The organism is Streptosporangium sp. NPDC023615, from assembly GCF_040640155.1.
In the GTDB taxonomy this organism is placed as follows: Bacteria; Actinomycetota; Actinomycetes; order Streptosporangiales; family Streptosporangiaceae; genus Streptosporangium.
This window is the reverse complement of sequence record NZ_JBFABE010000015.1, coordinates 56,702-113,157: the sequence shown is the minus strand read 5'-3', so window position 1 is coordinate 113,157 and position 56,456 is coordinate 56,702. Positions and strand designations below refer to the sequence as shown.

The 56,456-nt window shown below is 73.2% G+C and carries 53 protein-coding genes (2 of these 53 running past the window's edge); 22 read left to right on the top strand and 31 right to left on the bottom strand.

Translation table 11 applies throughout. From position 1 onward, the window contains the following. A protein-coding gene (locus tag AB0G16_RS14635) for a GNAT family N-acetyltransferase (RefSeq protein ID WP_362804197.1) crosses the window boundary here: on the top strand, positions 1-13 show its end. 599 nt of this gene lie to the left of the window's left edge; 13 of the gene's 612 nt are visible here — the last part of the coding sequence; its start codon lies beyond the left edge, outside the window; the stop codon is at positions 11-13. A 40-nt stretch (positions 14-53) separates the two neighbouring features. Further along, a complete protein-coding gene (locus tag AB0G16_RS14630; protein ID WP_362804194.1) occupies positions 54-923 on the top strand; it encodes a 1,4-dihydroxy-2-naphthoate polyprenyltransferase in 870 nt (289 codons plus the stop codon). A 97-nt stretch (positions 924-1,020) separates the two neighbouring features. On the opposite strand, the gene AB0G16_RS14625 is transcribed toward AB0G16_RS14630, so the two are convergent. Beyond that, positions 1,021-1,527 (bottom strand): GNAT family N-acetyltransferase, encoded by a 507-nt coding sequence (locus AB0G16_RS14625; RefSeq protein WP_362804191.1) that lies wholly within the window; start codon positions 1,525-1,527, stop codon positions 1,021-1,023. Between the two features lie 200 nt (positions 1,528-1,727). Here AB0G16_RS14625 and AB0G16_RS14620 point away from each other — a divergent pair, with 200 nt between their 5' ends. Then, positions 1,728-4,112: a M20/M25/M40 family metallo-hydrolase gene (locus AB0G16_RS14620; protein ID WP_362804188.1), complete on the top strand. Its 2,385-nt coding sequence runs from the start codon at positions 1,728-1,730 to the stop codon at positions 4,110-4,112. Between the two features lie 21 nt (positions 4,113-4,133). Here the strand turns inward: AB0G16_RS14620 and dapB are convergent, their stop codons facing one another. The 13 genes from dapB to rimP all read right to left on the bottom strand — a co-directional run bounded on the left by dapB (position 4,134) and on the right by rimP (position 18,828). Continuing rightward, complete coding sequence (gene dapB / locus AB0G16_RS14615; RefSeq protein WP_362804185.1) at positions 4,134-4,871, bottom strand: 4-hydroxy-tetrahydrodipicolinate reductase; 738 nt, start codon at positions 4,869-4,871, stop codon at positions 4,134-4,136. 161 nt (positions 4,872-5,032) lie between these two features. Next, positions 5,033-6,346 (bottom strand): pitrilysin family protein, encoded by a 1,314-nt coding sequence (locus tag AB0G16_RS14610; protein ID WP_362804270.1) that lies wholly within the window; start codon positions 6,344-6,346, stop codon positions 5,033-5,035. Then, the gene (locus tag AB0G16_RS14605) at positions 6,346-8,751 is read right to left on the bottom strand and encodes a polyribonucleotide nucleotidyltransferase (RefSeq protein WP_362804182.1); all 2,406 of its coding nucleotides are present in this window, start codon (positions 8,749-8,751) and stop codon (positions 6,346-6,348) included. The genes AB0G16_RS14610 and AB0G16_RS14605 overlap by 1 nt, the downstream gene beginning before the upstream one ends. Positions 8,752-9,071: 320 nt before the next feature. Continuing rightward, a complete protein-coding gene (gene rpsO / locus AB0G16_RS14600; protein ID WP_344905268.1) occupies positions 9,072-9,341 on the bottom strand; it encodes a 30S ribosomal protein S15 in 270 nt (89 codons plus the stop codon). Between the two features lie 253 nt (positions 9,342-9,594). Beyond that, a complete protein-coding gene (locus AB0G16_RS14595) occupies positions 9,595-10,548 on the bottom strand; it encodes a bifunctional riboflavin kinase/FAD synthetase (RefSeq protein WP_362804178.1) in 954 nt (317 codons plus the stop codon). 181 nt (positions 10,549-10,729) lie between these two features. Beyond that, positions 10,730-11,629: a tRNA pseudouridine(55) synthase TruB gene (truB, locus tag AB0G16_RS14590; RefSeq protein ID WP_362804175.1), complete on the bottom strand. Its 900-nt coding sequence runs from the start codon at positions 11,627-11,629 to the stop codon at positions 10,730-10,732. A gap of 31 nt (positions 11,630-11,660) precedes the next feature. Further along, positions 11,661-12,659 (bottom strand): bifunctional oligoribonuclease/PAP phosphatase NrnA, encoded by a 999-nt coding sequence (locus AB0G16_RS14585; protein WP_362804172.1) that lies wholly within the window; start codon positions 12,657-12,659, stop codon positions 11,661-11,663. Then, the gene (gene rbfA, locus AB0G16_RS14580) at positions 12,656-13,198 is read right to left on the bottom strand and encodes a 30S ribosome-binding factor RbfA (RefSeq protein ID WP_362804170.1); all 543 of its coding nucleotides are present in this window, start codon (positions 13,196-13,198) and stop codon (positions 12,656-12,658) included. Before rbfA ends, AB0G16_RS14585 begins: the two co-directional genes overlap by 4 nt. 74 nt (positions 13,199-13,272) lie before the next feature. Further along, positions 13,273-13,572 carry a DUF503 domain-containing protein gene (locus AB0G16_RS14575; RefSeq protein ID WP_362804167.1) on the bottom strand — a complete coding sequence of 100 codons (300 nt, stop codon included), beginning with the start codon at positions 13,570-13,572 and terminating at the stop codon, positions 13,273-13,275. Between the two features lie 114 nt (positions 13,573-13,686). After that, positions 13,687-16,878, bottom strand: a complete 3,192-nt coding sequence (gene infB / locus AB0G16_RS14570) for a translation initiation factor IF-2 (RefSeq protein WP_362804165.1) — start codon at positions 16,876-16,878, stop codon at positions 13,687-13,689. 156 nt (positions 16,879-17,034) lie between these two features. Next, positions 17,035-17,274: a YlxR family protein gene (locus AB0G16_RS14565; protein WP_362804267.1), complete on the bottom strand. Its 240-nt coding sequence runs from the start codon at positions 17,272-17,274 to the stop codon at positions 17,035-17,037. A 34-nt stretch (positions 17,275-17,308) separates the two neighbouring features. Continuing rightward, on the bottom strand, positions 17,309-18,316 hold the full coding sequence (nusA, locus tag AB0G16_RS14560) for a transcription termination factor NusA (RefSeq protein WP_362804162.1): 1,008 nt from the start codon (positions 18,314-18,316) through the stop codon (positions 17,309-17,311). An 11-nt stretch (positions 18,317-18,327) separates the two neighbouring features. Beyond that, positions 18,328-18,828, bottom strand: coding sequence for a ribosome maturation factor RimP (gene rimP / locus AB0G16_RS14555; RefSeq protein ID WP_362804159.1), 501 nt, complete (start codon positions 18,826-18,828; stop codon positions 18,328-18,330). A 202-nt stretch (positions 18,829-19,030) separates the two neighbouring features. Between rimP and AB0G16_RS14550 the strand changes: the two genes are divergently transcribed. The 4 genes from AB0G16_RS14550 to AB0G16_RS14535 all read left to right on the top strand — a co-directional run bounded on the left by AB0G16_RS14550 (position 19,031) and on the right by AB0G16_RS14535 (position 20,777). Then, positions 19,031-19,555, top strand: coding sequence for a hypothetical protein (locus AB0G16_RS14550; RefSeq protein WP_362804156.1), 525 nt, complete (start codon positions 19,031-19,033; stop codon positions 19,553-19,555). Further along, complete coding sequence (locus tag AB0G16_RS14545) at positions 19,552-20,124, top strand: ferritin-like domain-containing protein (protein WP_362804154.1); 573 nt, start codon at positions 19,552-19,554, stop codon at positions 20,122-20,124. Before AB0G16_RS14550 ends, AB0G16_RS14545 begins: the two co-directional genes overlap by 4 nt. Before the next feature lie 181 nt (positions 20,125-20,305). Then, positions 20,306-20,500: a DUF4236 domain-containing protein gene (locus tag AB0G16_RS14540; RefSeq protein ID WP_362804151.1), complete on the top strand. Its 195-nt coding sequence runs from the start codon at positions 20,306-20,308 to the stop codon at positions 20,498-20,500. A gap of 70 nt (positions 20,501-20,570) precedes the next feature. Further along, complete coding sequence (locus AB0G16_RS14535; protein WP_362804148.1) at positions 20,571-20,777, top strand: DUF4236 domain-containing protein; 207 nt, start codon at positions 20,571-20,573, stop codon at positions 20,775-20,777. Between the two features lie 132 nt (positions 20,778-20,909). Here the strand turns inward: AB0G16_RS14535 and AB0G16_RS14530 are convergent, their stop codons facing one another. Both AB0G16_RS14530 and AB0G16_RS14525 read right to left on the bottom strand, forming a co-directional pair. After that, positions 20,910-22,655: a proline--tRNA ligase gene (locus tag AB0G16_RS14530; RefSeq protein ID WP_362804145.1), complete on the bottom strand. Its 1,746-nt coding sequence runs from the start codon at positions 22,653-22,655 to the stop codon at positions 20,910-20,912. 245 nt (positions 22,656-22,900) lie between these two features. Then, the gene (locus AB0G16_RS14525; RefSeq protein WP_362804142.1) at positions 22,901-23,536 is read right to left on the bottom strand and encodes a hypothetical protein; all 636 of its coding nucleotides are present in this window, start codon (positions 23,534-23,536) and stop codon (positions 22,901-22,903) included. 118 nt (positions 23,537-23,654) lie between these two features. Between AB0G16_RS14525 and AB0G16_RS14520 the strand changes: the two genes are divergently transcribed. The 6 genes from AB0G16_RS14520 (at position 23,655) to AB0G16_RS14495 (ending at position 31,293) form a co-directional block, all read left to right on the top strand. Next, entirely contained in the window at positions 23,655-24,647 is a 993-nt protein-coding gene (locus AB0G16_RS14520) for an acyl-CoA dehydrogenase family protein (protein WP_362804139.1), read from the top strand. Positions 24,648-24,756: 109 nt separating this feature from the next. After that, on the top strand, positions 24,757-25,824 hold the full coding sequence (locus tag AB0G16_RS14515; protein WP_362804136.1) for an LLM class flavin-dependent oxidoreductase: 1,068 nt from the start codon (positions 24,757-24,759) through the stop codon (positions 25,822-25,824). Further along, positions 25,821-26,903, top strand: a complete 1,083-nt coding sequence (locus AB0G16_RS14510; RefSeq protein WP_362804133.1) for a hypothetical protein — start codon at positions 25,821-25,823, stop codon at positions 26,901-26,903. The genes AB0G16_RS14515 and AB0G16_RS14510 overlap by 4 nt, the downstream gene beginning before the upstream one ends. 37 nt (positions 26,904-26,940) lie before the next feature. Continuing rightward, on the top strand, positions 26,941-28,542 hold the full coding sequence (locus AB0G16_RS14505) for an AMP-binding protein (protein WP_362804130.1): 1,602 nt from the start codon (positions 26,941-26,943) through the stop codon (positions 28,540-28,542). 53 nt (positions 28,543-28,595) lie between these two features. After that, entirely contained in the window at positions 28,596-29,894 is a 1,299-nt protein-coding gene (locus AB0G16_RS14500; RefSeq protein ID WP_362804127.1) for an FAD-dependent oxidoreductase, read from the top strand. A gap of 151 nt (positions 29,895-30,045) precedes the next feature. Beyond that, positions 30,046-31,293, top strand: coding sequence for an aldolase (locus AB0G16_RS14495; RefSeq protein ID WP_362804124.1), 1,248 nt, complete (start codon positions 30,046-30,048; stop codon positions 31,291-31,293). A 57-nt stretch (positions 31,294-31,350) separates the two neighbouring features. Here AB0G16_RS14495 and AB0G16_RS14490 read toward each other — a convergent pair whose 3' ends face one another. From AB0G16_RS14490 to AB0G16_RS14480, 3 genes are all read right to left on the bottom strand, one after another. Next, the gene (locus tag AB0G16_RS14490) at positions 31,351-32,025 is read right to left on the bottom strand and encodes a copper homeostasis protein CutC (protein ID WP_362804121.1); all 675 of its coding nucleotides are present in this window, start codon (positions 32,023-32,025) and stop codon (positions 31,351-31,353) included. 43 nt (positions 32,026-32,068) lie between these two features. After that, positions 32,069-32,674, bottom strand: a complete 606-nt coding sequence (locus AB0G16_RS14485) for a GNAT family N-acetyltransferase (RefSeq protein ID WP_362804118.1) — start codon at positions 32,672-32,674, stop codon at positions 32,069-32,071. A 323-nt stretch (positions 32,675-32,997) separates the two neighbouring features. Next, positions 32,998-33,762 (bottom strand): GntR family transcriptional regulator, encoded by a 765-nt coding sequence (locus tag AB0G16_RS14480; protein WP_362804115.1) that lies wholly within the window; start codon positions 33,760-33,762, stop codon positions 32,998-33,000. A gap of 136 nt (positions 33,763-33,898) precedes the next feature. Between AB0G16_RS14480 and AB0G16_RS14475 the strand changes: the two genes are divergently transcribed. Continuing rightward, complete coding sequence (locus AB0G16_RS14475; protein ID WP_362804112.1) at positions 33,899-34,261, top strand: hypothetical protein; 363 nt, start codon at positions 33,899-33,901, stop codon at positions 34,259-34,261. Between the two features lie 208 nt (positions 34,262-34,469). On the opposite strand, the gene AB0G16_RS14470 is transcribed toward AB0G16_RS14475, so the two are convergent. Together AB0G16_RS14470 and AB0G16_RS14465 are read right to left on the bottom strand one after the other, a co-directional pair. Beyond that, the gene (locus tag AB0G16_RS14470; RefSeq protein WP_362804109.1) at positions 34,470-34,856 is read right to left on the bottom strand and encodes a zinc ribbon domain-containing protein; all 387 of its coding nucleotides are present in this window, start codon (positions 34,854-34,856) and stop codon (positions 34,470-34,472) included. A 75-nt stretch (positions 34,857-34,931) separates the two neighbouring features. After that, positions 34,932-36,089, bottom strand: coding sequence for an acetyl-CoA acetyltransferase (locus tag AB0G16_RS14465; protein ID WP_362804106.1), 1,158 nt, complete (start codon positions 36,087-36,089; stop codon positions 34,932-34,934). A 352-nt stretch (positions 36,090-36,441) separates the two neighbouring features. On the opposite strand from AB0G16_RS14465, the gene AB0G16_RS14460 reads away from it, so the two are divergent. From AB0G16_RS14460 to AB0G16_RS14450, 3 genes are read left to right on the top strand one after another with little or no spacing between them, the layout of a single operon-like run. Then, complete coding sequence (locus AB0G16_RS14460; protein WP_362804103.1) at positions 36,442-37,104, top strand: flavin reductase family protein; 663 nt, start codon at positions 36,442-36,444, stop codon at positions 37,102-37,104. Further along, on the top strand, positions 37,097-38,353 hold the full coding sequence (locus tag AB0G16_RS14455; protein WP_362804100.1) for an acyl-CoA dehydrogenase family protein: 1,257 nt from the start codon (positions 37,097-37,099) through the stop codon (positions 38,351-38,353). Before AB0G16_RS14460 ends, AB0G16_RS14455 begins: the two co-directional genes overlap by 8 nt. Before the next feature lie 25 nt (positions 38,354-38,378). Further along, complete coding sequence (locus AB0G16_RS14450) at positions 38,379-39,158, top strand: SDR family oxidoreductase (protein WP_362804096.1); 780 nt, start codon at positions 38,379-38,381, stop codon at positions 39,156-39,158. Positions 39,159-39,345: 187 nt separating this feature from the next. On the opposite strand, the gene AB0G16_RS14445 is transcribed toward AB0G16_RS14450, so the two are convergent. Further along, positions 39,346-40,089, bottom strand: a complete 744-nt coding sequence (locus AB0G16_RS14445; RefSeq protein ID WP_362804093.1) for an SDR family oxidoreductase — start codon at positions 40,087-40,089, stop codon at positions 39,346-39,348. A gap of 208 nt (positions 40,090-40,297) precedes the next feature. On the opposite strand from AB0G16_RS14445, the gene AB0G16_RS14440 reads away from it, so the two are divergent. After that, a complete protein-coding gene (locus AB0G16_RS14440; RefSeq protein ID WP_362804090.1) occupies positions 40,298-41,596 on the top strand; it encodes a DUF2252 domain-containing protein in 1,299 nt (432 codons plus the stop codon). On the opposite strand, the gene AB0G16_RS14435 is transcribed toward AB0G16_RS14440, so the two are convergent. Genes AB0G16_RS14435 through AB0G16_RS14415 form a run of 5 tightly spaced genes read right to left on the bottom strand, consistent with a single transcriptional unit; the run spans position 41,568 to position 47,725 of the window. Continuing rightward, entirely contained in the window at positions 41,568-42,554 is a 987-nt protein-coding gene (locus AB0G16_RS14435) for an ABC transporter ATP-binding protein (RefSeq protein ID WP_362804087.1), read from the bottom strand. The genes AB0G16_RS14440 and AB0G16_RS14435 overlap by 29 nt on opposite strands. Continuing rightward, entirely contained in the window at positions 42,551-43,756 is a 1,206-nt protein-coding gene (locus AB0G16_RS14430) for an ABC transporter ATP-binding protein (protein WP_362804084.1), read from the bottom strand. Before AB0G16_RS14430 ends, AB0G16_RS14435 begins: the two co-directional genes overlap by 4 nt. Next, positions 43,753-44,652, bottom strand: coding sequence for an ABC transporter permease (locus AB0G16_RS14425; RefSeq protein WP_362804081.1), 900 nt, complete (start codon positions 44,650-44,652; stop codon positions 43,753-43,755). The genes AB0G16_RS14430 and AB0G16_RS14425 overlap by 4 nt, the downstream gene beginning before the upstream one ends. Further along, a complete protein-coding gene (locus tag AB0G16_RS14420) occupies positions 44,649-45,728 on the bottom strand; it encodes an ABC transporter permease (protein ID WP_362804078.1) in 1,080 nt (359 codons plus the stop codon). The genes AB0G16_RS14425 and AB0G16_RS14420 overlap by 4 nt, the downstream gene beginning before the upstream one ends. 5 nt (positions 45,729-45,733) lie before the next feature. Further along, complete coding sequence (locus AB0G16_RS14415; RefSeq protein WP_362804075.1) at positions 45,734-47,725, bottom strand: ABC transporter substrate-binding protein; 1,992 nt, start codon at positions 47,723-47,725, stop codon at positions 45,734-45,736. Positions 47,726-47,939: 214 nt separating this feature from the next. On the opposite strand from AB0G16_RS14415, the gene AB0G16_RS14410 reads away from it, so the two are divergent. Both AB0G16_RS14410 and AB0G16_RS14405 read left to right on the top strand, forming a co-directional pair. After that, the gene (locus AB0G16_RS14410) at positions 47,940-48,701 is read left to right on the top strand and encodes an SDR family oxidoreductase (protein ID WP_362804073.1); all 762 of its coding nucleotides are present in this window, start codon (positions 47,940-47,942) and stop codon (positions 48,699-48,701) included. A 151-nt stretch (positions 48,702-48,852) separates the two neighbouring features. Continuing rightward, complete coding sequence (locus AB0G16_RS14405; protein ID WP_362804071.1) at positions 48,853-51,384, top strand: M14 family zinc carboxypeptidase; 2,532 nt, start codon at positions 48,853-48,855, stop codon at positions 51,382-51,384. Positions 51,385-51,665: 281 nt separating this feature from the next. Here the strand turns inward: AB0G16_RS14405 and AB0G16_RS14400 are convergent, their stop codons facing one another. Beyond that, positions 51,666-52,514, bottom strand: a complete 849-nt coding sequence (locus tag AB0G16_RS14400; RefSeq protein ID WP_362804069.1) for a hypothetical protein — start codon at positions 52,512-52,514, stop codon at positions 51,666-51,668. 183 nt (positions 52,515-52,697) lie between these two features. After that, positions 52,698-53,030, bottom strand: coding sequence for a cupin domain-containing protein (locus AB0G16_RS14395; protein WP_362804067.1), 333 nt, complete (start codon positions 53,028-53,030; stop codon positions 52,698-52,700). 71 nt (positions 53,031-53,101) lie between these two features. Between AB0G16_RS14395 and AB0G16_RS14390 the strand changes: the two genes are divergently transcribed. Beyond that, the gene (locus AB0G16_RS14390) at positions 53,102-54,049 is read left to right on the top strand and encodes a helix-turn-helix domain-containing protein (protein WP_362804064.1); all 948 of its coding nucleotides are present in this window, start codon (positions 53,102-53,104) and stop codon (positions 54,047-54,049) included. Between the two features lie 26 nt (positions 54,050-54,075). On the opposite strand, the gene AB0G16_RS14385 is transcribed toward AB0G16_RS14390, so the two are convergent. After that, a complete protein-coding gene (locus AB0G16_RS14385; RefSeq protein WP_362804061.1) occupies positions 54,076-54,981 on the bottom strand; it encodes an SDR family oxidoreductase in 906 nt (301 codons plus the stop codon). Between the two features lie 43 nt (positions 54,982-55,024). Continuing rightward, a complete protein-coding gene (locus AB0G16_RS14380) occupies positions 55,025-55,891 on the bottom strand; it encodes an SDR family oxidoreductase (RefSeq protein WP_362804058.1) in 867 nt (288 codons plus the stop codon). A 125-nt stretch (positions 55,892-56,016) separates the two neighbouring features. On the opposite strand from AB0G16_RS14380, the gene AB0G16_RS14375 reads away from it, so the two are divergent. Beyond that, positions 56,017-56,456: the 5' portion of an enoyl-CoA hydratase family protein gene (locus tag AB0G16_RS14375; RefSeq protein WP_362804055.1), read on the top strand. Its footprint extends 364 nt past the window's final position; only the first 440 of its 804 coding nucleotides appear in the window; it begins with the start codon at positions 56,017-56,019; its stop codon lies off the right edge, out of view.

Sequence of the window (56,456 nt, the reverse complement as noted above, 5' to 3'; positions counted from 1 at the left end):
CGACATCAGCTAGACCCGCGTCAAACGGATCCGGAGAGGAACGCCGCACCCCCATGGCCACCCCGAGCCAGTGGATCGCCGGAGCACGCCCGCGCACCCTTCCCGCCGCCGTCGTCCCGGTCGCCGTCGGCACCGGGGTCGCGATCGGACACGACGGCGGGGTGTGGTGGCGGGCGCTGGTCGCCCTGTTCGTGGCGCTGGCCCTGCAGGTGGGCGTCAACTACGCCAACGACTACAGCGACGGGGTGCGCGGCACCGACGCCCGGCGGGTCGGCCCGATGCGGCTGGTCGGCTCGGGGGTGTCCTCGCCCCGGCAGGTCCTCGTCGCGGCCCTGGCCTGCTTCCTGGCCGCCGCGGTGGCGGGGCTGGTGCTGGTCGTGGTCACCGGCGCGTGGTGGCTGCTGCTGGTCGGGGCGGCCTCGATCGCCGCCGCCTGGTTCTACACCGGCGGCTCGCGCCCGTACGGGTACCGCGCGCTCGGCGAGATCTCGGTGTTCGTGTTCTTCGGCCTGGTGGCCGTGGCGGGCACCACCTACGTCCAGCTCGAACGCCTGCCCTGGCTCGCGGTGGCGGCGGCCGTCCCGGTGGGGCTGCTGGCGTGCGCGATGCTGGTGGTCAACAACCTGCGCGACCTGGTGACCGACGGCCCGGCGGGCAAGCGCACCATGGCCGTGGTCCTCGGCGACCGGCGCACCCGCGTCCTGTACACCCTCTGCCTGACGCTGCCCCTGCTGGTCGCGGTCGCCCTGGCGCCGTGGTGGACGTTCACCGCGCTGGCCCTGCTCGCCGCCCCCCTCGCCGTCGCCCCGGTGCGGGCCGTCGCGGAGGGCGCGACCGGCCCGGCGCTCATCGCGACGCTCCAGCAGACGGGGCGCTTCCAGCTCGTGTACGGCCTGCTGCTGACCGTCGGCCTGGCCCTCTGACCCTCGCTCGCGCCTTCCGGCTCCCCGTCACGGCGGGCGGTGCGTCACGGCAGGCCTCGCACCACGGCAGGCGGCGCGCGTCCCGGCAGACGGCCCGTCACAGGGGGCGGCGCATCACCACGCGGGGGGCGACCTCGATGCCCAGCTCCCGCTCGTGACGTACCAGCTCGGCCAGCTCCGGGCCCCACTTCCCCGGCTCCAGCACCGAGAAGCCGCGCCGGGCGTACCAGGGCGCGTTCCAGGACACGTCACGGTAGGTCGTCAGCGTCACCGAGGTGTGGCCGGTCGCGGCGGCGTGCGCGCAGAGGGCCTCCACCAGGCGCCCGCCGGCGCCCCTGCGCCCGTGGTCGGGGTGGACGGCCAGCTGGTCCAGGTGGATCTGACCGTCGACGTGCCCGAACAGGGCGAAACCGATCGGGGGCTCCCCCGCGACGAGTACCCGGGAGGGGTCGCCGGCCTCCTCGATCATCGTGGTGCCCGGCGGGAAGGTGATCCCGACCCGGGCGAAGAGGCCGTCGGCCGCGAGCTCCACCGCGACCAGCCCGGCCAGCTCCTCCTGCCGCGCCCAGCGCACCTCGGAGGTCGAGGATCGGATTCCTGTCATGGAATCGAAGGATAGCTCCGCGTCCCGCGCGGATCACAGGGATTGTCTCCCAGGTCACCGGGGCGGCACCGGACCGGTTCCGGTCCGTCGCCGGTCGCGTGCCCGGCCCCGTCCCGGCAGACGCCGTGACGTTCCCCTTGTGATCGTCTACGGTGGCGCGGACGATGACGTGGGGAAGTCAGGACACGGGAGCGATCGCGATGACGACGAGCGAGAACCGAACCTCACCCGCCCGCGAGGACGCCTCCGCCACGCGGACCCGGTGGTCCCTCGCCTCCGGGCTGGTGGCCCTGGGTGTGCTGCTGCTGGCCGCCGTCGGGGCGGTCGTGGACATCACCCCCTTCTCGGTGAGCCCGGCCGACGCCCCGGGACGGGACTTCAGCGCCCGGCGCGCCTTCTCCCACATCGAGCGTTTCGCGACCGCGCCGCACCCGGTCGGCACGGCCGAGCACGCCCGGGTTCGCGAGTACCTCGTCGACGAGTTACGGCGGATGGGCCTGCGGCCCGAGGTGCAGGAGGCGACGGGCGTCGCACCGTCGTCCCTGGGGGCCTGGCCCGCCGTCGCCGGCCGCGTTCTCAACATCGTCGCGCTGATACCGGGCACCGCCCCCACCGGGCGGGTCTTCGTGACGGCGCACTACGACTCGGTCCCGGAGGGACCGGGCGCCAACGACGACGGAGCCGGTACGGCGAGCGCCCTCGAGGCGGCGCGGGCGCTGCTCGCCGACGGGAGACGCCCGCGCAACGACGTGGTGCTCCTCATCACCGACGGCGAGGAAGCCGGACTCCTGGGCGCGGAGGCCTTCGTCGCCGGGCACCCCCTCGCACGGGGAAGGAGCGTGGTGCTCAACCACGAGGCGCGGGGGGCGAAGGGTCCCGTGCTGATGTTCCGGTCCACCAGACCCAACGCCGGCCTGATCTCGGTGTTCGGATCGGCGGCCCCCCACCCGGTGGCCGACTCCACCTTCGCCGATCTCATGGAGATCCTCCCCAACGACACCGACTTCACCGCCTTCGCCCCGGCCGGCATGTCGGTGCTGGACTCCGCCTTCGCGGGCGCGGGCACCTACTACCACAGCGTCCTCGACGACCCCTCCCGCGTCGATCTGCCGACGCTGCAGCAGATGGGGGACAACACGCTGGCGCTCGTGCGGGCGTTCGGCGACGCCGACCTGGCGCGGACGGCCGACGGGCAGGACCTGGTCTACTTCAACGTCCCTCCCGGGATCCTGGTCCGCTATCCGGCCTGGGCGGCGTCCGTCCTGGGGGGCCTCGCCTTCGTGGCGACGCTGGCGCTGGTCCTCCTGGCCCGCCGCCGGGGCGCGGTCACGCTCCGGCGAACCCTGCTGGCGACCGTGTCGGCCCTGATCCCGATCGGGCTCACCGTCGGCGCGGGCCTGGTGTTCTGGGACGCGCTCACGACGATCCGGCCCGACCTCGGCGGGACCGCGACCACGACGCCGTACCGGCCCGAGCCGTTCTGGCTCGCCCTGCTGGCGCTCGCGATCACGGTCCCGCTGGCCTGGTACGCGCTGCTGCGCCGCCGGCTCGGCTCCCGCGCGCTCGCGCTGGGCATGCTGATCTGGACGGCGTTCCTGGGGCTGGGGCTGGGCGTCGCCTCGCCCGGCTCCTCGCACTCCCTGGCCTGGCCCGCCCTGGGGGCCGCCCTGGGCGGGCTGGCGGCCCTGTACGCTCCGGCGCGATGGCGTGTCCCCGCCCTGACCGCCGGCCTGCTGCCGGCCGCGCTGATCCTGGCGCCGGGCACCTGGACGGCCCTGCCGATGGGGCTGGCGTACGCCGGCTACGCCGTCATGCCGCAGGCGGTCCTCCTCGTCGGGCTCACCCTGCCGCTGGTCGAGTTCCTCTGGCCGCGCCGGCGTTCCCTCCTGGTCCCGCTGGCGGCGCTGGCCGTCTCGATCGTCCTGGTGGGCGTCGGCCTGCGCCTCGAGAGGACCGACGCGGACCACCCCAGAAGGACCGGGCTGGGGTACGGGCTGGACGCCGACACCGGCAAGGCCGTCTGGGTGACCTCGGCGTCCCCCGACGCGTGGGCCCGCCGCTACGGCGGCCCGGCCTCGGCCGCGCACCCGTTCCCCGACGTGTGGACGGGCCCCGCCCTCGTCGGCCCGGCGAGGGCGGCCACGCTGGCGGCGCCCTCGGTGAAGGTGGTCGAGGACACCGTCGCGGGGGGCGTACGGACCCTGCGCGTCCGGATACGCTCCGAGCGCGGCGCCCCCCAGATCGGGCTGCGCCTGGACGCCCCGGCCACGGCGGCGCTGCGTTCGCTGACCGTGGCGGGCCGCCCCCTGCCGAAGGAGGCCGCGGGGGGATCCGGGGAGCGGCCGGGAGAGACGTCCGGGGAGCGGCGCGGGGCGGCGTTCACCTTCCACGCCCCCGGGCCGGAGGGCGTCGAGGTCTCCCTGACCCTCGCGGGGCACGACGGGCCGCTCCGGCTGCGGGTCACGGACGTCAGCTCGGCTCCCGGGGACATGGCCGCGATCCCGGGCTACGTCCCCCCGCCGGAGTGGATGTTCCTCGCCGGCTCCAGGGTCGCCGTCGCCAAGACCCACACCGTCGTCCCCTGAGCCCCTCCCGGGCCCCGGCCCCTACAGGTCGAGGAGGTTCTCCAGGCCGACGGTCAGGCCGGGCAGCTCACGGACGCGGCGCACGCCCAGGAGCACGCCCGGGGTGAACGACGAGCGGTTCATGGTGTCGTGGCGGATGGTGAGGATCTCACCGTCGCCGCCCAGGATCACCTCCTGGTGGGCGATGAGCCCGGCCAGCCGCACCGCGTGAACACGGACGCCGTCGACGTCGGCGCCGCGGGCGCCGTCCAGCTCGGTGCTGGTCGCGTCGGGCATCGGCGCGGATCCGGCCTCGCGCCGGGCCTCGGCGACCAGTTCCGCCGTACGGCGGGCGGTGCCGGAGGGCGCGTCGGCCTTGTTCGGGTGGTGCAACTCGATGATCTCGGCGGACTCGAAGTAGCGGGCGGCCTGCCGGGCGAAGTGCATCATGAGCACGGCGGCGATGCCGAAGTTGGGGGCGATCAGCGCGTTGACCCCGGGGTCGGCCTCCAGCCAGCCCCGCACGGTCGCCAGCCGCCCGGTGTCGAAGCCGGTGGTTCCGACCACCGGGTGGATGCCGTGCGAGATGCACCATTCGAGGTTGTCCATGACGACGTCGGGGTGGGTGAAGTCGACCACCACCTCGGCGGCCTCCAGGCGCTCGATCGGGTCGTCCTGGTCGACGGCCGCGACCAGCTCCAGATCGTCCGCCGCCTCGACGGCCCTGCACACTTCGACACCGACGCGCCCGCGGGCGCCGAGAACTCCGACCCTGATCACGGGGCCAATATACCGAAGGGCCTCGGGACGGCGGAAAAGGTCCCGGACGGCGGGACGGCCCCGGCGCGGGGAGCGCCGGGGCCGTCTCGCGACAGGTACGTCAGCCGTTCGGCCGGTCGGGACCGCTCAGCGGTTCAGGCCGGTCGATCGGCCTGAACCGTTCAGCCGGTCAGGACCGCGCCGAAGTCCCTGTCCTCGTCGTACGGGCCGATGACCGCCAGGGTCATCGGGCGGTTGAGCACGTCCTCGGCGACCTCGGTGATCTGCTCCGGGGTCACCGCGTCGATCCTGGCGAGCAGGTCGTCGACCGGCAGGAGCTCGTCGAAGACCAGCTCGCCCTTGCCGATCCTGGACATCCGGGAACCGGTGTCCTCCAGGCCGAGGACGAGGCCGCCGCGCATCTGGCCCTTGCCGCGGACGAGCTCCTCCTCGGTGATGCCGTCGGCGAGCACCCGTCGCACCTCCTCGCGGCAGATCTTCAGCACTTCGTCGATCTTGGACGGCAGGCAGCCGACGTAGATGCCGAACTGGCCGGTGTCGGCCAGGGCGGAGGTGTAGGAGTAGGCCGAGTAGGCCAGGCCCCTCTTCTCCCTGATCTCCTGGAACAGGCGCGAGGACATGCCGCCGCCCAGGGCCGCGTTGAGCACGCCGAGCGCGAAACGGCGCTCGTCGGTGCGGGTCAGCGCGGTCGTGCCGAGGACCAGGTTGGCCTGCTCGGTCGCCCGGTGTACCACCCGCGTGCCCGAACGCGTCTCGACGCCCGGCCCGCCCACCCGGGGCGCCACCGGCGAGGCGTCCCCGCCCAGTGCCCCGGCCCGCTCGTAGGCGGCCGCGACCAGGGCGACGACCCGCTCGTGGTCGACGTTCCCGGCCACCGACACCACGGTGTGGGTCGGCAGGTAGTAGCGCCGGTAGTACTCGGCGATCCGGTCCCGGGTGACCGCGGTGATCGACTCCACGGTGCCGAGGATGGGCCTGCCGACGGGCGTGTCCCCGTACAGCTCGGCGGAGAACTGCTCGTGCACCACGTCCGAGGGGTCGTCGTCGTGCATGGCGATCTCCTCCAGGATCACGCCGCGCTCGGCCTCGACGTCCTCGGAGGCGATGATCGACGAGGTCACCACGTCGGCGAGCACGTCGATCGCCACCCGCAGGTCCTCGTCGAGGACCCGCGCGTAGTAGCAGGTGTACTCCTTGGCGGTGAAGGCGTTGATCTCACCGCCGATGCCCTCGATGGCCGCCGAGATCTCCAGGGCGTCCCTGGTGGGCGTGCCCTTGAACAGCAGGTGTTCGAGGAAGTGGGAGGACCCCATGTGCTGGGGGGACTCGTCTCTCGATCCGATGCCGACCCACATGCCGACCGCGACGGAACGCACGGTCGGCATGGACTCGGTCACCACCCGGAGCCCACCGGGGAGGACGGTGCGCTTCACGACCCCGGCGCCGTCCTTGCCGGGGTGCAGAGTGGTGGTGATCACGAGTTGCGGTCTTCCCCTCCGCCGCCGCCACGGTTGCCGCCGCCACCGCCACCGCCGCCGCTGCTGCGGGTACGGGTGCGGCGCGGCCGCTCCTCGCGGGGCCGGTCGTCACGCGAGCGCTCCTCGCGGGGCGGGCGGTCCTCGCCGGAGGCCTCGGCCGCGGGGGCCGCCGCCGGGGAGTCGTCGTCACCGGAGTCGTCGCCGGAGTCGGCACCGGCGCCGGCCGTCGCCTCCTTCTCGATGACCTCGACGGGCACCAGGGAGAGCTTGCCGCGCGAGTCGATCTCGGCGATCTCCACCTGGACCTTCTCGCCGACGTTCATGACGTCCTCGACGTTCTCGATGCGCTTGCCGCCGTGCAGCTTGCGGATCTGGGAGACGTGCAGCAGGCCGTCCTTGCCCGGCATGAGGGAGATGAACGCGCCGAAGGCCGCGATCTTGACGACCGTGCCCAGGTAGCGCTCGCCGACCTCGGGCATGTGCGGGTTGGCGATGGCGTTGATCGCCGACCTGGCCGCCTCGGCGGACGGGCCGTCGGTGGCACCGATGTAGATGGTGCCGTCGTCCTCCAGGGTGATCTCGGCGCCGGTGTCGTCCTGGATCTGGTTGATCATCTTGCCCTTCGGGCCGATGACCTCTCCGATCTTGTCCACCGGGATCTTGATCGTGATGATGCGCGGGGCCGTCGCGTTCATCTCCGCCGGGGAGTCGATGGCCTCCTGCATCACGTCGATGATCGCCAGACGGGCGCCCTTGGCCTGCTTCAGCGCGGCCGAGAGCACCGAGGCGGGGATGCCGTCCAGCTTGGTGTCGAGCTGGAGCGCGGTGATGACGTCCTTGGTGCCGGCGACCTTGAAGTCCATGTCGCCCATGGCGTCCTCGGCCCCGAGGATGTCGGTCAGCGTGACGTACTGGTCGCCCTCGTTGATCAGGCCCATCGCGATGCCCGCGACGATGCCCTTGAGCGGGACGCCCGCGTCCAGCAGCGACATCGTCGAGGCGCAGACCGAGCCCATGGAGGTCGAGCCGTTGGAGCTCAGCGCCTCGGAGACCTGGCGGATCGCGTACGGGAACTCCTCGCGCAGCGGCAGCACCGGCAGCAGCGCCCGCTCGGCGAGCGCGCCGTGGCCGATCTCGCGGCGCTTGGGCGAGCCCACCCGGCCGGTCTCGCCGGTGGAGTACGGCGGGAAGTTGTAGTTGTGCATGTAGCGCTTGGTGCGCTCGGGGTTGAGCGTGTCGATCATCTGCTCCATGCGGAGCATGTTGAGCGTGGTGATGCCCAGGATCTGGGTCTCGCCGCGCTCGAACAGGGCCGAGCCGTGCACCCGGGGGACCACGTGGACCTCGGCGCTGAGCTGCCGGATGTCCTTGACGCCGCGGCCGTCGATGCGGACGCCCTCGGAGATGACCCGCTCGCGCATGAGCTTCTTGGTCAGCGACCGGAACGCCGCGGCGAGCTCCTTCTCGCGGCCCTCGAAATCGGGGCCGGCCTTCTCCAGCACCAGCGCCCGGACGCGGTCGATCTCGGTCTCGCGCTCCTGCTTGCCGGCGATGGTCAGCGCGGCGGCGAGCTCGCTGCGCACCGCGCCGTTCACGGCCTCCAGGGCGTCGTCCTGGTAGTCGAGGAAGAGCGGGTACTCGGCGGTCTCCTTGGCGGCGACCTTGGCGATCTTGGCCTGCGCCTCGCAGAGCACCTTGATGAACGGCTTGGCCGCCTCCAGGCCCTGGGCCACGGTCTCCTCGGTGGGGGCCACCGCGCCCTCGGCGACGAGCTTGAGCGTGTCGCGGGTGGACTCGGCCTCGACCATCATGATCGCGACGTCGCCGTCCTCCAGGACGCGGCCCGCCACCACCATGTCGAAGGTGGCGCTTCCCAGCTCGGTGTTGGTCGGGAAGGCGACCCACTGGCCCTCGATCAGGGCGACGCGGACGCCGCCGATCGGGCCGGAGAACGGCAGCCCGGCGAGCTGGGTGGACAGCGACGCGGCGTTGATCGCCACGACGTCGTACAGGTGCTCGGGGTGGAGCGCCATGACGGTGGCGACCACCTGGATCTCGTTGCGCAGGCCCTTGACGAACGAGGGGCGCAGCGGCCGGTCGATCAGGCGGCAGGTGAGGACGGCGTCCTCGGAGGGACGGCCCTCACGCCGGAAGAACGAGCCGGGGATGCGGCCCGCGGCGTACATCCGCTCCTCGACGTCCACCGTGAGGGGGAAGAAGTCGAGGTTCTCGCGCGGGTTCTTGGACGCGCTGGTCGCGGACAGGACCATCGTGTCGTCGTCGAGGTAGACGACGGCGGCACCGGCCGCCTGGCGCGCGAGCCGCCCGGTCTCGAACCGGATGGTACGCGTGCCGAATGAGCCGTTGTCGATGACGGCTTCGCTGCTGTGGACACCCTCCACGGGGGACCTCCTTGGGATCGGTCGCCCGCGTCCGGCCAGACGCACGTGTCGCGCCTGGTTCGTCGTTTTGCCGGCTCCCCGTAGGTGCAGCGCCGGTCTTCGATCGAAGCGCCCGGTTCCGTATGGCTTCGCGCCATGATGACCGGGGGCCACTACCGAGGACCGGCCCTCCGACGCCGTGGGGCGCGCTTGCTTGCGGACGCGGGGCACTTTCTCGGCTGTTCAGTTTGCTCACCGGGCCGGCGTCTTCCCTGCGCGACGCGCCGACGAACGAACCCGATGAGAGGGGGGAGCGGCGTGAACGCCGCCCCCCCGTCAGGCTATCGGCGCAGGCCGAGCCGCTCGATGAGCGAACGGTAGCGCTGGATGTCCTTGCTCTGCAGGTACTTCAGCAGCCGACGGCGGCGGCCGACGAGCAGCAGCAGGCCGCGGCGGCTGTGGTGGTCGTGCTTGTGCACCTTCAGGTGCTCGGTGAGCTCGCTGATGCGCTTGCTCAGCAGAGCGATCTGCACCTCGGGGGAACCGGTGTCGGTCTCACCCTTGGCGTAGTCACCGATGATCTGCTTCTTTGCGGCGGTGTCGAGCGACACTTTTCTCCTTGAACCTCTGCGGGCACGCGCGATTTCCGGCTCCCCGAACGACCGTGCGTGCCTACAGTCGCCGTGGCGAGATCAGCGCCGGGGTGGCCATACCACCGGTCACAGAGCTGACATGCCAGGTTACCACCGGCTCCGACGCCCTCGCACATCCCGCGCCGGCCCGGTGGAAGTGACACGGGTGACGGAAGTGACGGGGACGGAAACCAGACCGGAGAGGGGGGATCGGGAGCGGGAACGGGGTGGGTCAGCCCGTCAGGCGACGGACCTTCTCGACGTCGGCGTGGATCTGCTCCACGAGGGCGTCGATCGAGTCGAACCTGGTGTTGCCGCGCAGCCTGGGGCCGAAGTCCACGGCCACGTGCGCGCCGTAGAGGTCCAGGTCGTCGCGGTCGAGCGCGTACGCCTCCACGGTCCGCGGCACGCCCTCGAAGGTCGGGTTGGTGCCCACGGAGATCGCCGCGGGCCAGCGCTCGCCGCCGTAGACGGCCGGCAGGTTGCCCGTCGAGACGCCCTGCAGCCAACCCGCGTAGACGCCGTCGGCCGGGATCGCGGTGAACTCCGGCGACTCCAGGTTGGCCGTGGGAAAGCCCAGTTGCCGGCCGCGCTGGTAGCCGCGGACGACCACGCCCTCGACCCGGTGCGGGCGGCCCAGCGTCTGGGTGACCGCCTCCATGTCACCGGCGGCGATCTGCTCGCGGATCCGCGTGGAGGAGATCGTCTCCCCGTCGCTGACCAGCGGGACCCCGTCGGCCACGAAGTCGTACTTCTCACCCAGGGTGCGCAGCGTCTCGATGTCGCCGGAGGCGTTGTGGCCGAAGCGGAAGTTCTCCCCCACCACGACCCCGGCCGCGTGCAGCCGGTCCACCAGCACGGTCTGGACGAACTCGTCCGGGGTCATCTGGGAGAACTCGAGCGTGAACGGCAGGACGCAGACCGCGTCCACGCCCAGCGCGGTCAGCAGCTCGGTGCGGTGCCTGGCCGTGGTGAGCCTCGGCGGGTGCGTGCCCGGCCGCACCACCTCCTCGGGGTGCGGGTCGAAGGTCACCACCACCGAGGGAAGCCCGCGATCGGCGGCCATCGCGACGGCACGGGCGACCATCTCCTGGTGCCCTCGGTGTACGCCGTCGAAGACGCCGATCGTGATGACGGACCTGCCCCAGTCTTCGGGCACGTCGTCCAATCCGTGCCAGCCTCGCACCGCAGCCTCTTCCCCTCGTAGCGGATCGACCCCTAAAGCGTGCCATGCTCGGGGGCCTTCCCCCCAATCGGGGAGGACTTTGGCCTCCCCGGGGGGCCGCCGGCCGGACCCGGTCACGGCACGGGCCCGATCACGGCACAAGACCGATCACGGCACGGACCGGGTCACCACACCGGCCCGGTCACGGCACGAAGACCGCCAGGGACCTGGAGACCCCGCCGCGTTCCTCCACCAGCGCCACGAGCGTGCCGTCCGGGCCGAAGACCCCGATCGGGCCCTCCCCCAGGCCCAGCGCGGGCAGCCGGCCGCCGTGCGCGACCGAGCCGGCCTCCTCGGCGGTCACGTCCCGGCGAGGAAAGGCCTCCGCGACCGCGTCGGCCATCGGCAGGATCACGCACTCGGCGGCGAGCCGCTCCAGGGTGTGGGCCGCGGGCAGGGCGTAGGGCCCCACCCGGGTACGGCGCAGCGCGGTCAGGTGCCCCCCGACCCCCAGGGCGTTCCCCAGGTCGCGGGCGAGCGCGCGGATGTAGGTGCCGCTGGAGCAGGTGACCGAGGCGTCGACGTCCAGCAGGTCGCCGTTCCGCCGGATCGCGGTGACCTCGAACTCCGGGACCGTCACCGGGCGGGCGGCGAGGGCGACCTCCTCCCCGGCCCTGGCCCGCTTGTAGGCCCGCTCGCCGTTCACCTTGATCGCGCTGACCTGCGGCGGGATCTGCATGATCGGGCCGGTCAGGGCGGCGACGCCCTCGCGGACGCCGGCCTCGGTGACGTGGGCCGCCGAGGCCGTGGCGACGGTCTCGCCCTCGGCGTCGTCGGTGTTGGTGGACTCGCCCAGCCGGATCGTGGCGTCGTAGCCCTTCTCGGTCAGGGCCAGGTGGCCGAGCAGCCGGGTGGCCTTCTCCACGCCGACCACCAGCACCCCGGTGGCCATCGGGTCCAGGGTGCCGGCGTGGCCGACCTTGCGGGTGCCGGCGATGCCGCGGAGCTTGGCCACGACGTCGTGGGAGGTCCAGCCCGCGGGCTTGTCGACGATGATCAGCCCGCTCGGCGGCGGGGTGCGCTTGGCGCGAGCCGTGCTCATGGGAATCCTTAGGAGGCGTGCCGGAAGACGTCTACAGCAGGGCCCGGAGGCGCGCGACCGTCTCCTCGACGGGCAGGTGGGAGGTGAAACCCGCGGCCTTGGCGTGCCCGCCGCCACCGAGCGCGGCGCAGACGCGCGAGACGTCCACCCCGCCCTTGGAGCGCATGGAGACCTGCCAGGCGCCGTCGTCGTCCTCCTTGAGGATCGCGGCGACGTCGGCGGCGTCGGTACGCCGGACCACGTCGATGATCCCCTCGAGTTCGTCGTACGACAGATCGTGCGCCGCGCGGTCGGCCCGGGTGACGAACGTCCAGACCAGGCCGCCGCCCACCTCGGGTTCCAGGCGGGCCCGGTCCAGGGCCGCGCCGAGCACCCCCAGGTAGCCGAACGGGGAACGGTCCCACACCTCGCGGGCGATCCGTTCGGGGTCGATGCCGGTGGCCAGCAGCCGGGCGGCCATGGCGTGCGCCTCGGGGGTGGTGGAGGAGTGCTTGAACGAGCCGGTGTCGGTGACGAGCCCGACGTACAGGCAGGTCGCGATCTCCGGGCGGACCGGCAGCCCGAGCCGGTGGATCAGTTCCTCGGCGAGCACGGCGGTGGCCGCGGCGCCGGGGTCGACCAGGTTGAGCGTGCCGAACCCGGTGTTGGACGGGTGGTGGTCCAGCACGATCAGCCGGCGCGCCTCGGCGGCGACGGCGGCCAGCGTGCCGAGGCGCTCGACGCTGGGGACGTCGAAGGTGATCATCACCTCGGGAGCGGCGGGGTAGCGCGCTGGGTCGGTCAGCAGGTCCTGGCCGGGCAGGAAGCGCAGCAGCCGGGGCACGCTGAAGCGCCGGTCGCCGAAGGAGGCGACGACCCGCTTGCCGGCGGCGCGCAGCGCGAGCCCGACGGCCAGCGTCGAGCCGAGCGCGTCGCCGTCGGGCGAGACGTGACAGGCCAGCGCGATCTCGTCGGCCGACGAGACGATCTCGACGGCCCGGTCCCAGTCGCGGCCGGGCACCGGGCCGTCCTGGCGCGGGTCGGGCGTCACGTGGCGGAGCGTCCCGCGCGCTCGGAGGGTTCGCCGGTCTCGCCGGAGACGCTCTCTGCGACGGCGCCGTCGGCGCCGTCGGTGCCGTTGACGCCGTCGTCCTCGGCGTCGTCGCCGTCCCTGTCCTCGGGCTTGCGGTAGGGGTCGGCGTCCCCGGCGTGCCGGGCGCCCTCGGCCCGCTTGGCGATCTCCACGTCCCTGGCCTTGGCCTCGGCGAGCAGATCCTCCAGGTGGCGGGCGTTGTCGGGGAGCGGGTCGTGGGTGAACGTCAGCGTCGGCGTGTGACGCAGGCCCGTCTGGCGGCCCACCTCCGAGCGGATGAGCCCCTTGGCGCTCTCCAGCGCCACGGCGGAGTCCGCCCGCTCGGCCTCGGAGCCGAAGACGGTGTAGAACACCGTGGCGTCGCTCAGGTCGTTGGTGATGCGCGTGTCCGTCACGGTCACGAACCCCAGCCTGGGGTCCTTGATCCGCCGCTCCAGCATCTCCGCCACGACCTGCTGGATCCGGTCGGCGATCTTACGCGCGCGTGCGGCGTCCATAGCTCCCCCCTTCTCACGGGGAAGGCCGGGGCGAAGGGAGGAACGCCCCCTTCGCGGACCGGCCGTCCCCGTATCTAGTCCTCGTCCTCGTTGTAGAGCCGGTGCCTGGCCGACAGCAGCTCGATCTCCGGGTGGAAGGCGATCAGCCGCTCGCAGTCGTCCAGGACGGCACCGGCGTTGGCCGCGGTCGCCGAGACGACCGCGATCCCGATCTCGGTGCGGCGGTGCAGGTCGAGATGTCCGGTCTCGGCGACGGCCACACCCGGGAACCGCCGCTGCACCTCGGCGACGATGGGACGCACCACCGAGCGCTTCTGCTTCAGCGAGTGGACGTCGCCGAGCAGGATGTCCAATGTCAGAGCACCTACGTACATGGTCGTTCACCGCCACGATCGCCGTCGTGCCGCCGGGGACGGGGGCCGCCCGCCGGTCGCGCACCCGTCTCGGGTACGCGACCGGCCGGGCGGCTCCCCCGCCTGCCGATGGCATCAGGCGCGCGGCTTCTCCCGCATCTCGAAGGTCTCGATGACGTCATCGATCTTGATGTCGCTGTAGCCGACACCGATACCGCACTCGAACCCTTCGCGGACCTCGGTCGCGTCGTCCTTGAAACGGCGCAGCGAGGAGACGGTGAGGTTGTCGGAGATGACGACCCCGCCGCGGATGATCCGGGCCTTGCTGTTGCGGACGATCGTGCCCGAGCGGACCAGCGCACCGGCGATGTTGCCGATCTTCGGCACCTTGAAGACCTCGCGGACCTCGGCGGTGCCCATCTGGACCTCTTCGAACTCCGGCTTGAGCATGCCCTTCAGGGCCGCCTCGATCTCCTCGATCGCCTGGTAGATGACCGAGTAGTACCGGATGTCGACGCCCTCGCGCTCGGCCAGGTCGCGCGCCCTGACCTCGGGGCGCACGTTGAAGCCGATGATGACGGCGTTGTCGTCGGCGACCGCCAGGTTGACGTCGTACTCGGTGATCGCACCGACGGCGCGGTGGAGCACCCGCAGGCGCACCTCGTCGCCGACGTCGATCTTGAGCAGCGCGTCCTCCAGGGCCTCGACGGAACCGGAGACGTCACCCTTGATGATGAGCTTGAGCTCGTCGATCTGGCCCTTCTCCATCTCGCTGAAGAGCTCTTCGAGGGTGCGGCGGCGGCCGGAGCGGGCCATGTCCGCGATGCGCTTGCGCGCGGCGCGCTGCTGGGCGATCTGGCGCGCCATGCGGTCGTCGGTGACGACGATGAAGTTGTCACCGGCTCCCGGCACCGCGGTCAGGCCCAGCACCATCACCGGACGGGACGGGTCGGCCTCCAGGATCGCCTCGCCCTTGTCGTCGAGCATCGCCCGGACGCGGCCGAAGGCCTCGCCACAGACGATCGAGTCGCCGACGCGGAGCGTGCCGCGCTGGACCAGGACGGTCGCGACGGGGCCGCGGCCCTTGTCCAGGTGCGCCTCGATGGCGACGCCCTGGGCGTCCATCGTGGCGTTGGCCCGGAGGTCGAGCTCGGCGTCCGCGGTGAGCAGGATGGCCTCGAGCAGGTTCTCGATGCCGGTCCCGTTCTTGGCGGAGATGTCGACGAACATCGTGGTGCCGCCGTACTCCTCGGCGACGAGGCCGTACTCGGTGAGCTGGGCGCGGACCTTGCTCGGGTCGGCACCCTCCTTGTCCACCTTGTTGACCGCGACGACGATCGGCACGTCGGCCGCCTGGGCGTGGTTGAGCGCCTCGATGGTCTGAGGCTTCACGCCGTCGTCGGCCGCGACGACCAGGACCGCGATGTCGGTCACCTTGGCACCACGGGCACGCATGGCGGTGAACGCCTCGTGACCCGGGGTGTCGATGAAGGTGATCTTGCGGTCCTCACCCTCGTGCTCGGTGCCGATCTGGTAGGCGCCGATGTGCTGGGTGATGCCTCCGGCCTCCCGCGCCACCTCGTTGGTGTTGCGGATGGCGTCGAGCAGCTTGGTCTTACCGTGGTCGACGTGACCCATGACGGTCACCACCGGCGGGCGCGCGACCAGGTCGGACTCGTCGCCCTCGTCCTCGCCGAACTCGATGTCGAAGGTCTCCAGCAGCTCGCGGTCCTCCTCCTCGGGGCTGACCACGAGGAGGTTGTAGTCGAGCTCGGCGGCGAGGAGCTGGAGGGTCTCCTCGTTGACCGACTGCGTGGCGGTCACCATCTCGCCCAGGTGCAGCATGATCTGCACGAGGGAGGCCGGGATCGCGCCGATCTTGTCGGCGAAGTCCGACAGCGAGGCGCCGCGCGACAGGCGGATCGTCTGCCCGTTGCCGCGGGGAGCCTGCACGCCGCCGATCGCCGGGGCCTGCATGTTGTCGAACTCCTGGCGCCTCTGGCGCTTGGACTTGCGACCGCGGGTCGGACGTCCTCCCGGACGGCCGAACGCTCCCGCGGTGCCTCCACCGCGGCCACGGCCACCGCCACCGGGACGACCGGCGAAACCGCCGCCGCCACCACCGGGACCACCGGTTCCGGTGCCGGGACGGCCTGCGCCGCCACCGCCGCCCGGGCGGCCGGCGAAACCGCCGCCACCGCCACCGGGACGACCGCCACCGCCGCCGGGACGGCCTGCGCCGCCACCGGGACGACCGGCACCCGCACCGCCGCCGGGACGACCGGCGCCGCCACCGCCGCCGGGACCGGCGGGCCGGCCCTGGGGCATCATCATCGGGCTGGGACGCGGCCCACCCGGACGCGGACCACCGGGACCACCGGCGCCGCCACCCGGACGCGGACCACCGGCGCCGGGACCCGGACGCGGGCCACCGGTCCCGGGCGGGCCGGAACGGGCGCCGGGCGGACGGGGACCGGCGTTGTCGCGGTCCTGACGAGGACCGCGGTCCTCGCGGGGACCGGGACGCGGGCCCCTGTCGCCGGGGCCGCCGTCACGGCCGGGGCCGCCGGGGCCGCCCGGGCCGCCGGGACCGCCGGGACGCGGCGGACGGGCCTGGCCCATGCCGCTGGCGTTGGACGAGAACGGGTTGTTGCCCGGACGCGGGCCACGCGGACCCGGACGCGGACCCGGCTTGGGACCGGGACCCGCACCGGGGGCGCCGGCACCGGGCCTGGGACCCGAGGGAGCCCCACCGGGACCACCGGCGGGACGGCCGCCCTCGGGACGCGCCTCGGGGCGCGGTGCCGGACCGGGTCGCGGAGCCGGCCGCGGACCCGGCTTGGGACCGGGGCCGGAGGCCGCCGGACGGCCGGGCTCGGCGCGGGGCGCCTCGAAGCGGGGCGCCTGCACCTGGGGCGGCTGCTGACGCGGCGGCGCGGGCGGAGCCGGAGGCTGCTGGGCCTCGGGAACCACCGGCGGCGCCTGCTGCGGCGCGGGCGCCGCGGGACGGGCCGGCGCCGGACCAGGACGGGGACCCGGCCTGGGGGCCGGTCCCGGCCTGGGGGTCGATGTCGACGCCGAAGGGGCGCCGTTGGACTGGCCGTCACCCGGCCGAGGGGCCGCCTGAGGCGGCCTGGGGCCTCTGCCCCTGTCGGACGATCCCTTGCTGGGACCGCCCAGAGCTTCCGTGAGCCTGCGGACCACCGGTGCTTCGATGGTCGAGGACGCCGAACGCACGAACTCGCCCATCTCCTGGAGCTTGGCCATGACGACCTTGCTCTCCACACCGAACTCCTTGGCGAGCTCGTATACCCGGACCTTCGCCACTGCACTCCCTTGTCTCGGCCCGGGAGGCGGTGCCGCCGGACCGTCGTTACGTTGACGTACTCATCGCCGCATGCTCATCAGGCGCTCATAGCTATCTGACCAGCCCATCAAATCGGCGTTCTACATGACAGTCGGTGACCATTTCACCCGATCCTTTCAGCCCGCTTGCCCTTCCAGGTGGCCGCGCAGTCGCGACAGGTCGAGCGGGACCGCGACGCGAAACGCGCGCGGAAACGCTCGGCGACGCTCTGCGAGTTCGAGACAGCTCAGGGTGGGATGCAGTGAAGCACCACGCCCCTGGAGCCGTCGTCGCAGGTCAGGGACGATAACGCCCTCAACCACCACCAGGCGGAGCAGCTCGGAGGAAACCGTGCGAACCCGGCACCCCACACACATTCTCAGCGGGGCAGCCTGGCCACCATATTCCAGCTTACCGTGTGGACGCATCTGCGGAACCGGCCGCGTCCCCCGGCTGGGTGTCGGGACGGATGTCGATGCGCCAGCCGGTGAGGCGGGCGGCCAGCCGGGCGTTCTGCCCCTCCTTGCCGATGGCCAGGGAGAGCTGGTAGTCCGGCACGGTCACGCGCGCGGCGCGGCCGTCGAAGTCGATCACCTCTACATGGGAAACGCGCGCCGGAGAAAGCGCATTCCCTACGAATTCGGCTGGATCGTCCGACCAGTCGATGATGTCGATCTTCTCGCCGTGCAACTCCGTCATCACGTTCCGCACCCGCGAGCCCATCGGGCCGATGCAGGCGCCCTTGGCGTTCACCCCGGGCCTGCGCGAGCGGACCGCGAGCTTGGTGCGGTGCCCGGCCTCGCGCGCCACGGCGGCGATCTCCACGGTGCCGTCGGCGATCTCGGGCACCTCCAGCGCGAAGAGCTTCTTCACCAGGCCCGGGTGGGTGCGCGACAGGGTGACCGAGGGGCCCTTGTGGCCCTTCTTGACCTGCACCACGTAGCAGCGCAGCCGGTCGCCGTGCACGTACTCCTCGCCCGGGACCTGCTCGCTGTGCGGGAGCACGGCCTCGATCTTGCCCAGGTCGACCAGGACCACCCTGGGGTCCTTGCCCTGCTGGATGACCCCGGCCACCAGCTCGCCCTCGCGGCTGGCGAACTCACCGAAGTTGATCTCGTCCTCGGCGTCACGCAGCTGCTGCAGGATGACCTGCTTGGCGGTGGTCGCGGCGATGCGGCTGAAGTTGCCCGGGGTGTCGTCGAACTCCCTGAGCACCTCCCCGCTCTCGTCGTCGAGCTCGGCGGCGAAGATGGTCACGTGCCCGGACTTGCGGTCGAGCTCGGCCCGCGCCTTGGCGGCCGCGCCCTCGCTCCGGAAATATGCGATCAGCAGCGCGTCCTCGATCGCCTTGACGACCAGGTCGAAGGAGATGTCCTTCTCCCGCTCCAGGCTGCGCAGGACGCTCATGTCGATGTCCACGAGGCTCCCCCTTAGCCTTCGTCGCCGTCTTCGCCGTCGTCTTCGGCGTCGTCGAGCCGGCGGAATTCCACCTGAACCCGTCCTCGGGTCAGGTCCTCATAGTCGATGCGGCGCGGCGCGCCGCCGACGTCCAGCTCCACGCCGGTCTCGTCGGTGGCGACGATCCGGCCCTCCACCACGGTGCCGTCCCGAAGGTCGGCCTTGACCAGCCTCCTCACCGCGCGGCGCCAGTGGCGCGGCTCGGTGAGCGGGCGGTCGACTCCCGGGGAGGAGACCTCCAGCACGTACGGGGTCGCTCCCATCGCGTCGTCGGCGTCCAGCGCCGCGGAGACCGCGAGGCTGACCTCCGCGACGTCGTCGAGGCTGACGCCTCCGTCACGGTCGACGACGACACGCAGCAGCCGCCGCTTGCCCGCCGGGGTGACCGTGACGTCCTCCAGGTCGAGCCCCTCGGCCTCGGCCACGGGTTGCAGAAGCTTCATCAGGCGGTCGCGGGATGTGGCGCTGCCCATGCCGACCTCCCATTGTCACGATCTCAGCCGGGCGGACCTCGCCCATGCGATTAACCAGCCTATCCACACCAGGCCGCAGAAACGGCGCCACTCGGTGTGGCGGAGCCGCCCGAGAAGCGAGGTGAGTGCCATTATTCCAATCTCTCGGCTGCCCGTACGATGCTAGATGCGTCAGCTGCCGACAGAGAACCGGAGGTCGTCCGTGCGTTCCGTCTCCCGGCGCGTCCTGCTGCGGGGCGGCGCCCTCGGGGTGGCCGTCGCGGCGACGGCGGGGTGCGCGACCGGGAAACCGGCGCCGCCCGCGGCCGAGAGGGCGGTGCCGCCCGACCCCGAGACCGTGCTGCTGGGGGAGCTGATCGCGGACAAGGAGAGGGTCGTGGCGCTGTACGCCTCGGCGACCTCGGAGCGGCTGACGCCGTTCAGGAGGCGGCACGAGGCCCACCTGGCCGAGCTCCGCCGCCGCCTGCCGCCCGCCGCCGCGACCGGATCGGCCGGCTCCTCCCCCGCCACCGGGCCGTCCGCGACGCCGTCCGGCGCTTCCTCGCCCACGGGCGACGCGGCCCGGCCCCAAGGACCCTCGCTGCGATCCCTGCGTGAGCTGGAGCGCAGGGCCGCGGCCCTGCGCGTCCGCCAGGTCGAGAGGGCCTCGCCTCCCCTGGCGCAGCTCATCGCCTCCATCGGCGCCTGCGAGGCGGCGCACGCCCTGGCCCTGCCGAGGTCGTCGTGAGGACCAGGGAGGTCGCCGCGGGCCGGCGGGACGAGCGGGGGCTGGACGTCGCGCTGGCGGCCGAGTACGCCGCCGTGTACGCCTACGGGGTCATCGCGGCCAGGACCACGGGCGGCCTGCGCGCCACGACGACGGCGGCCTACAACGCCCACCGTGCCCGCCGGGACCGGCTCCGCGCCATGATCGTCGCCGCCGGGGGCAGGCCCGTCGAGCCGGAGGCGGCCTACGAGCTCCCGGTCACGCCCTCCACGGCGGCCCAGGCGGTGGAGCTGGCCGTGCTGGTCGAGCGGGGGGTGACCGGCGCCTACCTGGAGCTGGCGGCCTCCCCCGACACCGCCGTGCGCACGATGGCGGCGCTGGCCGTGCAGGAGTGCGTCACCCGCTCCTACGGCCTGCGCCCGGAGATCGAGACGTTCCCCGGCATGCCGCACGGGCCGGGGTCGGCGCCCCCGACGGGCGGCGCCACGCCCGGCACCTCCCCCGGCGCCCCGTCCGGCGGCTCGTCCGGCGCCACCCCGGCCGTCACGCCCTCCGCCACGCCCTCCGTCACGCCGGCCGCCTCTCCCTGATCGGGGATCTTTCCGGATGTCCGGAACATCCGGTGGACGAAAGAACGCGCTGGTCAGCGCGGAGACGGGGCGGGTGCCGGGCCGGTACGCGTTCGGAGAGGCGCTCGGAAACGCCTCCGGTCACGTTTGGTCCGCGAATACCGGGTAGCTCAATTGTCGCGAACACGCCAAGGAGGAAGCAATGGGCTGGGGATATCGTAAATCCATGAAGTTCGGTCCGTTCCGTCTTAACCTTTCGCGGAGTGGAGTGGGACACAGCGTCGGAGGCCGTGGTTTCAGGGTCACCAAGACGGCCGACGGACGACGCACGCTGACCGTCAACCTGCCCGGTGGCTTCCACTGGCGTAAGACGCTGAGCAGCAGCTCCAAGCGCTGATCGGCCCGCCCGGGAACCCGGGGGGAACGCGGGTCGTTCTCCTTACAGGTCACGAGATCGAGGGGGAACAATGGGCTGGGGATACAGGAAGTCGATCAAAGTCGGTCCCTTCCGGATCGACCTGTCCCCGCGAGGGGTGGGGCAGAGTTTCGGCAACCGGAGATTCCACGTCACGAGAACCCCGGACGGTCGCAAGTACGTGACCGTCAACCTGCCGGGCGGATTCCACGTGGGCAAGGCGATCGGCCGCCGCTCGCGTTATCACCACCATTACTGACGGGCCCGAGAACACCGCTCGCGGCCCGGCAGGACGAACACGAGGAGAGCGGCCCCCCGTGCGCGGGGGGCCGCTCTCCTCGTGTTCCGGGCCCCGCTCGTGTGCGTGCCCCGCCCGTGTCCCGTGCCGGGCCTACCGGCCGCAGGCCGCCACCACGCGGTCGGCGGCCTCGGCGGCCGGGATCTCCTCCTTGACGCCGGTGGCCCGGTCGCGCAGCTCCACCACGCCCTGGGAGAGGCCGCGGCCGACGATCAGGATCGTCGGCATGCCGAGCAGCTCGGCGTCCTTGAACTTCACGCCCGGCGAGACGCCGGCCCGGTCGTCCACCAGGACGCGCAGGCCGCGGTCCCGGAGCTCCTCGGCGATCTCGACGGCCGCCTCGATCTGGCCGTCCTTGCCGGTGCCGACGATGTGCACGTCGGCGGGGGCGATCTCGCGCGGCCACAGCAGGCCGAGCTCGTCGTGGCGCTGCTCGACCAGCACCGCCACGGCCCGGGAGACGCCGATCCCGTAGGAGCCCATGGTGATGCGGATCGGCTTGCCGTCGGGGCCGAGGGCGTCGAGCCTGGCGGCGTCGGCGTACTTGCGTCCGAGCTGGAAGATGTGGCCGATCTCGATGCCGCGGTCGATGGACAGGCCCGAGCCGCAGACCGGGCAGGCGTCGCCCTCGCGGACCTCGGCGGCCTCGATGGTGCCGTCGGCGGTGAAGTCCCTACCGGCGACGACGTCCGCGGCGTGCTTGCCGGGCTCGTTGGCGCCGGTCACCCAGGCGGTGCCGTCGACCACGCGGGGGTCGACGAGGTAGCGGATGCCGAGGTCCGCCAGGACCTGCGGGCCGATGTAGCCGCGGACCAGGCCGGGGTGCCGGGCGAAGTCCTCGGCCTCGAAGATGGCGGGCTCGCCGGGGGCCAGGGAGGCCTCCAGCCGCTTGAAGTCGATCTCGCGGTCCCCGGGCACGCCGACGATCAGGGTCTCGGTCTTGCCCGAGCCGGGGACGGTCACCTTGACCACGACGTTCTTGAGCGTCTGGGCGGCGGTGATGCCCAGGCCGTGGTGGGTGTTGACGTGCTCGACCAGCGACTCGATCGTCGGGGTGCCGGGGGTGTCGAGCACCCGCATGGCGGGCCGCTCGCCGGTGTTCTCCACCGCCGGGGCGGGGGTGACGACCGCCTCGGCGTTGGCCGCGTACCCGCAGGTGTGACAGGCCACGAAGGTGTCCTCGCCGGTCTCGGCGGGGGCGAGGAACTCCTCCGAGGCCGACCCGCCCATCGCGCCGGAGGTGGCGAAGCAGATCTTGTACGTGATGCCGAGCCGGTCGAAGGTCGCGATGTAGGCCTCGCGGTGGCGCTCGTAGGAGCGCTTGAGACCCTCGTCGTCGAGGTCGAAGGAGTAGGAGTCCTTCATGACGAACTCCCGGCCGCGCAGGATGCCGGCGCGGGGGCGGGCCTCGTCGCGGTACTTCGTCTGGATCTGGTAGAGGGTCACCGGGTAGTCCTTGTAGGAGGAGTACTCCCCCTTGACCATGTCGGTGAACATCTCCTCGTGGGTGGGGCCGAGCAGGTAGTCGGCGCCCTTGCGGTCCTTGAGGCGGAAGAGCGTGTCGCCGTACTCGGTCCAGCGGCCGGTGGCCTCGTAGTACTCGCGGGGAAGCAGCGCGGGGAAGAGGACCTCCTGCCCGCCCATCCGGTTCATCTCCTCGCGCACGACGCGGCCGACGTTCTCCAGCACCATCTTGCCGAGCGGCAGCCAGGAGTAGACGCCCGGCGCGACGCGGCGGACGTACCCGGCGCGGACGAGCAGCTTGTGGCTCGGGACTTCCGCGTCTGCCGGGTCGTCCCTCAGCGTCCGGAGAAACAGCGACGACATGCGCAGCAGCACGACTACTCCTAGTCAACGGGAATCGGTGTCCTCCAAGGCTATCGAGAACCGCAAGCCCATTGTCGGCCCTCGGCGGCCTCCGGGGCCGCGCCCGGCGTCCGCGGCCCCGCGGCGGCCCTTCGCGGGCCGTCGCGGGTCCACCGCGAGGACCGCGGGGAGGCCCCGCTGCGGGCCGGTCGCGGACCCGCCGCGGGGCCGGTCGCGAGTTCGGCGCGGGCCCCGGCGGGAGGCACCCGGAGATCGGCTCAGAGGCCGGCGAGGAAGACGAAGTACGAGGCCCCGACGGTCAGCGCGACCGCGCCGGAGCAGATCCGGTCGCAGCCGCGGCCCAGGGAGACGATCATGCCCGCCGCCAGGAGCACCGTGACCAGGGCGCCCCACGGCCAGAAGCCCGGCACGTGCTCGGCCCCGCCGGGCACCACCCTGTCGATGCCGCCGAGCAGGACCATCCCGGCCGCCCCGCCCGCCGCCAGGTCCCCCCAGCGGTCGTGACGTCTGGCCAGGTGGGACAGGACGCCGACGGCAACGAGGTTCGCGATCGTGAGGTTCATCGCGGTGCCCCCGGTGCCGAGGTTCGTCGGCCAGGCCCCGGACGTGAAGCCGCTGGCCAGCAGCGTCGACAGGACCGTCCCGAACGTGGCCAGCACGCTGGAGAGCACCGCCCACCCGAGGCCGGCGGCGGTCCGCCCCAGGACGACGACGAGCAGGACGTACGCGCCGGGTTCGTAAAGGACGGACAGCAGCGCGGACCCGGAGGACAGCAGCGCCCCGACGCCACCGAGCGACATCCCCGCGAAGAGCGACAGGACGATGTGCCGGAGAATGGCGCGATCCCGGCGGTCCCCCGCGACGAAGTCAAGGGTGTAGTTATGTTCAACCAAAGCCACTGATCCCCCGATCGCATTTGCTCGTGGCCATGGGAAGTATATCTGACCTGCGATAACACATAGGACTGGGCAAGTTCCGCAAAGCAAGCGAGCGCTTGGTTATGCTGTTCTCGTGACCCTTTCCCCGCACTCCTCGCTCTGCCTCTCGCAGGAGCAGTCAGAACTCCGCGACGCCGTCCGCGCCTTTCTCACCCGGCTCCCGGACGCCCCCTGGAGCCGGTTCGCCGCCGAGCTGGGCGTGGCGGGCCTGGCCGTCCCCGAGGAGTACGGCGGGGCCGGGTGCGGCCCGGCGGAGACGGCCGTGGTCTGCGAGGAGCTGGGCCGCGCCCTGTCCCCCCACCCCTACCTGCAGACCGCGGTGCTGGCCGTGGAGGCGATCACGGCGACCGGCGACGCCGCGGCCATGGCCCGGCTGCTCCCTCCCCTGGCCGACGGCTCCCTCACCGCGACCGTGCTGCTCCCCGGCGACGCCGAGCTGACCCTGGACGGCGACCGGCTGACCGGGACCGCCCGGGGGGTCCTGCCGGGAGAGCTGGTGCTCGCCCTCGTCGGCGGCACGCTGGTCGAGGCCGCCCCCTCCTCGCGCACGCCCCTGCCCACCCTCGACCAGACCCGGCCGCTCACGGCCCTCGCCTTCGACGCCGTTCCCGCCGTACGGCTGGGGGGCGGCACGCCTGACCGGATCCGTGACGCGGGCGTCGCGGCCCTGGCCTCCGAGCAGGTGGGCGGGGCCGCCGCCTGCCTGGAGGCGGCGGTCTCCCACGCCCGGCAGCGCCACCAGTTCGGCCGCGCGATCGGCTCCTTCCAGGCCGTCAAGCACAAGCTGGCCGACATGCTCCTGCTCGTCGAGTCGGCCCGCTCCGCCGCGCTGGCCGCCGCGCGGGCCCCCGCCCCGCGGCTCGGTGTCCTGGCCGCCGTGGCCGGCTCCTACTGCGGCGAGGCCTACCTGGGCGCCGCGGCCGAGAACATCCAGATCCACGGCGGCACCGGCATCACCTGGGAGCACCCGGCGCACCGCTACTTCAAGCGGGCCACCTGCGACGCCTGGCTCTTCGGACCGCCCCAGGCGCACCGCGCCCGGCTGGCGAGCGCCGCGGGCCTGTGACCGGGCATCGGCTTGTTGACGCCCCACCGTGCTGGTAATCTCGCCAAGCGAGCGCTTGGTTAAGTGAAGGGTCGCGGGCAGGGGTCGGATGGACACGACGGAGGCGCGGATGACGTCCCTACGGATCAGCCTGGGATACGAGCTGGAGGTCCGCGGGCGCTCCCGCGAGGTCGAGCAGCGGGCGTTCCAGAACGTGATCGACCAGGTGGTCCTCGGCGACCGGCTGGGGTTCGACACCGCGTGGTTCGTCGAGCACCACTTCACCCGCGGCTTCTCCCACTCCTCCGCCCCCGACCTGGTGCTGGCCGCCGTCTCCCAGCGCACCGAGCGGATCCACCTCGGCCTGGGCGTGGTGCTGCTGCCCTTCCAGTCGCCCATCCGCACGGCCGAGCGCGTCGCGACCCTGGACGTCATCTCCGGCGGCCGGGTGGAGTTCGGCACCGGCCGGGGCGCGTCCCCCCTGGAGTACCAGGCGTTCCGGAAGCCCTTCGAGCAGTCCCGGCGGATCTGGGAGGACTCGCTGGAGGCCACCCTGGCCATCTGGAACGCCGACGGCGAGCCGGTCAGCCGGTCGAACGAGTTCTTCGAGATCCCCGACGTCGCGGTCTACCCCCGCCCGGTCCAGGTCCCGCACCCGCCGGTCTGGGTGGCCTCCACCTCCCTGGAGGGCTATCTGGCCGCCGCCAGGCACGGCTACAACCTGCTGGGCATGACGATGCTCAAGGGCATCGACGACGTCGCCGAGGACATCGCGAGCTACCGGCGCTGCCTGGAGGAGAACGGCTTCGACCCGGACACCCGGCGGGTCGCGCTGATGATCCCGTGGTTCGTCGCCGAGACCAGGCAGCGGGCCTTCGAGCTCGCCGCCGACCCGGTCCTGTGGTACATCCGGCGCCAGGTCAACCTGGTCACCCCGCCCGACTACTACGACGCCCGCCACGCCACCCACAAGGTCCTGGGGCAGCTCGCGGCCGGGATGCCGCCCGAGGAGGCGATGGCCACGCTCCGCGAGCACCACATGGTCGTGGTGGACGACGTGGAGGGCTCCCGCAAGGCGGCCGAGCGCGTCGCCGAGGCCGGGGCCACCGACCTGATCCTCCAGGCGCAGGTGGGCGGCCTGGCCCACGAGCACGTCTGCGCGTCGATGAACCTCTTCATGACCGAGGTGATCCGTTGACCACCGTCCCGGACGAGCCCACGGCCTGGCGGACGAGGGACGACCTCGCCGCCTCGGCCCGTACCGCGACCGGGCTGCTGCTGGTCTCCGCCGACGCCGGCAGCGTGGTGCCCGCCGACCCGGACGCCCTGACGGCGGCCTACGCCGCCGCGCTGGAGGCGGCGGGCGTGGGCGGCCGGGACCGGGTGGTGGCGGCGCTGTCGGGCGACGGCGAGCTGGCCGGCGCGCAGTGGGCGCGGGCCGCCGCCGGGGTCGCCGCGGCGGGCGCGTCGGTCGGGCCCCGGGGCAGGCTCAGGCTGCACCACGCGCTGGAGTCGCTGGCCGCCACGACACTGGTGATCACGCCGACCGGCGCCATGGACCTACTGGCCCGGCTGCACCTGGAGTTCCTGCTCGACCCGCTGGACCTGGGCCTGCGGCATGTCGTCCTGACCGGGGAGATCGCCTCGCGCCGAACGATGTCCCACCTGGCGACGGAGTTCGGCGCGCGGGTGACGGAGGTCCACTGCTCGCCGTTCACCGCGGCGCCGCTGGGCTGGCGTTCCTCGGAGGAGGAGCCGCTGACCCTGCTCGTGCCCGGCTCCGTGGCCCTGGCCCCGCCGGACAAGGACGAACTGCTCGCCCCGCCGTACGCCGAGGGGCCGGTCGAGCTGGTCGTCGCCGGCGCGCGGCCCGGCGAGGTGGTGCGCACCGGCCAGGTGGCCCGGACGACCGGCGGGGACGCGATCCCGGCCCCCGCGCACACCGTCGGCGACCACGTGCTGGTACGCGGCGTGTGGGTGTCGCTGAACCGGATCCAGCGGGCGCTCGGCAGGATCGACGGGGTCTCCGGCTGGGAGCTGGGCGTGTCACGGCCGGGCACGCTCGACGTCGCCGTCCTGACGGTGACGTTCGGCAGGGAGAGCCTGGTCGGCAACCCCATGTGGAAGGCCCGCGTCCAGCAGGCGCTCAAGGCGCTCACCCCGGTCACCGTCGCCGTCGAGATCTCCGGCCGTGTCTCGGAGGCGGCCACCCCCGGCGTCGTGAACGACGCCCGGGGTCACCACCTGGGCAGGGACCGCACGGCCGTCCCCCGCTGACCCCGCGAAGGGCTGACCCGCGAAAGGCGCGACCGGCATGGAAGTACCCGACTGGCGGACGATCCCCCGCATGCTCCGCGACCTGTCCCGCGACCACCCCTCGGACGTCGTCGTGGACGACGGCGAGGTCCGGCTGACCCTCGCCGAGCTGCGCGACCGGGCGGGCCGGGTCGCCCGGGGCCTGATCGCGCTGGGCGTGCTGCCCGGCGACCGGGTCGCCGTGTGGGGCCCGAACGACGCCTCCTGGGTCGTCGCCGCGTTCGGCGTCTGGGACGCCGGGGCGGTGCTCGTGCCGCTGTCGTCGCGCTACAAGGGCATCGAGGCCGCCGCGACGCTCCGCTCCACCGGGACGAGCGTGCTGATCGTCGGTCACGGCCACGACGGCGTGGTCCTCGCCGACCTGCTGGCCGAGGCCGCGGGAGGGACGGCCGCCGGGCTGCCCTTCGCCGACCTGCCGGACCTGCGGCACGCGATCGTGCCCGAGGACCTGGAGCGGCCGGGATCGGCCCGGCCCTCCCAGGTGCTCGCGGCCGGCTCCGGGGTCACCCTCGCGGAGGCGGAGGAGCGCGCGCTGGCCGTTCGGCCGGACGACCTGTGCGAGATCATCTCGACCTCGGGCACCACGGGGACGCCCAAGGGCGTGATGCTCGAACACGCGCCGATGCTGCGCGGGTACTGGGACTGGGCGGAGATCGTCACGCTCGGCCCCGGGGACCGCTACCCGGTGATCGCCCCGTTCGCGCACGGCTTCGGTCTCAACGCCGGGCTATTGGCCTCGGTCATGCGCAGGGCCACGATGATGCCGATCGGGGCGTTCGGCCCCGAGCTGCTGGAGGACCTGATCCACGACGGCGGGATCACGATCCTGGCCGGGCCGCCGACGTTGTTCCACCGGCTCCTTCAGGAGACCGAGATCGGCGAGCACTCGCTGCGGGTGGCGATCTGCGGGGCCGCCTCGGTCCCCTCCGAGCTGGTCCGCAGGCTGCTGGAGCGGCTCGGCCTGGAACGCATGATCAACGCGTACGGGCTGATGGAGGGCACGGTCGTCTCCATGACCAGGGCGGACGACCCGCCCGAGGTCATCGCCTCCACCACCGGGCGCCCCGTACCGGGCGTGGAGGTAATGATCGTCGACGACGAGGGCCGGTCGGTGCCGCGCGGCGGGCGCGGGGAGGTGCTCGTCCGCGGGTACGGGGTGATGCGCGGCTACTGGGGCGACCCGGGCAGGACGGCCGAGGTGATCAGGGACGGCTGGCTGCACACCGGCGACGTCGGCGTCCTCGACGCCCGCGGTGACCTCGCGATCGTGGACCGCAAGAAGGAGCTCTTCATCACCGGGGGCTTCAACGTCTCCCCCGCCGAGGTGGAGGGGCTCCTGCTGCGGGAGGGCTCGCTGTCGCAGGCGGCGGTGGTCGGGGTGCCCGACGAGCGGATGGGCGAGGTCGGCTGCGCCTTCGTCGTCCCCAGGCAGGGCGTGGCCGCCGAACCGGAGAGGATCATCGCCTGGGCCCGGGACAACATGTCCAACTACAAGGTGCCCAGGCGGGTGGTCGTGGTCGGCTCCCTGCCCGTCAACGCCAACGGGAAGGTCGACAAGCGGGTCCTGCGCGCGCGAGCCTGGCAGGTGCCCGCTCGCTGATACAGAATCGAGCGGAGATCGCGTTCACGACGGCCGGCGCCCTGGGAGACGACATGTCACTGCGAGTCGCGGTTGTAGGGTCAGGGCCCGCCGGGATCTACACGGCCGAGGCGCTGACGAAGCAGGCGGCCGTACCCCTCGAGGTGGACGTGCTGGAACGGCTGCCGACGCCGTACGGGCTGGTCCGGTACGGCGTGGCCCCCGACCACACCTCGATCAAGTCGATCGCCGGTTACCTGCGCGGCGTGCTGGAACTGCCGCAGGTGCGCTTCCTCGGCGGCGTCGAGCTCGGCAAGGACGTCGAGGTCGCCGACCTGCTCGACTGCTACGACGCGGTGGTCTACTGCACCGGCGCGATGCTGGACAGGCGGATGGGCATCCCCGGCGAGGACCTGCCGGGCAGCGTGGCCGCCACCGACTTCGTCAACTGGTACTGCGGCCACCCCGACATGCCCGCCGACCGGTTCGTCCTGGACAGCCCCGAGGTCGCGGTGATCGGCGTGGGCAACGTGGCCGTCGACGTGGTGCGCGTCCTGGCCAAGACCGCCGACGAGCTGCGCGCCACCGACGTCCCCGAGGACGTGCTGACCCGGCTGGCCGCCAGCGAGGTGAAGGTCGTCCACATGATCGGCCGTCGCGGGCCCGAGCACGCCAAGTTCACCCTGAAGGAGCTCAGGGAGCTGGGCGAGCTCGCCAACGCGGACGTGCGGGTGCGACGCGAGGAGTGCGCCGCCGACGTCTCGGCCGCGTCCCGGCAGATCCGCGGGAACGTCGAGGTGCTGCAGAGCTGGGCGGCCCGCGGCCTGACGGGCCGTCCCCGGCGGCTGGAGGTGCGGTTCTGGATGCGCCCGGTGGAGATCCTCGGCGAGGGGCGGGTGGAGGCGCTCAGGCTGGAGCGGACCCGGCTGGTGGACGGCCGGGTGACCGGCACCGGCGAGTTCGAGACCCTCCCGGTGGGCATGGTGCTGCGCTCGGTCGGCTACCGGAGCGTCCCGCTGCCCGGCGTCCCCTTCTCCGAGGCCACCATGACCGTGCCGAACGAGGCCGGCCGGGTGCGCGACCGCGAGTACGTGGCGGGCTGGCTCAAGCGCGGCCCGACCGGTGTGATCGGCACCAACAAGTCCGACGCCGCCGAGACGGTCCGCACCCTGCTGGCCGACCTGTCCGGCCGCGAACCGGCACGCCGGGCGGACCTGGACGACCTGCTGGCCGCCCGCGGGATCTCACCGGTCACCTACGAGCACTGGCTCTCCATCGAGGCGGCCGAGATCGCCCTGGCCAGGTCGCTCGACCGGGGCGAGCGGGTCAAGCTCCTCGGGCTGGCAGCCATGCGCACCGCGTACGACCGCTGAGGAACCGCCATGCGCACCGTGTACGGCCGCTGAGGCCGCCTCCGGCGCGGGCCGGCGGTGATCCCCGCTGCGGGCAGCCGGCCGCGGGCGGCTAGGGTGCGTCCGGACCGGCACCGCCGGCCCTGACGGTACGAGCAGGAGGAGCACCGGCATGCGCGTCACGCTCGCCGACCCGTCCGCCCTGATCCCGGGCTTCGGGCGGGTCCACCGTGAGCAGTCCACGCTGTACCCGTACCGGCCGGCGGGCTGGCAACCGGTGCACACCGTCTACGTCCCGGCCGACCGGTTCGGCGCCGGGACGGTGCGCGCCTGGGGCGCGGCGGCGCTGGAGCTGTTCGGCCGGCACCTGCCGGAGGGCGAGCTGGCGGCGATCCTCGCCCCGGTCCTCGCCCCCGTCCCCGGCACGGGTCCCGGGACCGCCGTCACGGTTCCGGACGCGGCCGCGGACGTCGTCGGGGCCGTGCACGCCCGGGTGGCCGCGAAGCTGGAGCGGGAGCCCGTCGAGGACCTGAGGATCGACTTCGAGGACGGCTACGGGGTGCGTCCCGGCGAGGAGGACGGCCACGCCTCCGCCGCCGCCGGGGCGATCGCGTCCATGTACGCCGACGGGACGCTCCCCCGCCGCTGGGGGGTGCGGGTGAAGTCGTTCGCCGACGGTGACCCGGTCCGCGCCGTCAGGACGCTGGACGGCCTCCTCACCGGCGTCGTGGAGCGGGCCGGGCACCTGCCGGAGGGGTTCGTCGTCACCTTCCCCAAGGTCTTGATGAGGGCGTACCTGCACCAGTTCGCCGACTGCCTGGAGGCGCTGGAGGACGGGCTCGGCCTGGGGCGGGGCAGGTTGCGGTTCGAGATCCAGGTGGAGGCGCCGCAGACCGTACGGTTCCTCGACGCGGAGCTGGTCGCCTCCCTCGGGGGCAGGCTGGCCGCGGCGCACTTCGGCGTCTTCGACTACACCGCGAGCTGCGGCCTGCCCCCGCACGAGCAGCGGCTGGACCACCCGGCCTGCGACCACGCCCGGCACGTCATGCAGACCGTCTTCTCCGGGACCGGGGTGGAGCTCTCGGACGGCTCGCTGGCCGCCGCCCCCGCCTCGGACGACGGCCGGGCGGTACGCGATCTGTGGCGGCGCCACGCGCGGCTGGTCGGGCACTCCCTGGCGCACGGTTTCCCCCAGGGCTGGGACATGCACCCCTCCCACCTGGTCAGCCGGTACGCCGCGGTCTACGCCTTCCACCTGTCCCGCTACGGGGAGTACACCCACCGGGTACGGGCCTGGGAGGAGCGGCGGGACGCCGGTGGGGGCGTGATGGACGAGCCCGCCACGATCGGGACGATGGCCGCCGCCCTCCGCCGCGCCGACCTGGCCCTGGGCGACCCCCCGCTCCCGGACTCGGGCTGACCCCGCCGGGGACCGGCCGTGAATCGGCCCTGGACCGGCCCTGGACCGAACGAGGGCTCAGTCGATCATGGCGCGCCACTCGCGGACCCTGCGGACCTCGACCGGGTCCAGCCAGGAGGCCCGCACGGCGCTGCCGACGTGGAAGGCGCGCACGCCGTACTCGAGCAGCGTCCTGACGTAGCGCGGGCGCAGCCCGCCGCCCGCCATGATCAGCGGGCCGTCGCCGGCCTCGCACCGGGTCTTGATCGCCGAGAGGCCGTACCCGATGCCGCCGGGAGCGCCCGCGGTGAGGACGGTGGCGAGGTTGGGCAGCAGGCGGACCGCACGCCAGCTCGCCTGGGTGTCGGCGGCGTGGTCCACCGCCCGGTGGAAGGTCCAGGGCAGCGGCGCCACCGCGTGGATGAGCGCCTCCGTGGCGGCCAGGTCGACCGCCCCGGCCTGGTCGAGGAAGCCGAACACGAACCCGGCCGCGCCCGCGTCGGCGAGGGCCCTGGCCTCACGGCTCAGGGCCTTCAGCGACTCGGGCGTGGCCAGGAACGAGGCCTCGCCGCGCAACATCACCATCTGCGGCAGAGCGGACTCCTTGGCGATCGCCGCGACCGTCTCCGCCGCCGGGGTGAGCCCGTCCGAGGCCATGTCCGCGACGACCTCCAGACGGTCGGCGCCGCCGGCTTCGGCCGCGACGGCGTCACGCACGTTGAGCGTGATCACCTCAAGCAAGGATCCGGTCATGAATGGAGGCTATCCGATGGCTTTGTCCTGGGATCGCCCTGGTTCAGACATGCTCGGGGACGGGCACCCCGCGACGGTCCGAGAAGGGCAGCCCGAGACCGGAGGCGTTGCCACGCAGACCCCCCGATCGCTGGAACAGGGCGCCGGACGCGCGATGCGGCAGGTCGACCGTGCGGAGGTGCGTGAAGCGCTGCCCCCGATAGTAGTCCTGCAGCCCCGCGTTGTCCTTGGAGCAGTCAAGACGGAGCCATCTTTTTCCCATGGACAGCACCCGCAGGCCCGCCCAGTCCAGGAGCGCCTCTCCGAGCCCCCTGCCGGAGTGGCCGCGCGCCACCGCCAGCTTGTGGACGTAGAGCGCCGCCCCCGGGTCGTCGGCGGGAGTCCAGAACTCCGGGTCGGCGTGGCCGTCCAGGGCGAGGGTGGCGGCGGGCCCGTCCTGTCCCTCCAGCAGGTACAGGGTCCCCTCGTCGATCAGGGGGGTGATGCGCCCGGCGGGGAAGCCCCCCGCGGGCCACTGCCGCACGCCGCGGCGGTTCAGCCAGGCGGCGGTCTCGGCGAGGAGCGCGAGCACCCCGTCGAGGTCGCCGTCGGTGGCCCGGCGCAGTGTGAGCGGACGCGCGGTGGTGAGACCGGCGGTGTTCGAGTGCATGATTCTTCCCTTCGTTGCGATCGGTACACGGGTTGACACGGAGCGTGTCCGCATGACGGCGCACGGCGTCCGTGCCGCGCTAGGCGAATGCCTAGGGGCTTGAGGCGGGCGGCGGGGTCCCGCGGCGTGAACGGGTCCCGGGAGAGGCGGGGGCCGGGTGTGACGGCGGACCCGGAAAGCGCGGGGGGACCGGGCGGGACGCGAGGAGGGAGAGGAGTCCGGACAGGGGCGGGCGGCCCCCTGCCGCCCGGCGGACGCGTCCCGGTGAACACCCGCGTCGCGGGCGGAGCCGGGGACGGCCCGTCAGGGCGGTCACGGAGACGTCAACGGCTTTCCAGCTCGTACCTGATCAGGTGCTTGTCCGCCGGCAGGACCGAGACCGCCACCCGCACGGGGGTGTTCTCCTCGTCGTAGCCGACCCGGACGTAGACGACGACCGGCGTGCCGAGCTGGAGCTGGAGCCGCTCGGTCTCGGCGCTGTTGGGCATCCGCGCCCAGATGTCGTCCACCACCCGCACCTGCCGGTGGCCGAGCTCCTCCAGGACCTTGTTGGCCCCCCGCATGATGTCGCCGGGCCGGGCGATCTCCGAGTCCGCGACCAGCGCGAGCGGGAAGTAGGAGTCGTTGGTGTTGTACGGCTGCCCGTCCACGAAACGCAGCCGGCGGCGGACCACGGCGAGCTCCTCGTCGGCGAGCTCCAGCCTGCTGGCGATCTCCTCGGCCGGCTCCACGATCGAGACCTCGATCTCCTGGCTGGGCAGGCGCCCCTCCTGGGAGACGGCCCAGGCGAAGGCCTCCCGGTACTCCCCGGCCTGCCGCCCCCGCTCGGGCCGGGGCTGGAGCTCGCGCTGGGGGTGCATGAGCAGCGGGCGGCGCTCCCGCACCACGGTCCCCCGGCGCGGGGTGCGGGTGACCAGGCCCTCGTTCACCAGCTCGCCGAGGGCCAGCCGTACGGTGTTGCGGCTCACCTGGTGGACGGTCATGAGTTCCGCCTCGGTCGGCAGCTGATCCCCTGGGCCGAGCGCACCGGAGTAGATGGTCCTCCGGAGGTCGGAGGCCACCAGTTGATACAGCGTTGACCGCGCCATTAAGTCCCCTTTGTGCCAACAAAACTAGACGATCTGGTTCTAGCGGGGAACAGCCCCTTGACCCAACCTCCCATTACCCGCATCATCCAATCGTTGGTACAAATCCATCGAAAGGTCAGCGAGGGGGTGGAGGCCGATGCTGTCGGTCCACGCGGGTACGCCGTATCTGCCCTGGCGCGATCCCCGCGAGGCGACTCGTCTCCTGCGCTACGCGTTGCATCGTCAGGGATTCACGCACACGTACCAGAGCAACGCCAGCGGGATGTCCGTGCTCTCGGTGCTGACCGACCTGACCGTCTGGTGCAAGAACGGGATGTTCGTCTGGAACGAGGACGGCTGCGAGTCGTCCCATCCGGCGGACGACCCGGTGGGTGCGGCCCGGCTCATCTCACGGCACTACCGGTCGCCCGCTCCCGACGACGACCTCGTGGAACTCGCGGAGAGGGAGGCGGACCCCGCGGCCCGCGCCTTCACCGCCACGTACTCCGAGCGCGACTAGCGGCCGAGGACCCCATCCCTCGCCGGGGTCCTCGGCCGCCGCGCCGGAGCGGAACGCGTCCTGGCGGGTCCCCCACGCCCGCCAGGGCGCGCTTCCCCTCTCGGGAGGCGCACCGGGCGGGCAGGGGCCCGCCGGGACGCGTCTGCACGCGCCCGGACCGCCCCGTCCCGCCTCCCGGCCCTCGGCTCGTCCCGCCCCCGGACCCGGTTCAGTCGAGGGGGCACCAGTCGATCAGCGCGAACTCCTCGTCCACCCCGGTGAGACACGCCCGGACGGGCATGCCGTCGGCCGGGGGTTCCTGGGACCGCCAGTTGCCGTACATCACGCACTCGGGCGCCTCGTCCAGGCGGACCCGCACCACCACGTACGGCTCGGCCGCCCCGGCCAGGAACGGCTGGTGGCTGACGATCCAGCTCTCCACCCGGCCGACGGGGGTGATCGGCTCCCAGCGCCAGCCGCGGGTCCTGCACCGGTGGCAGTAGGCGCGGGCGGGGAACCGCACCGTGGCGCAGGAGTCGCACCGCTGGAGCACGAACTCCCCGCGGGCGACCCGCTCCCACCACTGCGACGAGTCGCGGTCGGTCACGGGACGCATCGCCCGGTCCTTTCGCGGGGTGCGGGCCCCCGGCCCGCCGGGCGGCAGACGACCGCTCGGACCAGGAGGCATCGTTCAGCCCTTCCTCAGGACGAGGGCCGAGGTGGCGGGCAGGACGTAGCCGGGCTGGGCGGTCGAGAGGGCCACCTCGGCCCCGCGTACCTGCCTGTCGCCGGCGTCCCCGCGCAACTGCGAGACAGCCTCGGCGATGTGGTTGATGCCGTGCACGTACCCCTCCGACAGGAACCCGCCGTGCGTGTTCACCGGCAGCTCGCCGCCGGGCCCGACGGCGCCCGAGGCGACGTACGGGCCGCCCTCCCCCTTGGCGCAGAAGCCGTAGTCCTCCAGTTGCACGATCACCGAGTAGGTGAAGCAGTCGTAGATCTCGGCCACGTCGATGTCGGCGGGTCCCACGCCCGCCTGGCGGTACAGGCGCGGAGCCAGCTCGGCCGCGCTCGTCGTGGTGGTGTCGGACCGGCCTCCGGACAGGAAGGAGTCGCCGCCGCCCCACGCGGCGGCCGAGATGAGCACCGGCGGCCTGCGCAGGTCCGCGGCGCGCTCGGCGCTCGTGACGACGAGCGCGCAGGCGCCGTCGGTCTCCAGGCAGCAGTCGAGCAGCCGGAACGGCTCGGCGATCCACCGCCCGGCCAGGTAGTCGTCCAGCGTGATCGGGGTGCGCATCAGCGCGCGGGGGTTCATGACCGCGTTGGCACGCTGGATCACCGCCAGCCGCCCGAAGTGCTCGGGGAGCGTGCCGTACCTCGACATGTGGGCGCGGGCGAACATCGCGTACTGCTGCGGGGGCGCCACGTAGCCGTAGGGCGCCTGGTACTGGACCTCCGGGCTGACCGGCAGCGCCCGGCCGGTCCCGCCCATCCGGAACTCCGAGCGCGCGTTGATCGCCCGGTAGCAGACGACGGTCTCGGCGACACCCGCCGCGACCGCCAGGGCGGCCTGGGCGACCACCGAGTGCGAGACGCTGCCCCCGCCGAACTGGTCGAGGTACCAGGACGGTTCGTGGATGCCGAGTGCCGGGCCGACCAGGCCGGGTGCCGCCGAGTCGCCGACCCGGTGGGTGGCGACGCCGTCGACGTCGTCGGCGCTCAGCCCGGCGTCGTCCAGCGCGGCCAGGACGGCCTCGCAGGCCAGGGTGAGGGTGCTGACCCCGGAGTTCCTGGAGAACCGGGTGTAGCCGACGCCGGCCACGGCCGTCCTGTCCCGGAACCCGCCCACGCGCACCCCCGTTCACAAGCAAGCGCTTGGCCAGAGGCTAGGCCGGGCGGATCGGGGGTGTCAACGCCGGCGGGAGCCGGACGCCCGCGCCCCGGGCAACCGGGACGGCGCAGGAGAGGGGGAGCGGAGGCGGCCGGGGACGGCGAGGGCGAGGGCGAGCGACCGGACGACCAGGAGGTCAGGGGACCCGCGCACGAGACAGCGGGGCGACCGGGCGAGGAGGACTTTCTCCCGCCTCCTCCTGCAATCCAAGCAAGCGCTTGGTACCATTCTCTCAGACGGCCGGACGCGCCGTCCGCCGCCGAACCCCATCGGAGGCCGAGCGGGCGCGATCGAGGAGGCGAGTCCTACCATGAGCACTCACGCGACCCGGCTGCTGGAGGCAGGCGGCCGCCCGCGCGCCGGTGTGACCGGGCGCGGCACCATCGCCGACGGAGTCACCATGCACAGTGGCCTTTCGCAGGGACCGTCCGACAGGACCGGGGATCCCGCCGCGAGGAGGACCGAGGGGCCGGAGGTCGACGGCGTGAGCCCGGAGGTGGACGGCCGGAGGTTCCGCTCCGTGCTCGGCCACTTCGCCACCGGCGTGGTCGCCATCACCGCCCTCGACCCCGGCACCGGCGCGCCGTGCGGCCTGGCGGCCAACTCCTTCACCTCGGTGTCGCTGAACCCGCCGCTGGTGGCCTTCTGCGTCGCCCACACCAGTACGAGCTGGCCACGGCTGCGTGCCGCCGGGAACCTCACGGTCAACGTGCTCGCCGAGCACCAGCAGCCCGTCTGCACCGCGCTGGCCGGCCGGGGCGGCGACAAGTTCGCCGGGATCGGCTGGACCGCCTCCCCCTGCGGCAACCCGGTGATCGACGGCACCCTGGCCTGGATCGACTGCTCGATCGAGGCGGAGTACCCGGCGGGCGACCACATCATCGTCGTCGCGCGCGTCCACCGGCTCGGCGTCCAGGGGGACGGCGGACCCCTGCTGTTCTTCAGGGGCGGCTACGGCCGCTTCCATGCCTGACGTCACCGGCCCGGCCGGGACGCCGGTGCCGCGAACGGTCGCATGCGAGAAGTCCCCGCGCGGGACCGGCCCGGCTGCGGCGGTCCCGCCCGCGGGGAGGGGGACGAGCCTGCGCGAGGAGGCGCGCGCCTGGCTGGAGGAGAACCTCACCGGCGAGTTCGCGCACGCCCGCGGACTGGGCGGCCCCGGCCGCGAGCACGAGGGCCACGAGATCCGCCTGGCCTGGGAGCGCAGGCTGGGCGAGGCCGGGTGGACCTGCCTGGGCTGGCCCGGGCGGTACGGCGGCCGGGACGCCTCCCTGGCCGACCAGGTCGCCTTCCACGAGGAGTACGCCCGCGCCGACGCGCCCGCGAGGGTGGGACACATCGGTGAGGGGCTGATCGGGCCGACCATCCTCGACCACGGCACCGAGGAGCAGCGACGGCGCTTCCTGCCGCCCATCCGGCGGGGCGAGGAGCTGTGGTGCCAGGGCTACTCGGAGCCGGAGGCCGGCTCGGACCTGGCCGGCATCCGCACCCGGGCGCGTCTGGAGGGCGGCGAGTGGGTCGTCACCGGCCAGAAGGTGTGGACCTCCCTGGCCCACGTGGCCGACTGGTGCTTCCTGCTCGCCAGGACCGAGCCCGGCTCCGTCCGGCACCGGGGGCTGTCGTACCTGCTGGTCCCCATGGACCAGCCGGGGATCGAGGTACGGCCCATCCGGCAGCTGACCGGCACCGGCGAGTTCGACGAGGTCTTCCTCGACGGCGCCCGCACCGCCGCGGGCAACATCCTGGGCGCCCCCGGCGAGGGGTGGCGGATCGCGATGGCCACCCTCGGCTACGAGCGCGGCGCCTCCACCCTGGGGCAGCAGATCGGCTTCCGGCGGGAGTTCGAGCGGGTCGTGGCCACCGCCAGGCGCACCGGCACCGCCCGGGACCCGGTGCTGCGCGACCGGCTGGTGCGGTCGTGGCTGGAGCTGGAGATCATGCGGTTCAACGCGCTGCGCACCATGACCTCGCTCTCGGCCGGGGAACCGGGGCCGGAGGTGTCGATCGGCAAGCTCTACTGGTCGGAATGGCACCGGCGGCTGGGCGAGCTGGCCCAGGCCGCGCAGGGACGGGAGGGCCTGATCGCCGACGCGGCCCCGTACGAGCTCAACGCGCTGCAGCGGCTCTACCTGTTCAGCCGCGCCGACACCATCTACGCCGGGTCCAGCGAGATCCAGCGCAACATCATCGCCGAGCGCACCCTGGGCCTGCCCAAGGGGTGAGCCGGAACCGCCGAACGGAGCCCTCATGGCGACATCTCCCCCCTACCCCCGCGCCCACGGCCTGCTCGACGGGAAGGTCACGCTGGTCACCGCCGCGGCCGGGACGGGCATCGGGTACGCCACCGCCAGGCGCTGCGCCGAGGAGGGTGCCATCGTGGTCGTCTCCGACCGGCACGAGCGGCGGCTGGGCGAGGCCGCGGAGGCGCTGGCCGGGCTGACGGGGGCCGAGCCGCTCGCGGTGCCGTGCGACGTCACCTCGGAGGCGGCCGTGCAGGCCATGTTCGACGCGGTGACCGAGACGCACGGGCGGGTGGACGTGGTGGTCAACAACGCGGGCCTGGGCGGTACGGCGCGGCTCGCGGACATGACCGACGAGCAGTGGGACGCCGTCCTGGACGTGACCCTCACCGGCACGATGCGCTGCACCCGGGCGGCCCTGCGGCGGATGCTCCCCCGGGGCTCGGGAGTGATCGTCAACAACTCCTCGGTGATCGGCTGGCGGGCGCAGGAGGGACAGTCGCACTACGCCGCCGCCAAGGCCGGGGTGATGGCCCTGACCAGGTGCGCCGCGCTGGAGGCGGCCCCGCACGGCGTCCGGGTCAACGCGGTGGCCCCCTCGCTGGTGATGCACCCCTTCCTGGCGAGGGTCACCAGCGAGGAACTGCTCGCCGAGCTGACCGCCCGCGAGGCGTTCGGCCGCTCGGCCGAACCGTGGGAGGTGGCCAACGTGATCGTCTTCCTGGCCAGCGAGTACTCCACGTACATGACCGGGGAGGTCGTCTCGGTCTCCGACCGGCACCCGTGAGGGAACCGCGCGGCCCCCGTGAGAGAGCCGCCCGAGGACGACCGCCCCGTGGGACCCGTCCGTGAGGGAGCCCCGCGAGGCCGCGCGGGAGAGGACGAGCCCCCTCCTGGAGCCGTCGTCTCCCCGGAGAAGACCGCCGCCGGAGAAGGGCGCCGCCGAGGGAAACCGCCGCCGGAGAAACCGGCCGTCAGAGAAGCCCGCCGTCGGCCTTGATGTTCTGGCCGGTGAGCCAGCGGCCGTCCTCGCTCACCAGGAAGGCCACCACGTCGGCGACGTCGGCGGGAGCGCCGAGGCGGCCGAGCGGGGTCATGGCGACGAGCTGGTCCAGCATCTGCGCGGGGTTGGTGGCGTGCAGCAGCTCGGTGTCGGTGGCGCCCGGGGAGACCGTGTTGGCGGTGATGCCCCGCACGCCCAGCTCGCGGGCCGCGACGGCGGTCAGCTGCTCCAGGGCCCCCTTGCTCGCCACGTAGGAGGCGCTGCCGTGAGCGGCCCTGGCCGTGTTGACGGTGGAGATGTTGACGATGCGCCCGCCGTCGCGCATGTGCCGAGCGGCGTGGCGGATGGTCAGGAAGACGGATTTGGCGTTGACCGCCATGGCGTGGTCGTAGTGCTCCTCGGTGGTCTCCGCCAGGGGGGTCGGGGCGAGGAACGGCGAGGCGTTGTTGACCAGGATGTCGAGGCCGCCGAGAAGCTCCCCGGCGGTCTCCATCAGCCGCTCGGCGGCTCCCGGCTCGGTGAGGTCGGCCTGGACGGCGCGGGCGCTCCCGCCCGCCTCCTTGACCGTACGCTCCACGTCGGCCGCGGCCGCGGCGTCGCGCGCGTAGCTGAAGACGACGTCCACCCCGTCACGGGCCAGACGCTCCACGATCGCCCGGCCGATGCCCCGGGACCCCCCGGTGACCACGGCCGCCCTGCCCTCCGGCACCGCCATGCGGAACTCCATCTCTCACGATCCGGATCTTCCTCGCGTCCCCGACACTATGATCGGCCGGCGCGGTTGTCGATGCCCTCCCCGGACCTTTCCGGACCCGGCGCGCGGCCGTCGCGAACCGGGCCGCGCCTCCCGTCGTTGGCACGTTCCACACCCGTGAGCTCCCGGGACTGGCGAAGTCCCGTCCGCAAGGCCTACGGTGCGCACCATGAACACCGATGGGCGCTCGGCGCACATTCTCGACGTCCTGGTCACCGAGTTCGGCGACGCCATGAGGCACGATCCGGCCGCCTTCCGGCGCAAGTTCCGCAAGATGGCCGCCTCGCCCTTCGCCTTCTACCGGGGCAGCGCCAGCCTGTTCTACGCGGACATGACCGGCGCGTTCGCCGACGACGCCTTCCTCGACGGGCCGACCAGGCGGGTCTGGATCCACGGCGACCTGCACGCCGAGAACTTCGGCACCTACATGAACGCCTCGGGCGTGCTGGTCTTCAACGTCAACGACTTCGACGAGGCCTACGTCGGCCCCTACATCTGGGACCTGCGGCGCCTCGTGGCCAGCGTCGCGCTCATCGGGTACGCCAAGGCGCTGTCGGACGACGTCATCACCGGCCTGGTGACCGGCTTCGCCGCCTCCTACCTCGCCGAGCTGACCGGCATCTCGCACGGCGGGGACGACGCGATCGGCTCGCTGACCCTGGACACCACGAGCGGCGTGCTCCACCGGGTGCTGCAGCACGCCCGGCTGCACACCCGGGTGGCGCTGCTGGAGCTGGAGACCACCGTCGAGAACTTCGACCGCAGGTTCGCCGTCATGGACGGCCGCCACCCGGTGGACGCCGACACGCGCCGGGCCGTGGAGGCGGCCTTCCAGGACTACCTGACGACCCTTCCCGCGACCTCGGAGGTCGAGCACAGGATCAAGGACTTCGCGCTCCGCACGGGCGTCGGGATCGGCTCGGCCGGGCTGCCGTCGTACAACATGCTGCTGGAGGGCCACACCCAGGCGCTGGAGAACGACGTCATCCTCTACATGAAGCAGGCGCAGGTGCCCGCCGTGGCGCGGTACATCGCCGACGAGAAGGTGCACGGCCACTTCGAGCACCAGGGTCACCGCACCGCCGAGTCGCAGCGGGCCCTGCAGGCCTACGCCGACCCCTGGCTCGGCTACACCACGCTGAACGGCGTCGGCCAGCTCGTCGCCGAGGTCTCCCCCTACTCCGCCGACCTCGACTGGGGTGACGTCAACGAGCCCGACGAGCTCGCCTCGGTGATCGGCGACCTGGGCCGGGCGGTGGCCCGGATGCACTCGGTGGCCGACGACGAGTCCAGCCACGACCTGGTCGACTTCTCCACCGAGGACGCCATCGTGGCCGTGATCGGCGGCGACGCCGAGGGCTTCACCCGCACGCTCGTCGACTTCGCCCACGTCTACGGGGCGCGGGCCAGGGCCGACCACGGGCTCTTCGTTGACCTGTTCAGGAACGGCCGCCTGCCCGGCCTCTGAGGATGGTCGCCTCGGCGTGGTGGCAAGCGACGTGCGCGCCGGGCGAGGACGGCAGGACCGGCAGCGGCCGGGACGCGCACAGCTCGGCGACCCCCGCCTCGGCCGCCGCGCCCGAGGCCAGCACCTGGCAGCGCGGGTGGAAGCGGCAGCCCGGCGGGACGCGGGTCGCGTCCGGCGGCTCGCCGCCGAGCACCACCGGTGACGGCGCGTCCGGCAGGACCGACAGCAACGCCCGGGTGTAGGGGTGCGACGGCGCGGTGAGGACGTGCTCCACGGGCCCGGACTCGACGATCCTGCCCAGGTACATCACCGCGACGCGGTCGGCGATGTTCCAGGCCAGGCCGAGGTCGTGGGTGACGACCAGGGCCGACAGGCCGAGCTCGGCGCGCAGGCGCAGCAGCAGGGCGAGGATCTCGCCGCGCACCGAGGCGTCCAGCGAGGCCACCGGCTCGTCGGCGACCAGCACCCTGGGCTCCAGCGCCAGCGCCCCGGCGATGACGACGCGCTGGCGTTGCCCGCCGGACAGCTCGTGCGGGTGACGGCCGAAGAACCGTTCGGGGGGACGCAGCCCGGCCCGCGACAGGGCCGACGCGACACGCTCGCCCTCGTCGGGAAGGCGGTGGATGCGCGGCCCCTCGGCCACCGCCTCGTAGACGGTGTGCCGGGGGTTGAGCGACCCGGTGGGGTCCTGGAGCACGAGCTGCACCTCGCGCCGGTAGGCCTTCAGGGCGCGCGAGGAGTAGCGCAGCGGGCTGCCGCCGTAGCGGACCGAGCCCGAGACGGGCCGCTCCAGGCCGAGCAGGGTGCGGGCCAGCGTCGTCTTGCCGCAGCCGGACTCGCCGACCAGCGCGACGATCTCCCCCTCGGCCAGGGCGAGGTTCACCCCGTCCACCGCGCGCGCCCGGCGCCCACGCGAGACGAACTCCACGCGCAGGTCCCGCGCCTCCAGCAGGGTCACCGGGCCTCCTCGCCGACGTGCACGCACGCGGCGACGTGCGGCCGCCCCGCCCGCCCGGCCCGTCCGCCCGGCCCGCCCGGGGCGGTGTCGTCCACGGTACGACCGTCCGGGACGGCGCCGTTCCCCGTGAGGCCGCCCGGGACGCCGGTGGGGCCGCGCGCGGTCACCGGCCGGAGCTCGACCGGTTCCGACGCGCACGAGACGAGCGAGACCGGGCAGCGGGGGTGGAAGGAACACCCGGCGGGCAGGTGCGCCGGGTCGGGCGGGTCGCCGCCCAGCCCCCGGGGCGCCCTCCTGGAGGCGGGGTCGCCGACGGTGGGGAACGCCTCCGCCAGCGCCCTGCCGTAGGGGTGCGCGGCGCCGCGGAAGACCTGCCGTGCCGGACCCGACTCGACCACCCGCCCCGCGTACATGATCGCCAGCCGGTCGCACGTGGACGCCAGCACCGACAGGTCGTGGGAGATCATGATCAGGCCGATCCCGTGCCCGGCGACGAGCGAGCGGATCAGCGTCAGCACCTGCGCCTGGATCATCACGTCCAGGGCGGTGGTCGGCTCGTCGGCGACGATCAGGCGGGGCGAGCAGGCGAGCGCCATGGCGATCATCACGCGCTGGCGCTGCCCGCCGGACAGCTCGTGCGGGTGACCACGGGCCCGCCAGGCGGGCAGGCCGACCTGTTCCAGCAGCTCCGCCGCCCTGCGCCGGGCCTCGGCCGGGGTCGCCGTACCGTGCACGAGCATCGGCTCGGCGATCTGGTCCCCGATCCTGCGCACCGGGTTCAGCGCGTGCTGGGCGCCCTGGAAGACCACCGAGGCCGACGCCCACCGGACGGCGCGGAGCCGCCCCCAGTTCATGGCGAGCACGTCCTCGCCCTCCAGCAGGATCCGCCCGGACACCCGCGCGTCCCGGGGCAGGAGCCGCAGCAGGGACATGGCCAGCGTCGACTTGCCCGACCCCGACTCGCCGGCCACGCCGAGCGCCTCGCCCGCCTCCAGGGCGAGGGAGACGCCCCGCACGGCCGGCACGTCCCCGTCCGCGCCCCGGTAGGTCACCGACACGTCGTGCAGTTCGAGCAGGCCCGCCGGGCCACTCGCCGGGGCGCTCGCCGGGCCGTTCGACGCGCCTCTCGCCGCGAGTCTCTCCAGGCCGGTCATCGGGCCGCCCGCGAGGTGGCTCACCGGGTCGCCCAGGGGGTCGCTCATCGGGCCGCCCCCCGCAGCCGCGGGTTGAGCACGGTCTCCAGGGCGCGCCCGCAGAGGGTGAACGCCAGCACCACCGCGACGATGCACAGGCCCGGTGGCAGCACGTACCACCAGGCGCCGGAGGTGGCCGCCCCCCAGTCGTAGGAGCCGCGCAGCATGCCGCCCCACGAGACCTGGCCCGACCCCGCGCCCAGGAAGGCCAGGGTGGACTCGGCGACGATGGCGCTCGCCACCGTCAGCGTGGTGTTGGCCAGCACCAGCGGGGCGACGTTCGGCAGCACGTGCCGCGTCATGACGTGCCAGTGCCCGGCCCCCAGGGCCCTGGACCTCTCGATGTAGGGCCTGGCCTCGACCGCCAGCGTCTGGGCGCGGATCAGCCGTGCCGTGGAGGCCCAGGAGGTCACCCCGATCGCCAGGACGATTGTGGACACGCCGCCGCCGAGGACGGCCGCGAGCACCATGGCCAGGACCAGCGAGGGCAGCACCAGGAACCAGTCGGTGACGCGCATCAGCACGGCCCCCACCGGGCCGCGGAAGTGCCCGGCGACGACCCCGAAGACCGTGCCGATCACCATGCTGAGCAGCGCGGACATGAACCCGATGAGCAGCGAGACGCGCGAGCCCCACAGCAGCATGAGCAGGACCGAACGGCCCGACTCGTCGGTGCCGAGCGGGAATCCCGCGCTCGGGGGCGCCATCGCCTCGCCCGTGGTCGCGGTGACGTCCATCCCGGACGGGTCGGTGACCAGGGGGGTCGCCAGCGCCGCCAGGACGGCCGCCAGCAGGATCGCCGCCCCGTACAGCCCGGCCCGGTCGCGCGCGTACGCGCGGCAGAACCGGGACAGGGCGGCCCGGCGGCGGGCGCGGGCGATACGGCGCGGCGCCTGCGGGATCACGCAGACCTCACTCTCGGGTCCAGGACGTGGTACGCCACGTCGGCCAGCGTGTTCATGACGATCACCGCGACGCAGACGAGCATGAAGGTCCCCTGCATGACCGCGTAGTCGGGTCCCCTGATGGCCTCGACGAACAGCAGGCCCAGGCCGGGCCAGGAGTAGACGAACTCCACCGCGACCGCGCCGCCCACCACGAACCCGATCTGCATGAAGACCAGCGTCACCGTGGGCAGGAGCGCGTTCGGCACGGCGTGGCGGCGCCGGACGTCGTCGTCGCGCAGGCCCTTGGCGCGGGCCGTGGTCACGTAGTCCTGGCCGATCTCCTCCAGCAGCGACGACCGCATGACCAGCATGTACTGCGCGTAGACGACGGCGACCAGGGTGAGGCAGGGCAGCACCAGGTGGTGGGCGACGTGCAGCGGGTAGAGCGGCCAGCCGGGCGCGTCGACGTCCTGCATGCCCCGGGTGGGGAAGAGGCCGGGCACCGGGCCCACCCCCGCGGCCAGGACCATGAGCAGCAGCAGTCCCAGCCAGAAGGTCGGCACCGACCACAGGGTCAGCGCGGCTCCGGTGGACAGGCGGTCGAACCGGCCGCCGTGCCGCCAGGCGGCCCTGGCGCCCTGCCACATGCCCAGGGCCACCGCGACGGCCAGCCCGGTTCCCACCAGCAGCAGCGTGGGACCCACCCGCTCGCCGATCAGCTCGGCGACCGGCCGCCGGTACTCGTACGAGGTGCCCAGGTCCAGCCGCAGGGTCCGCGACGCGAAGTCGAGGAACTGCTCGCCCAGCGGCCGGTCCAGCCCCAGCCGCCTGCGGAGCAGGTCGAGCTGCTCCGGGGTGACCGGCACGTCGCGGGTGTAGGCGATCGTCGGGTCGCCGGGGATCAGGCGGAACAGGAAGAAGGTGGCGACGACCACCAGCCCGATGCTGAGCAGCGCGCCGCCGAGCTTGACCAGCGCGTAGCGGGCCAGGCCCCGGCGGGCCCCGTACGGCTCGTACGGCCCGCCCGGCTCGTCGTCCCCGGCCGGTCCTCCGGTCTCCCGCCCCCGCCCGGACAGCCGCGCCAGGGTCCGCATCGGCGTCACTCGCGGTCGTCGGCGGAGGCGCGGCGGCGCCTGGCGAGCAGGACTCCCCCGGCGGCGAGGGCCAGCGCGGCGATCGCCGCCACGGCCACGGCGGTGCCGGTGCCGGTGCCGTTCCCGCCCGTGGCGGCGGGGCGTTCCACCGCCCGCAGCGAGTAGACCGGCCAGTAGCCGCTCCCGCCGTACAGCAGGCCCCGGTCCTGCGGGATCGGGGTGATGGAGGCGATCCTGTCCCTGCGGTAGCCCTCCAGGTTGTTGGGGTAGTAGAGCGCGATGACCGGGGCCTCGGTGTAGAGGCGCCGCTGCATCTGTTTGATCAGTCCCACGCGTTCGGCCCGGTCGAGCTCGGCCAGTTGCTCCCTGTACAGCCGCTCGAACTCGTCGTCGCAGAAGAACGACTCGGTGCCGCCGCCCTGGCCGCTCGCGGTGGGCCTGCGGCTGCACAGGTGGGTGGCCAGCACCTCCTCCGGGTCCGGGTTGACCGACCAGCCGCTGATCGCGATGTCGTACAGCGCCGTGCTCCCGGTCTCCTCGGTGTACCTGTTGGCGTCGATCCTGCGGACGGTCAGCCGGATGCCGATGTCCCGGAGCCAGCCGGTCAGGTACTGGGCGATCTTCTCCTCGACGGGCTCCTCGGTGCGGACGCTGAAGCGCATCTCCAGGGCGCGCCCGCCGCCGGGCATGGTCCGGACCCCGTCGGCGCCCTTGGCGTAGCCGGCCTCGTCGAGGATGCGCCCGGCCTCGGCCGGGTCGAAGGTGACGGCGTCGTCGCCCTCGGCCCGCCAGAAGAACTCCCGGTACATCGGCGGGACGATCGAACCGTCCGCCGGTACGGCCAGCCCGTTCTGCACCTGCTGGACGAGGGTCCTCTTGTCGATCGCGTGGTGGATGGCCCGGCGCACCCTGGCGTCCCTCAGCGCGGGGTGCCCGTCGCCGATCGGCTCGCCGTCGGAGGTCGCGGCGCCGGGGTTGAGCTGCAGGTAGGTGGCGCGGCGGCCCGGGGTGTTCCACTGCACGATCTCGGGGTGGCCGGAGACGGCCTGGAACTGCGGGGGCGCCAGCCTGCCGATCCAGTCGATGTCGCCCTTCCTGAGGCCGGCGATCGCCGCCTCGGCGTTCTCGTAGAAGACGACGTGCAGCTCGTCGATCGCGGGGGCGCCGCGCCAGTACGCCGGGTTGGCCCGCAGTTTCACGTACGCGTTCTTCCGGTGCTCGACGGGGATGTAGGGGCCGTTGCCCACGGCCGGGTAGGTCTCGTTCTCGAACGCGGCGATGTCGCCGACGCCCTCCCAGACGTGCCTGGGCATGATCGGGACCGGCAGCTCCAGCATGGAGGCCTGCGGTTTCTTCGTCCTGATGACCAGGGTCCGGTCGTCGGCCGCCGTGACGGCGGCGAAGTTCTCCACGGCGGGGCCGTTCGCCGTCTTGGCCGCGTCGTCCGTCATGATCTTGTTGAGGGTCCACGCGGCGTCCTGGGCGGTGACGGGCCGGCCGTCCGACCAGGTGGCGCCGGCGCGCATGGTGAAGGTCCAGGTCAGTCTGTCCGCCGAGGTCTTCCACGACTCGGCCAGGTCGGGGCCGGGGGCGAGGGTCTTGGGGTCGGGCGTGGTGAGCTGGCCGTAGGTCCAGCGGTGGATCGCCGTGGAGATCAGCCTGACCGCCAGGAACGGGTTCATCGAGTCCACGCTCTGGGTGGCGCCCATCCGGACGACCCTCCTGGCCGGAGCCGAGGAGGGGGCAGAGACGTGCGCGGGGGCAGAGACGTGCGCGGAGGCCGAGGTGTGCGCGGAGGCCGAGACGTGCGCGGGGGCGGCGTACGCGGGGGCGGCGTACGCGGGGACGGAGGTGTGCGCGGAGGCCGAGGCGCGCGCGGAGGCCTGCGCCTGGACCGGCGGGAGGATCGAGATCGTCAGTGCCAGGCCCAGTGCCGCCGTGCGCGCGCCCGTTCCGGCCATGATGTGCCTCACCTCCGCGTCACCGAACCCTGACATACGAAGTCACACCATCCGAACAGCTCCTGTCAATGAGCCTTGGAAGATTGTTTCATCCTCTTTTTATTCTGCGGCTTTATTTTTCAGGACGTTTCTCGCGTAGCGGCACGAAAGGCAGGAAAGTCCGCTCCCGCCAAGGCCGCACCGCCCGGCGGGCGAGGAACCGACCGGTCGGTATGGACGGGGTCGCGGGGCGTGCGGCATGCTACCGAACATGACTCTGTTCTCGGTGGAAGGCAAGACCGTCGTCGTCACCGGCGGCTCCCGGGGGATCGGCCGGATGATCGCGGCCGGATTCGTCGACGCGGGGGCCACGGTGTACATCTCCTCGCGCAAGGCGGCCGAGGTCGAGAAGACCGCCGCCGAGCTGGGGTGCGTCGCCGTACCGGCCGACCTGTCCACCGACGAGGGGGTGTCGGCGCTGTTCGAGGCGGTCTCCGCGCGCGAGTCCCGCCTGGACGTGCTGGTCAACAACGCCGGGGCGACCTGGGGGGCGCCGCTGGAGGAGTACCCCGGGCAGGCGTTCGACAAGCTCTGGGGGATCAACGTCAAGGGCGTGTTCTACCTGACCCAGCGCTTCCTGCCGCTGCTGCGCGCCGCCGCGAGCCCGAAGGACCCGGCCAGAGTGATCAACATCGGTTCGGTGGACGGCATCCGGGTGCCCTCGATGGAGAACTACGCCTACTCGGCCGCCAAGGCCGCCGTGCACATGCTCACCCGGCACCTGTCCCAGCGCCTCGCCAAGGAGTCGATCACGGTCAACGCGATCGCCCCGGGGCCGTTCGAGTCGAAGATGATGGCGTTCGCCCTCAAGGACCCGGAGATGCGCGCGGCCGTGGCGTCCCACGTCCCGCTGGGCAGGATCGGCAGCCCCGACGACATGGCGGGCACCGCGATCTTCCTGTCCTCGCGGGCGGGCGCCTACCTCACCGGCACCGTGATCCCGGTGGACGGCGGCATCTCCGGCCACGCGTAGGCCACACCCGGGCGGGCGTCCCGGGGTGCCCCCGGACACCGGTGGCCGGCGGACCGGGGCCGGTCGCGGACGAGAACCACCGGCACCGGCCCTACCGCGAACGTCATATCTTGACCTTGCCGCACCCCCGTCGAGGTGTCAGCTTTGCCTCATGCTGAAGCGTTTCGCGGTGGTGGCGACGGCCCTCCTGGCCGCCGCCACCGCCCTTCCCGCGGGGGCCGCCCAGGCGGCGGATCCCACCCCCGCCGCGCCCCCCGCGTCCGCCTGCGACCCCACCGGCACTCCCCCCGCCTACCACGGCGGGGTCCCCACGCCCCGGAGCGTGCTCGGCTTCGACCTCGGTGAGCGCGAGGTCACCACCGCCGAGTCCGACACCCTGCTCGGCGCGATCGACAGGGCCAGCGACCGGGTCGTCTCCGGCACCCTGGCCACCAGCGCCGAGGGACGCCCCCTGAGGTACGCCGTCGTCGGCACCCCCCGCAACATCCGGAACCTGCGCGCGATCGAGACCTCGGTCAAGCTGCTGCGCAACCCCCTCACCCCGGCCGCCGTGGCCAGGACCCTCGCCAGGAACACGCCCGCGATCCTGTGGGTCGCCGGGAACGTGCACGGCGGCGAGGAGAGCGGCACCGACGCCGCGCTGAAGACCCTCCACGACCTGGCCGGGCGGGACGACTGCGCGGCCAGGCGCATCCTGGACAACGCCGTCGTGGTGATCCTGCCGACGCAGAACCCCGACGGCCGCGAGGCCGACACCCGGCGCAACGCCTACTCCTTCGACATGAACCGCGACTGGTTCGCGCGGACCCAGCCGGAGACCGACGGCAAGATCGAACTGCTGCGCAAGTACCCCCCGCAGCTCTTCGTCGACGCCCACGAGATGGGCGGCACCGAGTACTTCTTCCCGCCGAACGCCGACCCGTTCTACCACGACATCGCCGAGCCGACGATCGACTGGATCAACAACACCTACGGCGCCGCGATGATCGGCGAGTTCACCAGGCGCGGCATCCCCTTCTTCAACCGCGACGTCTACGACATGTTCTACATGGGCTACGGCGACACGGTCCCGACCACCGGCTTCAACGCCGCGGGCATGACGTTCGAGAAGGGCAACGCCTCCCCGATCGCCGCCCGTACCTTCGAGCAGTGGCTCACCCAGTGGGTCTCGCTCTCGGCCGCCGCCGAGAGGAAGACCGAGATCCTCACCACCTGGCACGGCATGTACGCCGAGGCCTTCAGGCAGGGCCTCGAAGGGAAACTGGAGCCGAACAAGGTCTACAACCCGGGCAACGAGGTCATCACCCAGGTGCCCGACCGCAGGGTCCGCCACTACTTCCTGCGCGCGGACGACCCCGCCAAGAAGGCCGAGACCGACCTCGTCGTGCGGCGGCTGCAGCGCATGGACGTCCAGGTGTTCAGGCTGGCCAAGCCGCTGACGGTGCGGGACTTCAAGCCCTACGGCAGGGCCGAGGCCAGGACCACGCTGCCCAAGGGCACCTACTGGATCCCGATGGCCCAGGGCCAGAAGCACTGGATCCAGGCCATGCTGAACGAGGACACCCACACGCCGTTCCCCTACTTCTACGACGTGACCGCGTGGAGCCTGCCGCTGCTCGGCAACGTCTCCGGCGGCTCCTCCGGCCAGGTGCTGCTCCCCCTCGCCACGCCGGTGCGGGCGGTGGACGCCCCCTCGGCGCGGGTGCGCACCTCCCGGTCGGTCGGCGTCCTGCAGCTGTCCGGCGGCACCGCCCGGAACGCCGCCGAGTCCTCCGGCTGGCTCCGCCACCGCCTGGACCGCGACTGGAGGCTGCCCTACCGGGTGCTCACCCCGGCCGACGTCGCCACGGGCGGTCTGAGCGGGCTGGACGTGCTGCTCGTGCCGGACGGCCCGGCGACCGCGGCCGACACCGTCCTCGGTGAGACCGGCCGCGCCGCGCTGCGCGACTGGGTCGGCGCCGGCGGGCGCTACGTCGGCTGGTCGGGCGGCACCCGGCTCGCCGCGCTGGCCGGCGTCTCCGGTGTGACGCTCACCGAGCCGGCCTCGGACGTCCCGGGCTCCCTGCTGCGCACCACCGTGGCCCAGGGGCCGCTGAGCCGCGGCGTCGGGCCGGACGTCATGCAGTTCTACGCCTACGACCTGGTCATGAGGGCCGCGAACCCGGCCCATGTGCTGACCTCCTACCCGGCCGCGGACTCGCCCGAGTGGTTCCTGTCCGGCTTCGCGCTGGGCGCCGAGGAGCTCGCCGGGACGGCGGCGTCGGTCGCCGAACCGGTCGGCGCCGGCCACGCGGTGCTGTTCGCCGCCGACCCCAACTTCCGCGCCTTCACCGACGGCACGGCGAAGATCGTCGCCAACGCGATCACGGCCGACCTGCCGTCCGCGTCGGCCCGGTCCTCGCGTGCCCCGGCGCCCGACGCCTCCAGGGCCGCCGCGGCCGTCCCGGACCGCGAGTCGCCGATCCGCGTCACCGTCGCGGCGTCCGGCCGTGACCGGGTCGCCGCCGTGCTGAAGGGCTTCGGCGCCGTCTGGACCGAGCAGGCCGCCACCGGCGGCGCGGTCCGCTTCACGGTCGCCAACCCCGGCGGTCTCGACGCGCACGAGCACCCCTGGGCCGGGAGGCTCCCCGGCGCGCTGCGCGCCGCCGGGGTCTCCCCGCTCGCGGTGGTCCTGCCGAACTGACCGGGAGCGGCGCGCGTCCCGTCTCCTCACGGGCCGCGCGCCGCGTCCTCACACGATCCGGACGACGTGCTTCCCCCGGACGCCGCCGGCCTCCAGCTGGTTCGGCATGCGCCCTCCCGGTGCCAGAAGGCGGCGATAGGCGCCGAGATCGGTGCCGCTGGACCGGGTCGGACCCGGCCGGGTCCGATTGGGGTGATGGAGTACCGGGGATCGAGGTGACGAAGCCCGCCACTGGCGGGCCCGCGTCCCGGGGCCAGGCGGGGACGGGGGCCCGCGGGCGGTCAGCGTGCCTCGGCCAGCATCCGGGCCAGGGCCCGCGCGAAGGTGTCGACGGCGCCGGGCGCGTACCGCAGGAAGAGGTAGGGCTCGGTGAGCTCCAGCTCGATCAGGGCCGGGCCGCCGTCGGCCAGGCGGACCAGGTCGACCCGGGCGTACAGCAGGGTCGGGTATCCGGCGAGCACCCGCTCGGCCAGCGCGATCTGGTCGGGCTCGGGGTCGCGGAACCGCCCGTGGTCGTCGCTCCCCTGTCCGGGCTCGCTGGCCTCGCCGCCCAGCATCGCGTTGCGCCGGACGGCGTGGCTGAACCGGCCGCCGAAGTAGAGCAGCGAGGTCTCCCCCTCGGTCTCGACCATGTCCAGGTAGGGCTGGATCATCGCGGTCCGCCCCGCACCGGTCAGCCGGGCCACGTGCGCCTCGGCCTCGGCGCGGTCGGCGGTCCTGATCGTGTCGCGGGCCCCCACCGAGATCGACGGCTTGACCACGTACTCCCCGAGGTCCGGGAAGTCCGCGGCCTCGCCCGGCACGCCCCAGTAGGTGGGGATGATCGGCGCGTCCAGCTCCCGCAGGTAGGTCTTGTCGGTGTTGCGCTCCAGCACGTCGGCCGGGTTGAGCAGCCGGGTGACCGACTCGACGCGCCGGGCCCAGGCGAGGAACTCCGCCCGCCGGTCCACGTAGTCCCACGGGGTACGGACCACGACGGCGTCGTACGCGGCCCAGTCGGCCCCCGGGTCGTCCCAGCGCTCGATCCGCCCGGTGATCCCCACCCCGGCCCAGGCGGCGACGGTGATCTCCTTCTCGTCGTCCACCTTCTCGGGGTCGGCCCAGGTCACGTACGCCGCGGAATAACCCACTGGAACAGCTCCTCGTGTCATCACCAAAAGAACAGGACACACCTTACAGGGGAAGTGTCTTCCGGCCGTGACCCGCCCCTCGCACACCGCAGGGGGCCGATGCCCGAAGCGGCCCCGTGACCGTGTGACCGCGCGGCCCTGCGGTCGCGGACGATCCGGCCTTCCGAGCGGAACGCGGGCGACCTAACCTTCCGGGTAGAAGAGGAACAGCGTGCAGCCCGTCGTCGTCTGCGGGACGTGCGAGGAACCCGCGGGGGCGTGGATGAAGGAGCCCGCCGGATAGTCCCGCTCGCCGTCGTTGAAGACGCCGGAGACCACGAAGACCTCCTCGGGACCGGGTTCGTGGACGTCGACCCCCTGCCAGCACGTGTTCGCGTCCATCTCCAGCACGGCGGCCTTCGCGCCGTCGTCCCCCGTCCACAGCGGCCGTGCCCGGATGCCCGGGAAGAGCTCGCGGACCGGGGCGTCCCGGACGGCGGACCACACACAGGAGGGCGGGTTCTGTTCTGTCGTCATGCGCTCAGCCTGTCGGCCGGTCACCGTCCCCGCCGAGTGTCAGGAAAGACATCATGCGGTACTTTCCCGTCATGCATCGAGTGGCGGCGCTCGTTCATCCCCCGCAGTCGACCTTCGAGCTCGGCTGCGTGGCCCAGATCTTCGGGATCGAAAGAAGAGGGCTTCCTACGCGGTACACCTTCGAGGTGTGCACCGAGCACCCCGGCCCTGTCGCGACGCACGCCGGGTACGACATGCTCGTGACCGACGGGCTGGACGCGCTCGACCGGGCCGACACCGTGGTCGTCCCGGGCTGGCTGCCCGCCGGGGAACCGCCCTCGCCCGCGGTGGTCCGGGCCCTGCGCCGCGCGCACTCCCGCGGGGCGCGGGTGGTGAGCATCTGCTCCGGCGCCTTCGTGCTGGCGCACTCCGGCCTGCTGGACGGGCGGGAGGCGACCACCCACTGGGGACTGGCGGACGAGCTCGCCGCGCGCTTCCCGCGCGTCCGGGTCGACGCGGACGTGCTGTACGTGGACCACGGCGACGTGGCCACCAGCGCCGGCGCCGGGGCCGGCATCGACCTGTGCATGCACCTGGTCCGCGGCGACCAGGGCGCCGGTTACGCCGCGCACGTCGCACGGACCATGGTCATGCCGCCCCACCGCGAGGGCGGGCAGTCGCAGTACTCGGCGCCGCCGCGTCCCGCGCAGATCGACGGCACGCTCGCGCCGCTGCTGGAGTGGGCCGCCGCGAGACTCGGCGAACCGGTGACCGTCGAGACCATGGCCGCCCACGCGGGCGTCTCGGCACGTACCCTTACCCGGCGGTTCGCCGATCAGCTCGGCACCAGCCCGGGACGGTGGCTGCTCGCCCAGCGGATCGCCATGGCCCGGGACCTGCTGGAGTCCTCCGACCTCCCGCTGGACGCCGTCGCCCGCCGCGCCGGCCTCTCCTCGGCCACCAACCTGCGCAGGCGCTTCCTCACCGCCCTGCGCACGACGCCCGGCGCCTACCGCCGGACGTTCCGTGCCACGCCATGACGACCACCGTTCCCGGGATCCGGCGGTTACGACCCGTACACCGGTTCCGGGGCGGGAGCCTCGGTGAGGAGTTCCGTGACGGCGTCGCCGATGTCGGAGGGGTCCCAGCGGGCACCCCGGTCGACGCGGGGGCCGTGGCGCCAGCCGTCGGCGAGGGAGACGGAACCGCCCTCGACCTCGAAGACCCGGCCGGTGACGTGCCCGGAGGCGGCCGAGCCGAGCCAGGCGACCAGGGGGGCGATGTTGGCCGGGTCCATGGCGTCGAAGCCGTCCCTGGGCCTGGCCATGGTCTCGGCGAAGACCTCCTCGGTCATCCTGGTACGGGCGGCCGGGGCGATCGCGTTCACCGTGACGCCGTAGCGGCCGAGCTCGGCGGCGGCGACCTGGGTGAGGGCCACGATGCCGGCCTTGGCCGCCGAGTAGTTGCCCTGGCCGACGCTGCCGAGCAGGCCCGCCCCGGACGAGGTGTTGATCACCCGGGCGTCCACCGGCTCGCCCGCCTTCGACCGCTCCCGCCAGTGGGCGCTCGCGTGCCGCAGCGGCAGGAAGTGGCCCTTGAGGTGGACCCGGATCACGTCGTCCCACTCCTGCTCGGTCATCGAGACCAGCATCCGGTCGCGGACGAACCCGGCGTTGTTCACCAGCACGTCCAGCCGCCCGAAGGCGCTCAGCGCCATCCTGACCAGCCGGGCCGCGCCGTCCCAGTCGGTGACGTCGTCACCGCCGGCCACCGCCCGGCCGCCCAGGTCGCGGATCTCCTCGACGACCTCCAGCGCGGGGGCGCCCGAACGCCCGTCGCCCTCACGGCCGGTGCCGAGGTCGTTGACCACGACACGGGCGCCCTGCCGGGCGAACTCCAGGGCGTGCTCCCTGCCGATGCCGCGCCCGGCACCGGTGACGATCACCACGCGTCCCTCGCAGATACCGCCCATGCCGGGCCCCTCTCGTTGTGATCATGCAGAGTTTCCCGGCCGTTCACCCGTCGTGTCCAGAGGCGATCCGCCGCCAGGCGGGGATCTCGCCGCCGCCGTGGACGGCGATCCGCGCGCCGGTCACGTAGCCGGGCACCGCCAGCCACAGGCACGCCGCGGCCACGTCCGAGGGCAGGGCCGTCCGGCCGGCGGGGACGGCCGCGCCCATCCGCGCGACCCCGCCGGGACCGCCGTAGTGGGCGGCCGAGGCCGCCGAGCCCGCCGAACCGGCCGGGCCCGCCGGGTCCCCGGTGTCGGCGAGGCCGACGACGACCGTGTTGACCCGGACGCGCGGCGCCCACTCGGCGGCCAGGCAGTCGGCCAGGTGGTGCAGGCCGGCCTTGGCGGCGCCGTAGGCGGAGGTGCCCGGGGAGGGCCGCGTACCGCTGGAGCTGCCGATCATGATGACCGAGCCGCCGGAGGCGGCGAGGAGCGGGTGGGCGCGCTGCGAGACGAGCAGCGGGGCGACGAGGTTGAGCTCCACCACCCGGGTGTGCAGCCGGGGCGAGGTGCCGGACAGCGGCGCGTCCGGCGAGCCCCCGGCGTTGTTGACGACCGTGTCGAGCCGTCCGTGGCGCTCCTCGATCCCGGCGAGCAGGCGGTCGACGTCCGCGGCGTCGCGCACGTCGGCGGCGGCGAACGTGACGCCCTCGGGCACGGTCCCGGGCTCCCTGCGGGCGCACACCACCACCTGGGCCCCGGCCGCCGCGAAGGCGCCCGCGATGCCCTCGCCGATCCCCCTGGTCCCGCCGGTCACCAGGACGACCGATCCGGTGAGGTCGTAGGAGACCCGGCCGCCGGGCGCGGAGGCCGTCCCGTCCCCGGCGCCCACCGCGCCCGTTCCTTCCCCGTCGCCGCCTCCGGTGTCCATCGCACCCGCCTCCTCACCGTCCGACCGCGCCGCGCCGCCCCGCTCCGCGCCGTGCGGGCCGTGCCGCGGCCGATCGCCACGTGCTACGGTACCAAGCAAGCGTTAGGTGCCAACAGTGAGGCGCGATGGGAATCACTCTTCACGGCGGAGCGGTCGCCGAGGTCGTGGTGGACGTGCCCCCGGTCAACGCGCTGCCGGTCTCCGGGTGGTTCGAGCTGGCCGAGGCCGTACGGGAGGCCGGACGCGACCCCGCGACGCGCGTCGTGGTGCTGCGCGCGGAGGGCAGGGGCTTCAACGCCGGGGTGGACGTCAAGGAGATGCAGGCCACCGCCGGCCACACCGCCCTGGTCGGCGCCAACCGAGGGTGTTTCGCCGCGTTCGCGGCGGTCTACGAGTGCGAGGTGCCGGTGATCGCCGCCGTGCACGGGTTCTGCCTGGGCGGCGGGGTCGGGCTGGCGGGCAACGCCGACATCGTGGTCGCCTCCGACGACGCCTACTTCGGCCTGCCCGAGGTCGACCGGGGCGCGCTCGGCGCGGCCACCCACCTGGCCCGGCTGGTCCCCCA

What these genes read in the sequence shown, in the direction of transcription:
- AB0G16_RS14630 (WP_362804194.1), top strand. Translation starts at nt 54, where the DNA reads ATGGCCACCCCGAGCCAGTGGATCGCCGGAGCACGCCCGCGCACCCTT.
- AB0G16_RS14625 (WP_362804191.1), bottom strand. Translation starts at nt 1,527, where the DNA reads ATGACAGGAATCCGATCCTCGACCTCCGAGGTGCGCTGGGCGCGGCAG.
- AB0G16_RS14620 (WP_362804188.1), top strand. Translation starts at nt 1,728, where the DNA reads ATGACGACGAGCGAGAACCGAACCTCACCCGCCCGCGAGGACGCCTCC.
- truB (WP_362804175.1), bottom strand. Translation starts at nt 11,629, where the DNA reads ATGAGCACGGCTCGCGCCAAGCGCACCCCGCCGCCGAGCGGGCTGATC.
- rbfA (WP_362804170.1), bottom strand. Translation starts at nt 13,198, where the DNA reads ATGGACGCCGCACGCGCGCGTAAGATCGCCGACCGGATCCAGCAGGTC.
- AB0G16_RS14575 (WP_362804167.1), bottom strand. Translation starts at nt 13,572, where the DNA reads ATGTACGTAGGTGCTCTGACATTGGACATCCTGCTCGGCGACGTCCAC.
- AB0G16_RS14565 (WP_362804267.1), bottom strand. Translation starts at nt 17,274, where the DNA reads ATGTGTGTGGGGTGCCGGGTTCGCACGGTTTCCTCCGAGCTGCTCCGC.
- rimP (WP_362804159.1), bottom strand. Translation starts at nt 18,828, where the DNA reads ATGGGCAGCGCCACATCCCGCGACCGCCTGATGAAGCTTCTGCAACCC.
- AB0G16_RS14540 (WP_362804151.1), top strand. Translation starts at nt 20,306, where the DNA reads ATGGGCTGGGGATATCGTAAATCCATGAAGTTCGGTCCGTTCCGTCTT.
- AB0G16_RS14535 (WP_362804148.1), top strand. Translation starts at nt 20,571, where the DNA reads ATGGGCTGGGGATACAGGAAGTCGATCAAAGTCGGTCCCTTCCGGATC.
- AB0G16_RS14515 (WP_362804136.1), top strand. Translation starts at nt 24,757, where the DNA reads ATGACGTCCCTACGGATCAGCCTGGGATACGAGCTGGAGGTCCGCGGG.
- AB0G16_RS14505 (WP_362804130.1), top strand. Translation starts at nt 26,941, where the DNA reads ATGGAAGTACCCGACTGGCGGACGATCCCCCGCATGCTCCGCGACCTG.
- AB0G16_RS14500 (WP_362804127.1), top strand. Translation starts at nt 28,596, where the DNA reads ATGTCACTGCGAGTCGCGGTTGTAGGGTCAGGGCCCGCCGGGATCTAC.
- AB0G16_RS14495 (WP_362804124.1), top strand. Translation starts at nt 30,046, where the DNA reads ATGCGCGTCACGCTCGCCGACCCGTCCGCCCTGATCCCGGGCTTCGGG.
- AB0G16_RS14490 (WP_362804121.1), bottom strand. Translation starts at nt 32,025, where the DNA reads ATGACCGGATCCTTGCTTGAGGTGATCACGCTCAACGTGCGTGACGCC.
- AB0G16_RS14485 (WP_362804118.1), bottom strand. Translation starts at nt 32,674, where the DNA reads ATGCACTCGAACACCGCCGGTCTCACCACCGCGCGTCCGCTCACACTG.
- AB0G16_RS14480 (WP_362804115.1), bottom strand. Translation starts at nt 33,762, where the DNA reads ATGGCGCGGTCAACGCTGTATCAACTGGTGGCCTCCGACCTCCGGAGG.
- AB0G16_RS14475 (WP_362804112.1), top strand. Translation starts at nt 33,899, where the DNA reads ATGCTGTCGGTCCACGCGGGTACGCCGTATCTGCCCTGGCGCGATCCC.
- AB0G16_RS14470 (WP_362804109.1), bottom strand. Translation starts at nt 34,856, where the DNA reads ATGCGTCCCGTGACCGACCGCGACTCGTCGCAGTGGTGGGAGCGGGTC.
- AB0G16_RS14460 (WP_362804103.1), top strand. Translation starts at nt 36,442, where the DNA reads ATGAGCACTCACGCGACCCGGCTGCTGGAGGCAGGCGGCCGCCCGCGC.
- AB0G16_RS14455 (WP_362804100.1), top strand. Translation starts at nt 37,097, where the DNA reads ATGCCTGACGTCACCGGCCCGGCCGGGACGCCGGTGCCGCGAACGGTC.
- AB0G16_RS14450 (WP_362804096.1), top strand. Translation starts at nt 38,379, where the DNA reads ATGGCGACATCTCCCCCCTACCCCCGCGCCCACGGCCTGCTCGACGGG.
- AB0G16_RS14445 (WP_362804093.1), bottom strand. Translation starts at nt 40,089, where the DNA reads ATGGCGGTGCCGGAGGGCAGGGCGGCCGTGGTCACCGGGGGGTCCCGG.
- AB0G16_RS14440 (WP_362804090.1), top strand. Translation starts at nt 40,298, where the DNA reads ATGAACACCGATGGGCGCTCGGCGCACATTCTCGACGTCCTGGTCACC.
- AB0G16_RS14430 (WP_362804084.1), bottom strand. Translation starts at nt 43,756, where the DNA reads ATGAGCGACCCCCTGGGCGACCCGGTGAGCCACCTCGCGGGCGGCCCG.
- AB0G16_RS14420 (WP_362804078.1), bottom strand. Translation starts at nt 45,728, where the DNA reads ATGCGGACCCTGGCGCGGCTGTCCGGGCGGGGGCGGGAGACCGGAGGA.
- AB0G16_RS14415 (WP_362804075.1), bottom strand. Translation starts at nt 47,725, where the DNA reads ATGTCAGGGTTCGGTGACGCGGAGGTGAGGCACATCATGGCCGGAACG.
- AB0G16_RS14410 (WP_362804073.1), top strand. Translation starts at nt 47,940, where the DNA reads ATGACTCTGTTCTCGGTGGAAGGCAAGACCGTCGTCGTCACCGGCGGC.
- AB0G16_RS14405 (WP_362804071.1), top strand. Translation starts at nt 48,853, where the DNA reads ATGCTGAAGCGTTTCGCGGTGGTGGCGACGGCCCTCCTGGCCGCCGCC.
- AB0G16_RS14395 (WP_362804067.1), bottom strand. Translation starts at nt 53,030, where the DNA reads ATGACGACAGAACAGAACCCGCCCTCCTGTGTGTGGTCCGCCGTCCGG.
- AB0G16_RS14390 (WP_362804064.1), top strand. Translation starts at nt 53,102, where the DNA reads ATGCATCGAGTGGCGGCGCTCGTTCATCCCCCGCAGTCGACCTTCGAG.
- AB0G16_RS14385 (WP_362804061.1), bottom strand. Translation starts at nt 54,981, where the DNA reads ATGGGCGGTATCTGCGAGGGACGCGTGGTGATCGTCACCGGTGCCGGG.
- AB0G16_RS14380 (WP_362804058.1), bottom strand. Translation starts at nt 55,891, where the DNA reads ATGGACACCGGAGGCGGCGACGGGGAAGGAACGGGCGCGGTGGGCGCC.